The sequence below is a fragment of the Pseudomonas sp. B21128 genome, from assembly GCF_044218865.1.
In the GTDB taxonomy this organism is placed as follows: Bacteria; Pseudomonadota; Gammaproteobacteria; order Pseudomonadales; family Pseudomonadaceae; genus Aquipseudomonas; species Aquipseudomonas iridis.
In genome coordinates this window covers 2,240,693-2,297,722 of sequence record NZ_CP162590.1, presented here as the reverse complement: position 1 = coordinate 2,297,722, position 57,030 = coordinate 2,240,693, and the positions used below count along the sequence as shown (strand labels likewise).

Annotated in this window: 53 protein-coding genes and 4 tRNA genes (2 of these 57 only partly in view); 36 read left to right on the top strand and 21 right to left on the bottom strand. The window is 59.1% G+C overall.

Annotated elements, in window-relative coordinates:
• A protein-coding gene (locus tag AB4P91_RS10245) for an acetolactate synthase 3 large subunit (RefSeq protein ID WP_150688195.1) crosses the window boundary here: on the bottom strand, positions 1-1,065 show its 5' portion. The gene continues 660 nt to the left of window position 1, outside the view; 1,065 of the gene's 1,725 nt are visible here — the first part of the coding sequence; it begins with the start codon at positions 1,063-1,065; its stop codon lies beyond the left edge, outside the window.
• A 399-nt stretch (positions 1,066-1,464) separates the two neighbouring features.
• Here AB4P91_RS10245 and AB4P91_RS10240 point away from each other — a divergent pair, with 399 nt between their 5' ends.
• Positions 1,465-1,881 (top strand): DUF4124 domain-containing protein, encoded by a 417-nt coding sequence (locus tag AB4P91_RS10240; protein ID WP_150595354.1) that lies wholly within the window; start codon positions 1,465-1,467, stop codon positions 1,879-1,881.
• 18 nt (positions 1,882-1,899) lie between these two features.
• On the opposite strand, the gene AB4P91_RS10235 is transcribed toward AB4P91_RS10240, so the two are convergent.
• From AB4P91_RS10235 to mrcB, 3 genes are read right to left on the bottom strand one after another with little or no spacing between them, the layout of a single operon-like run.
• Complete coding sequence (locus AB4P91_RS10235) at positions 1,900-2,235, bottom strand: YqcC family protein (RefSeq protein WP_150595353.1); 336 nt, start codon at positions 2,233-2,235, stop codon at positions 1,900-1,902.
• Complete coding sequence (locus AB4P91_RS10230; RefSeq protein WP_150595352.1) at positions 2,235-2,984, bottom strand: tetratricopeptide repeat protein; 750 nt, start codon at positions 2,982-2,984, stop codon at positions 2,235-2,237. The genes AB4P91_RS10235 and AB4P91_RS10230 overlap by 1 nt, the downstream gene beginning before the upstream one ends.
• 16 nt (positions 2,985-3,000) lie before the next feature.
• Complete coding sequence (gene mrcB / locus AB4P91_RS10225; RefSeq protein ID WP_395604735.1) at positions 3,001-5,325, bottom strand: penicillin-binding protein 1B; 2,325 nt, start codon at positions 5,323-5,325, stop codon at positions 3,001-3,003.
• Positions 5,326-5,443: 118 nt separating this feature from the next.
• Here mrcB and AB4P91_RS10220 point away from each other — a divergent pair, with 118 nt between their 5' ends.
• The 4 genes from AB4P91_RS10220 to AB4P91_RS10205 all read left to right on the top strand — a co-directional run bounded on the left by AB4P91_RS10220 (position 5,444) and on the right by AB4P91_RS10205 (position 8,801).
• Positions 5,444-7,000: a bifunctional aminoglycoside phosphotransferase/ATP-binding protein gene (locus tag AB4P91_RS10220; protein WP_150595350.1), complete on the top strand. Its 1,557-nt coding sequence runs from the start codon at positions 5,444-5,446 to the stop codon at positions 6,998-7,000.
• A gap of 91 nt (positions 7,001-7,091) precedes the next feature.
• Positions 7,092-7,436 carry a pentapeptide repeat-containing protein gene (locus AB4P91_RS10215; protein ID WP_007909940.1) on the top strand — a complete coding sequence of 115 codons (345 nt, stop codon included), beginning with the start codon at positions 7,092-7,094 and terminating at the stop codon, positions 7,434-7,436.
• A 281-nt stretch (positions 7,437-7,717) separates the two neighbouring features.
• The gene (locus AB4P91_RS10210) at positions 7,718-7,990 is read left to right on the top strand and encodes a TfoX/Sxy family protein (RefSeq protein ID WP_042561087.1); all 273 of its coding nucleotides are present in this window, start codon (positions 7,718-7,720) and stop codon (positions 7,988-7,990) included.
• A 16-nt stretch (positions 7,991-8,006) separates the two neighbouring features.
• Positions 8,007-8,801, top strand: coding sequence for a Crp/Fnr family transcriptional regulator (locus AB4P91_RS10205; RefSeq protein ID WP_395604734.1), 795 nt, complete (start codon positions 8,007-8,009; stop codon positions 8,799-8,801).
• A gap of 232 nt (positions 8,802-9,033) precedes the next feature.
• On the opposite strand, the gene AB4P91_RS10200 is transcribed toward AB4P91_RS10205, so the two are convergent.
• From AB4P91_RS10200 to AB4P91_RS10185, 4 genes are read right to left on the bottom strand one after another with little or no spacing between them, the layout of a single operon-like run.
• A complete protein-coding gene (locus tag AB4P91_RS10200; RefSeq protein ID WP_150597127.1) occupies positions 9,034-9,885 on the bottom strand; it encodes a ChaN family lipoprotein in 852 nt (283 codons plus the stop codon).
• 21 nt (positions 9,886-9,906) lie between these two features.
• On the bottom strand, positions 9,907-10,674 hold the full coding sequence (locus AB4P91_RS10195) for a heme ABC transporter ATP-binding protein (RefSeq protein ID WP_150595347.1): 768 nt from the start codon (positions 10,672-10,674) through the stop codon (positions 9,907-9,909).
• Positions 10,674-11,657 (bottom strand): iron ABC transporter permease, encoded by a 984-nt coding sequence (locus AB4P91_RS10190; RefSeq protein ID WP_191624082.1) that lies wholly within the window; start codon positions 11,655-11,657, stop codon positions 10,674-10,676. Before AB4P91_RS10190 ends, AB4P91_RS10195 begins: the two co-directional genes overlap by 1 nt.
• Positions 11,658-11,707: 50 nt before the next feature.
• Entirely contained in the window at positions 11,708-12,580 is an 873-nt protein-coding gene (locus AB4P91_RS10185; RefSeq protein ID WP_395604733.1) for a hemin ABC transporter substrate-binding protein, read from the bottom strand.
• Positions 12,581-12,739: 159 nt separating this feature from the next.
• Here AB4P91_RS10185 and AB4P91_RS10180 point away from each other — a divergent pair, with 159 nt between their 5' ends.
• Positions 12,740-13,057 (top strand): Rieske (2Fe-2S) protein, encoded by a 318-nt coding sequence (locus tag AB4P91_RS10180; protein WP_150595344.1) that lies wholly within the window; start codon positions 12,740-12,742, stop codon positions 13,055-13,057.
• Here AB4P91_RS10180 and sfsA read toward each other — a convergent pair.
• A complete protein-coding gene (gene sfsA, locus AB4P91_RS10175; RefSeq protein WP_047303250.1) occupies positions 13,054-13,767 on the bottom strand; it encodes a DNA/RNA nuclease SfsA in 714 nt (237 codons plus the stop codon). The genes AB4P91_RS10180 and sfsA overlap by 4 nt on opposite strands.
• Positions 13,767-14,939 carry a pyridoxal phosphate-dependent aminotransferase gene (locus AB4P91_RS10170; RefSeq protein ID WP_395604732.1) on the bottom strand — a complete coding sequence of 391 codons (1,173 nt, stop codon included), beginning with the start codon at positions 14,937-14,939 and terminating at the stop codon, positions 13,767-13,769. The genes sfsA and AB4P91_RS10170 overlap by 1 nt, the downstream gene beginning before the upstream one ends.
• A 333-nt stretch (positions 14,940-15,272) precedes the next feature.
• Between AB4P91_RS10170 and dksA the strand changes: the two genes are divergently transcribed.
• The 15 genes from dksA to AB4P91_RS10095 all read left to right on the top strand — a co-directional run bounded on the left by dksA (position 15,273) and on the right by AB4P91_RS10095 (position 35,904).
• Positions 15,273-15,716 carry an RNA polymerase-binding protein DksA gene (dksA, locus tag AB4P91_RS10165; protein WP_042561095.1) on the top strand — a complete coding sequence of 148 codons (444 nt, stop codon included), beginning with the start codon at positions 15,273-15,275 and terminating at the stop codon, positions 15,714-15,716.
• 200 nt (positions 15,717-15,916) lie between these two features.
• On the top strand, positions 15,917-16,813 hold the full coding sequence (gene gluQRS, locus AB4P91_RS10160; protein WP_395604731.1) for a tRNA glutamyl-Q(34) synthetase GluQRS: 897 nt from the start codon (positions 15,917-15,919) through the stop codon (positions 16,811-16,813).
• Between the two features lie 77 nt (positions 16,814-16,890).
• Positions 16,891-17,067, top strand: coding sequence for a hypothetical protein (locus AB4P91_RS10155; RefSeq protein WP_003176118.1), 177 nt, complete (start codon positions 16,891-16,893; stop codon positions 17,065-17,067).
• Positions 17,051-20,005 (top strand): sensor histidine kinase, encoded by a 2,955-nt coding sequence (locus AB4P91_RS10150; protein ID WP_162184591.1) that lies wholly within the window; start codon positions 17,051-17,053, stop codon positions 20,003-20,005. Before AB4P91_RS10155 ends, AB4P91_RS10150 begins: the two co-directional genes overlap by 17 nt.
• 22 nt (positions 20,006-20,027) lie before the next feature.
• Positions 20,028-21,464 (top strand): sigma-54 dependent transcriptional regulator, encoded by a 1,437-nt coding sequence (locus tag AB4P91_RS10145; protein ID WP_150595341.1) that lies wholly within the window; start codon positions 20,028-20,030, stop codon positions 21,462-21,464.
• A gap of 733 nt (positions 21,465-22,197) precedes the next feature.
• Positions 22,198-23,598 carry a polynucleotide adenylyltransferase PcnB gene (locus AB4P91_RS10140; protein WP_042561099.1) on the top strand — a complete coding sequence of 467 codons (1,401 nt, stop codon included), beginning with the start codon at positions 22,198-22,200 and terminating at the stop codon, positions 23,596-23,598.
• 3 nt (positions 23,599-23,601) lie between these two features.
• Positions 23,602-24,087 (top strand): 2-amino-4-hydroxy-6-hydroxymethyldihydropteridine diphosphokinase, encoded by a 486-nt coding sequence (gene folK, locus AB4P91_RS10135; protein ID WP_395604730.1) that lies wholly within the window; start codon positions 23,602-23,604, stop codon positions 24,085-24,087.
• Positions 24,088-24,426: 339 nt separating this feature from the next.
• Complete coding sequence (gene panB, locus AB4P91_RS10130; RefSeq protein ID WP_395604729.1) at positions 24,427-25,227, top strand: 3-methyl-2-oxobutanoate hydroxymethyltransferase; 801 nt, start codon at positions 24,427-24,429, stop codon at positions 25,225-25,227.
• Positions 25,224-26,084, top strand: coding sequence for a pantoate--beta-alanine ligase (gene panC, locus AB4P91_RS10125; RefSeq protein ID WP_150597119.1), 861 nt, complete (start codon positions 25,224-25,226; stop codon positions 26,082-26,084). The genes panB and panC overlap by 4 nt, the downstream gene beginning before the upstream one ends.
• 340 nt (positions 26,085-26,424) lie before the next feature.
• Entirely contained in the window at positions 26,425-28,089 is a 1,665-nt protein-coding gene (pgi, locus tag AB4P91_RS10120) for a glucose-6-phosphate isomerase (RefSeq protein ID WP_150595337.1), read from the top strand.
• A 344-nt stretch (positions 28,090-28,433) separates the two neighbouring features.
• A complete protein-coding gene (gene acs / locus AB4P91_RS10115) occupies positions 28,434-30,371 on the top strand; it encodes an acetate--CoA ligase (protein WP_395604728.1) in 1,938 nt (645 codons plus the stop codon).
• Between the two features lie 52 nt (positions 30,372-30,423).
• Complete coding sequence (locus AB4P91_RS10110; protein WP_150597117.1) at positions 30,424-31,296, top strand: oxygenase MpaB family protein; 873 nt, start codon at positions 30,424-30,426, stop codon at positions 31,294-31,296.
• 125 nt (positions 31,297-31,421) lie between these two features.
• Complete coding sequence (locus AB4P91_RS10105; RefSeq protein WP_395604727.1) at positions 31,422-32,438, top strand: class I SAM-dependent rRNA methyltransferase; 1,017 nt, start codon at positions 31,422-31,424, stop codon at positions 32,436-32,438.
• 218 nt (positions 32,439-32,656) lie between these two features.
• Positions 32,657-35,608 (top strand): DUF748 domain-containing protein, encoded by a 2,952-nt coding sequence (locus tag AB4P91_RS10100; RefSeq protein ID WP_395604726.1) that lies wholly within the window; start codon positions 32,657-32,659, stop codon positions 35,606-35,608.
• Positions 35,605-35,904, top strand: coding sequence for a DUF2845 domain-containing protein (locus AB4P91_RS10095; protein WP_150597114.1), 300 nt, complete (start codon positions 35,605-35,607; stop codon positions 35,902-35,904). The genes AB4P91_RS10100 and AB4P91_RS10095 overlap by 4 nt, the downstream gene beginning before the upstream one ends.
• Before the next feature lie 275 nt (positions 35,905-36,179).
• Here AB4P91_RS10095 and AB4P91_RS10090 read toward each other — a convergent pair whose 3' ends face one another.
• Together AB4P91_RS10090 and AB4P91_RS10085 are read right to left on the bottom strand one after the other, a co-directional pair.
• Positions 36,180-36,536 (bottom strand): BON domain-containing protein, encoded by a 357-nt coding sequence (locus AB4P91_RS10090; RefSeq protein ID WP_150597113.1) that lies wholly within the window; start codon positions 36,534-36,536, stop codon positions 36,180-36,182.
• 300 nt (positions 36,537-36,836) lie between these two features.
• The gene (locus AB4P91_RS10085; RefSeq protein WP_150688181.1) at positions 36,837-37,268 is read right to left on the bottom strand and encodes a pilin; all 432 of its coding nucleotides are present in this window, start codon (positions 37,266-37,268) and stop codon (positions 36,837-36,839) included.
• A gap of 225 nt (positions 37,269-37,493) precedes the next feature.
• Here AB4P91_RS10085 and pilB point away from each other — a divergent pair, with 225 nt between their 5' ends.
• The 5 genes from pilB to yacG are packed head-to-tail and all read left to right on the top strand — an operon-like array spanning position 37,494 to position 42,105.
• Entirely contained in the window at positions 37,494-39,194 is a 1,701-nt protein-coding gene (pilB, locus tag AB4P91_RS10080; protein ID WP_395604725.1) for a type IV-A pilus assembly ATPase PilB, read from the top strand.
• A gap of 2 nt (positions 39,195-39,196) precedes the next feature.
• Positions 39,197-40,414 (top strand): type II secretion system F family protein, encoded by a 1,218-nt coding sequence (locus tag AB4P91_RS10075; protein ID WP_150595330.1) that lies wholly within the window; start codon positions 39,197-39,199, stop codon positions 40,412-40,414.
• A gap of 1 nt (position 40,415) precedes the next feature.
• Positions 40,416-41,288, top strand: coding sequence for an A24 family peptidase (locus tag AB4P91_RS10070; protein ID WP_150595329.1), 873 nt, complete (start codon positions 40,416-40,418; stop codon positions 41,286-41,288).
• The gene (coaE, locus tag AB4P91_RS10065; RefSeq protein WP_150597110.1) at positions 41,285-41,908 is read left to right on the top strand and encodes a dephospho-CoA kinase; all 624 of its coding nucleotides are present in this window, start codon (positions 41,285-41,287) and stop codon (positions 41,906-41,908) included. The genes AB4P91_RS10070 and coaE overlap by 4 nt, the downstream gene beginning before the upstream one ends.
• Positions 41,905-42,105 (top strand): DNA gyrase inhibitor YacG, encoded by a 201-nt coding sequence (gene yacG / locus AB4P91_RS10060; RefSeq protein WP_016773149.1) that lies wholly within the window; start codon positions 41,905-41,907, stop codon positions 42,103-42,105. The genes coaE and yacG overlap by 4 nt, the downstream gene beginning before the upstream one ends.
• 5 nt (positions 42,106-42,110) lie before the next feature.
• On the opposite strand, the gene AB4P91_RS10055 is transcribed toward yacG, so the two are convergent.
• Both AB4P91_RS10055 and AB4P91_RS10050 read right to left on the bottom strand, forming a co-directional pair.
• Positions 42,111-42,326: a hypothetical protein gene (locus AB4P91_RS10055; RefSeq protein ID WP_395604724.1), complete on the bottom strand. Its 216-nt coding sequence runs from the start codon at positions 42,324-42,326 to the stop codon at positions 42,111-42,113.
• Between the two features lie 65 nt (positions 42,327-42,391).
• Positions 42,392-43,081: an energy-coupling factor ABC transporter permease gene (locus tag AB4P91_RS10050; RefSeq protein ID WP_395604723.1), complete on the bottom strand. Its 690-nt coding sequence runs from the start codon at positions 43,079-43,081 to the stop codon at positions 42,392-42,394.
• Between the two features lie 245 nt (positions 43,082-43,326).
• Here AB4P91_RS10050 and AB4P91_RS10045 point away from each other — a divergent pair, with 245 nt between their 5' ends.
• The 9 genes from AB4P91_RS10045 (at position 43,327) to AB4P91_RS10005 (ending at position 51,363) form a co-directional block, all read left to right on the top strand.
• Entirely contained in the window at positions 43,327-44,781 is a 1,455-nt protein-coding gene (locus AB4P91_RS10045) for a TrkH family potassium uptake protein (RefSeq protein WP_047303280.1), read from the top strand.
• 104 nt (positions 44,782-44,885) lie between these two features.
• Complete coding sequence (locus tag AB4P91_RS10040) at positions 44,886-45,881, top strand: TRAP transporter substrate-binding protein (protein WP_150597108.1); 996 nt, start codon at positions 44,886-44,888, stop codon at positions 45,879-45,881.
• 73 nt (positions 45,882-45,954) lie between these two features.
• On the top strand, positions 45,955-46,587 hold the full coding sequence (locus AB4P91_RS10035) for a TRAP transporter small permease (RefSeq protein ID WP_042561120.1): 633 nt from the start codon (positions 45,955-45,957) through the stop codon (positions 46,585-46,587).
• Positions 46,584-47,867 carry a C4-dicarboxylate TRAP transporter large permease protein DctM gene (dctM, locus tag AB4P91_RS10030; RefSeq protein WP_042561121.1) on the top strand — a complete coding sequence of 428 codons (1,284 nt, stop codon included), beginning with the start codon at positions 46,584-46,586 and terminating at the stop codon, positions 47,865-47,867. The genes AB4P91_RS10035 and dctM overlap by 4 nt, the downstream gene beginning before the upstream one ends.
• A 57-nt stretch (positions 47,868-47,924) precedes the next feature.
• On the top strand, positions 47,925-48,551 hold the full coding sequence (locus AB4P91_RS10025; protein ID WP_007909887.1) for a DUF1780 domain-containing protein: 627 nt from the start codon (positions 47,925-47,927) through the stop codon (positions 48,549-48,551).
• Positions 48,548-49,075, top strand: coding sequence for an MOSC domain-containing protein (locus tag AB4P91_RS10020; RefSeq protein WP_395604722.1), 528 nt, complete (start codon positions 48,548-48,550; stop codon positions 49,073-49,075). Before AB4P91_RS10025 ends, AB4P91_RS10020 begins: the two co-directional genes overlap by 4 nt.
• Positions 49,076-49,126: 51 nt before the next feature.
• On the top strand, positions 49,127-49,300 hold the full coding sequence (locus AB4P91_RS10015) for a DUF3094 family protein (RefSeq protein ID WP_042561123.1): 174 nt from the start codon (positions 49,127-49,129) through the stop codon (positions 49,298-49,300).
• A gap of 63 nt (positions 49,301-49,363) precedes the next feature.
• Positions 49,364-50,662, top strand: a complete 1,299-nt coding sequence (locus tag AB4P91_RS10010) for an NAD(P)/FAD-dependent oxidoreductase (protein ID WP_042561124.1) — start codon at positions 49,364-49,366, stop codon at positions 50,660-50,662.
• A gap of 293 nt (positions 50,663-50,955) precedes the next feature.
• Positions 50,956-51,363, top strand: coding sequence for an EF-hand domain-containing protein (locus AB4P91_RS10005; RefSeq protein ID WP_150595326.1), 408 nt, complete (start codon positions 50,956-50,958; stop codon positions 51,361-51,363).
• A gap of 136 nt (positions 51,364-51,499) precedes the next feature.
• Here AB4P91_RS10005 and AB4P91_RS10000 read toward each other — a convergent pair.
• The 7 genes from AB4P91_RS10000 to rluD all read right to left on the bottom strand — a co-directional run bounded on the left by AB4P91_RS10000 (position 51,500) and on the right by rluD (position 56,586).
• Positions 51,500-51,576 (bottom strand) — tRNA-Pro (locus AB4P91_RS10000).
• Between the two features lie 94 nt (positions 51,577-51,670).
• Positions 51,671-51,746, bottom strand: a tRNA-Lys gene (locus tag AB4P91_RS09995).
• A 5-nt stretch (positions 51,747-51,751) separates the two neighbouring features.
• Positions 51,752-51,828, bottom strand: a tRNA-Pro gene (locus tag AB4P91_RS09990).
• Positions 51,829-51,837: 9 nt separating this feature from the next.
• Positions 51,838-51,913 (bottom strand) — tRNA-Asn (locus AB4P91_RS09985).
• Positions 51,914-52,209: 296 nt separating this feature from the next.
• The gene (gene clpB / locus AB4P91_RS09980; protein WP_150595325.1) at positions 52,210-54,774 is read right to left on the bottom strand and encodes an ATP-dependent chaperone ClpB; all 2,565 of its coding nucleotides are present in this window, start codon (positions 54,772-54,774) and stop codon (positions 52,210-52,212) included.
• 130 nt (positions 54,775-54,904) lie between these two features.
• Positions 54,905-55,627: a peptidoglycan editing factor PgeF gene (gene pgeF, locus AB4P91_RS09975; RefSeq protein WP_395604721.1), complete on the bottom strand. Its 723-nt coding sequence runs from the start codon at positions 55,625-55,627 to the stop codon at positions 54,905-54,907.
• A complete protein-coding gene (gene rluD, locus AB4P91_RS09970) occupies positions 55,624-56,586 on the bottom strand; it encodes a 23S rRNA pseudouridine(1911/1915/1917) synthase RluD (RefSeq protein ID WP_042561128.1) in 963 nt (320 codons plus the stop codon). Before rluD ends, pgeF begins: the two co-directional genes overlap by 4 nt.
• Before the next feature lie 151 nt (positions 56,587-56,737).
• On the opposite strand from rluD, the gene AB4P91_RS09965 reads away from it, so the two are divergent.
• On the top strand, positions 56,738-57,030 hold the 5' portion of the coding sequence (locus AB4P91_RS09965) for an outer membrane protein assembly factor BamD (protein WP_150595323.1). 724 nt of this gene lie beyond the right edge of the window; only the first 293 of its 1,017 coding nucleotides appear in the window; the start codon lies at positions 56,738-56,740; its stop codon lies beyond the right edge, outside the window.

Genomic DNA, 57,030 nt, shown 5'->3' with positions numbered 1-57,030 from the left:
ATCAACCTGCTTCCACCAACTGGCCACGGACTCCTTGTTCGGGGTCTCGCCGATTTCCTTGAGGATCGCGACCATTTCGGTCAGGACGCTTTCCACCGGACCAACGATAGGCACGTCAGCCTTGATGGTCTTGGAAATCGAAGCCGGGTCGATGTCGATGTGAATGATCTTGGCGTTCGGGCAGAACTTCGCCGGGCCGTTGATCACTCGGTCATCGAAACGTGCGCCAACTGCCAGGATCACGTCGGCATGGTGCATCGCCAGGTTGGCGGTGTAGCTGCCGTGCATACCGAGCATGCCGATGAACTGACGATCAGTGCCAGGGAAAGCGCCCAGACCCATCAACGTGTTAGTCACCGGCAGGTTGAGCATTTTCGCCAGTTCGGTCAGCGGAGCGGAACCGTTGCCCAGAATGACGCCGCCGCCGGAGTACAACACTGGGCGCTTGGCCGCCAGGAGCATTTCTGCTGCCTTGCGGATTTGCCCGGAGTGCCCTCGAACGGCCGGGCTGTAGGAACGCAGCTTGGCTTTCTTGGGGAAGATGTATTCGAACTTTTCGGCCGGGTTGGTCATGTCTTTCGGGATATCGACCACGACCGGGCCAGGACGACCGGATTGCGCCAGGTAGAACGCTTTCTTCATGACTTCCGGGATTTCCGAGGCGTGCTTGATCATGAAGCTGTGCTTCACGATCGGCCGGGAGATACCGATCATGTCGGTTTCCTGGAACGCGTCGGTGCCGACCATGGTGCTTGGCACCTGACCGGAAATGATCACCATTGGAATCGAGTCCATATAGGCAGTGGCAATACCGGTGATGGCGTTTGTGGCGCCTGGACCGGAAGTCACCAATACCACGCCGGCTTTACCGGTGGCACGGGCGTAGCCGTCAGCCATATGGGTTGCCGCTTGTTCGTGACGAACCAGGATGTGAGTCACTTCCGGTTCTTTGAACAGGGCATCGTAAACATGCAGGAGAGCACCACCCGGGTACCCGTAGATATATTTGACGCCTTCGTCACGCAAGAAGCGGACGAGCATCTCACCGCCAGATAAAAGCTCCACGTTGTTCACCTCTAAAACGCCAGAATACCGCCCACGAAAATGGGACGGGTCTTAATAGGTTTACTTCTCGGCAGAGCATGAGCGACGGTGGTCGCCGACTACGTCAGCACTGACTGAGCAAGTATTGGGATCGTCCCAAGTGTTGCGGGCCTTTCCCACCCAGCGCGAGGTAACGCGTTGCGGGTGTAACAGGTCGGCGCGGGTATGCGCCTCATGATCTACCGAGTGGGTCTGCTTCTGGCAGTCCCTCTACAGCGGACTTTGGATTCTTCTGTTTCGCCCTCTCCAAGTCAAGTCGTCTCTGTGGTTAATTGTGGGTAAGCACATGAGAACGCAAGAAAAAACCTGAAAACAGCTACTCTGTTAGCGTCAATTGCGCAATTTTGCCAAGGAATCAGCATGCGAATGCTTCTGTTAACCCTGCTGATCGGCCTCAGCCCATGGTGCACAGCCGCTCAGATTTACAAATGGGTCGATGCCCAAGGTGTGACGCACTTCGATGCGCAACCTCCGCCGGGCCAACCATCCACCACGGTACACACGCCCTCCCCGGCCCCGGCAAAACCTGCAACAACGCCGGGCAGCGGTGTGCTGGGCGATCAGAAAGCCATCGACGACAAGGTCAAGAAACAGGTCGCCGACCAACAAGCGCAGCTCAAGGCATTTTGTGAGCAGGCACGGACGAATCTTGCGCAATTACAGAACAATCCGCGGTTGCGAGAGGACGTGGGGGGAGAATTGCGGCGGCTGGATGATGCACAACGGCAGGAGCGCATTGTCGAAGCGCAGAAACAGATCAAAGAGAACTGCCAGTAAAACCTGGCAGTTTTCGGTTCAGCGGGAAGCGGTGATCAGCAGGTCAAACTCTTTGAGCAGCACCTGCAGTTGACGATCCCGCCCCTGAACGTTGCGCTGGGCGAAGACCATTTCCGCCATTTCCTGAATACCCGAGGCGTTCGGCAGCGGCAGATCCTGCTCAAGGATCATCTTCATGCGGGGCAGGAAGATCCATTGCAGCCACTGCTCGAAATCGAGCGTATCGACCGAAAACGGCTCGACACTGCTCAAGGCCTCGGCCGAGGGCGAGACCTCATCCCACCAACCCTGCGTACGCAGCTCACGCTCGATCAGCAATAGCTGATCGGCGATTTTCGGGAAGCGCGCATCCATCACAGCGTTACCTTGGCCTTTTGACGGGCCAGGGCAGCGCCGGCGGAATCACCTTGTTTCTCACGGGACTGAGCGATGATTTCCCACAGATTGGCCTGCAAATCCGGACGACCATTGGCCATGGTCAACGCACGACGGGCGAACTGCTCGGCCTGCGGCGCATCGCCTTGAGCCATGCGCACCTGAGCCAGACGATAGAGCACTTGCGGCTCACGCGGCGCAACACGCTGCGCGCGCTCCAGGCTCGACGACGCACCGTTGAGGTCGCCACCGGCCTGTTGCTGTTGAGCAGTCGTCAACAAGGCGAGCACCGGACCATCCAGTTGCTCGTCCGCCGACAAACCACCGCCACTGCTGGCCGAAGGAATGCCGCTCGGCGTCGAGGGCATGCTGTAGCTGCCGGAGTTGATCGGTGCCGACTCGACTGGCGACGGGTTATAGGGTCCCGCCGAAATACCCCCGGATGCCGGGCCCGGCACAATTGGCGCAGCGCTGATCGGTGCCGACGTTGTCGCGCCACCGCCCGGCACCATCACTACGACGCCGGTATCGCCTTGCGGGATGGCTTGAGGCTGGCCCTGCACAGGACGCTTGACCGTCGTCTGACGGAAACCGCCATTGGCGGAAATGCGTTCACTGTTGGACACGGCTGTGCCCGAATCCACTACAGGGATCGAACCACGCTGAACGGTAGAGCAGCCGCTGAGCAAAGCCACGGCGGTCACCGCTGGAATCAACCACTTGTTCACTTGAAACCCTCTTTGCTTAATTCATCCAGCCCTTGACCCAATCCATCACCGACTCGCCAGATGCAGGCGTCTCGCTTGCACACGCAGCGCCGGGTGGTGGTTCGCTGCCGCGAATATACGGCATCTGCACCGCCCCCGGGCAGTTGGCGTCAGAACCTTGCCCGGTACGCGAATCCACCCAGGCCTGCACGACGTTGTCCGGCTGCGGCATGTCCAGCGGCAGCGGATCGGCCTTGCGCATGAAACTGCTCCAGACCTGCAACGCACCGGTCGCGCCGGTGAACGGCGTCTTGCCGTTGTCATCACGGCCCAGCCAGACCACTGCCAGCAAGTCCTGACTGAAACCAGCGAACCAGCTGTCGCGCGAATCGTTACTGGTACCGGTCTTGCCGGCCAGCGTCAGAGTCTTTGGCAACACGTTATAAACCGAGCTGCCGGTACCTTCGCGCATCACACGCTGCATGGCGTTCTGGATCAGATAAATCGAGGCCGGATCAAACCGCTGCTCGATCTGGAACGGATAGCGCTTGAGCGGCTCCCCTTCGGCGGTCAGTACACTGCGAATGCCGCGCATCGGCGTATTGAAGCCACCGTTGGCCAGCGTCTGGTACATGGTCGCCACTTCCATCGGCGTCATCGCGCCCGCACCCAGCAACATCGAAGGGAACGCCGGGAACTCGCGGGTCACACCCAGACGGGCAAGCGTCTTGAGGACATTCGGCACGCCCACTTCCAGACCCAGGCGCGAGGTCGACAGGTTGTAGGAATGCGCCAGCCCCTGATACAGGAACACGGTGCCGTGGGAACGACGATCGTAGTTCTGCGGCTTCCAGACTTGACCGTTCGCGCCTTTGACCGACAACGGATCATCCGACAGCCAACTGGTCAGCGTGTACTGGCTCGGTTTCTCCAGCGCAGTCAGATAAACCGCCGGTTTGATCAATGAGCCGATTGGCCGCACGGCATCCAGTGCCCGGTTGAAACCGGCATAACTGGCCTGGCGGCTGCCGATCATGGCCTGGACTTCGCCGGTCTCCGGATTGGTCACGACCATCGCCGCTTCGACGTCATCGGAGCCCTTGCGACCGGCCAGACGCTTGAAAGTGTCGTTGACCGACGCCTCGGCTTTCATCTGCAGAATCGGGTCGAAACTGGTGAAGATCCGCAGGCCTTCTTCCGTCAAGTCTTCGTCGCGATAGTCTTCACGCAGCTGACGTTTGACCAGGTCGATAAAGCCCGGGAAGGAGCTATCGGCCAGTTTGCCGCGAGTGGTGACACCCAGCGGCATACTCTTCGCGGCGGCCACTTGCTCGGCAGTCGCTACGCCTTGCTGCTCGAGCACGTCGAGCACCAGATTACGACGTTCCAGTGCACGTTCTGGATTGCGGCGCGGGTTGTAATAGGACGGGCCTTTGACCATGCCGACCAGCATCGCGACCTGATGCAGTTTGAGCTCGGACAATGGCTGACCGAAGAAGAACTGACTGGCCAGACCAAAACCGTGCACGGCGCGCTGACCGTCCTGACCGACAAAGACTTCGTTGAGGTACGCCTCAAGGATTTCCTTCTTGTCGTAATGCAGTTCCAGCAACATCGCCATCATTGCTTCAGTGAGCTTGCGGCTCAGGCTGCGTTCGTTGGTCAGGTAGAAGTTTTTCACCAACTGCTGGGTCAGCGTACTGCCGCCCTGAGTCATCTTGCCGCCAGAGGTGTTCACCCAAATCGCCCGGGCAATCGACTTCGGCGACACGCCCCAGTGGCTGTAGAAATCCCGGTCTTCGACGGCGACCAGGGTTTCCAGCAGATACGGCGGCACCTGATCCAGCTTGATCAGGATGCGGTCTTCGAGGTTCTTCGGATAAATCCCGCCGATCAGAACCGGCTCCAGACGTACCACGGACAGTTTCGAACCGTTGGTCGCCGACAACTCGGCCACGTAATCGCCCGAGAAGCGCACGCGCACGGGTTGCGCCTTCTCAAGGCCTTCATAGAACTGAAAGCCACGGGTATTCAGGTCGACGGTGTTTCCGGAAACTGCGGCAGCGCCGGGGCCATTGCTCACGGCTTCGCGGCGATAGCCGAGAGCGTCGAGTTCGGTGAGGAAATCTTCCTTGCTGAGTTTCTGTCCGACGAACAGCTCAAGCGGGCGCGCGTATACCTTGGCCGGGATGGTCCAGCGCTTGCCGGAGAACTTCTCCTGCACCACGGCATCGAGGTAAACGGCGAAGCCAGCCAGCACTACAAGGCCGACCAGACTGAGTTTAATGGCCCAGCTCATCCATGGGCGCAGGCCCTTGGAGGGTGGTTTTTTCTTGGTACGGGGAGATCGAGTTCGAGTCATGGCGGCGGATTATACGCACTTTATTCAGACTCAACAGGCGCGCTCGGAGGTTTGCGTCAGGCGGGCGAGCGGCCATAATGGCGACCTCGAATTTCCCCCAGTCTCTGAAGGATCGCCCGTGAGCCAGTCTCTGATCGCTGCCCTGCAAAACCCGGCCCTGTATCCGCACCCCGTCGAAGGGTTCCAGGTCATCGAAACCCATATTTCGTGGGTGATCCTCACCGGCCCCTTTGCTTATAAAGTGAAGAAGCCGGTGAATTTCGGCTTCCTCGACTTCACCGGCCTCGATCAACGCGAACACTTTTGCGCTGAAGAGCTGCGTCTGAACCAGCGTTTGACCGCCGATTTGTATCTGGAAGTGTTGCCGGTGACGGGCAGCGTCGACGCCCCGCAACTGGGCGGCGACGGCCCAGCGATCGATTACGTGCTGAAAATGCGCCAGTTCCCACAGTCCGGTTTGCTCAGCACCCTGCAAGCCAACGGCGAGCTGACCACCCAACACATTGATGAAATGGCCGAGCAGATCGCCCACTTCCACCTCAACGCGCCGAAAGTCCCGGCCGAACACGACGCTGGCACCCCGGACAGCGTGATGGCGCCGGTCCGCCAGAACTTCGAACAGATTCTGCCGTTCCTCAGTGACAAGAACGACCTGCTTCAACTCGACGCTCTGCAAGCCTGGGCCGAAAGCAGCTTCGAGCGCCTCAAGCCTCTGCTGGCTCAGCGCAAGGCCGAGGGTTTCACCCGCGAATGCCACGGTGACATCCACTTGGGCAACGCCACCGTCATCGACGGCAAAGTGGTGATCTTCGACTGCATCGAATTCAACGAGCCGTTCCGCTTCACTGACGTCTACGCCGACACCGGTTTCCTCGCAATGGACCTGGAAGACCGCGGCCTGAAGTCGCTGGCTCGCCGCTTCATCAGCCAATACCTGGAACTGACCGGCGACTACCAAGGCCTGGAAGTGCTGAACTTCTATAAAGCCTACCGCGCACTGGTTCGCGCCAAAGTGGCCCTGTTCAGCATGCCCGCGGACGCGACTCCGGTGCAGCGCGCCACTACCCTGCGCCAGTACCGCAACTACGCCAACCTGGCGGAAAGCTACAGCACCATTCCTTCGCGTTTCATGGCGATTACCCACGGCGTGTCCGCTGTCGGCAAGAGCCACGTGGCCATGCGCCTGGTCGAAGCACTGGGTGCAATTCGCCTGCGCTCCGACGTTGAACGCAAGCGTTTGTTCGGCGAGCAAACCGTGGCCAACGATGTGCAGGCCGGCATTTACAGCGCCGACGCCAGCGCCAAAACCTACGCGCGCCTGCATGAAATTGCCGAGGTCATCCTGCACGCCGGTTTCCCGGTGGTGATCGATGCGACTTACCTCAAGCGTGAGCAGCGCGATAACGCCGCAAAAATCGCTGAAGCGACTGGCACACCGTTCCTGATCCTCGACTGCAACGCACCGCAAGCCGTGATCGAGAGCTGGCTGGCGATTCGTCAGGCCGATAAACAGGATCCGTCCGACGCCACGTTGGCTGTGATCGAAGCGCAACAGGCCAACCGCGAAGCGCTGACGCCGGAAGAGATTCTGCGCAGCAAACGCGTTCAGACCAATGAATCCGGGACGCTGGACACCGTTGTCGCGCAGATCCGTCAGCGCCTGCCAGGCTTGTAAGAAACTATTTCGGCCGTGAAGCCCTCGCTCGCTTCACGGCCGCTAAATAGTGGCACTATACTGGCGTCATAAAACCAACAGGTGATGTGACATGAGCCAGCCGAAACTTCTCGACACCCCGCTGTATGCCTTGCTGCATAAAGATGACATCACAGGTTTCAACAAGGAACGCCCACAAGACGGCCCGATTGACATGGTCGGTGGCGACTTCCGTGGCCTCGATTTGCGCGAATTGAACGCCGATGGCGTAGATTTCCGGGACGCGTATTTCCGTTCTGCCGACTTGCGTGGCATTGATTTTCGCAACGCTTCGCTTGAAGGCGCCAGCCTGGCCCACGCGCAGATTTCCGGAGCGTACTTCCCGCCGGAACTGAGTGCTGACGAGATTCTGATGTCGATGAATTTCGGCACGCGCCTGCGTTATCGCACTCGCTGATATTCGTAGTCCGCCACTGTGGGAGCGAGCGTGCTCGCGAAGCCGTTGTCCCAGTCAACATGAATGTGGAAGTTGAACCGCTTTCGCGAGCAAGCTCGCTCCCACATTCGTTGCGCGCTTCCTCCCCTCCTCCTGCATTCGCAGACCTTTCGCCCCCTTCAACACGTCCTTTCTTAGAAGCGTTTGCGTTGAATCCGACCAAACAACCACGCTTTTCCTACTGATGGCTACACTCCTGAGAAGCTCGCCCACGCACCATTCGGCCGTCGCAAGGAGGCTTGATGAATGATGAACTGCAACACCTGAAGAATCTTGGGAAGACGTCGGCGCAATGGCTGCATGCCGTGGGCATCCACAGCGCCTCGGACTTGCGTCGCCTGGGCGCAGTGGACGCCTACCGGGCCGTGCGTACCCGCGGGTTTCGCGCGTCGAAGGTGTTGCTGTATGCGATCGAAGGCGCGTTGATGGATGTGCACTGGAACGACATCCCCGCCGAACGCAAGGACGCCCTGAACAAGCAGCTCGAAGCCATTTCCACACGCCACAAAAACTGAACGGGCGCTAACTGCCATGTACCTGCTTGGGGAACAATCGGCATTGGCCGACGCAATGATCAACCGTTTGCAGCATCTGCCTGCACAGTGGCTGGAAGGCCTTTTGTCGTGCGGGCCGGCGATTGAACTGGAAGCGACTGATGACCTGGCGGCGCAGTTGCCCGACGATCAAGTGTTTCTACTGGCAGAAGGGGTGATCAACGGTTTCATCGGCTCGCGCGCACTGTTCTATTGGCAGGAAGGCGACTTGATCGGCCTCCAGCAGCGTGACGCCTGGGCGGATTGCCGGTTGCGCAGTGACGGGCCGTTACGGTTGCTGCCTTATCGGCGCAGTGATGTTTTCCAGCATCTATTTGCAGACGCCCGCCGTGCGGAGCAATTTCTCGAGTATCTGCTGGGGCAAATGGCCCTCCTCGCCCACGCCGTGGCCGAACTGAAACCGCGGGAGTTCCGCAGTACCAACGGCTTCAAACGGGTCGAGGCCGGGGAAACCCTGATTCACCAGGGCGACCCCGCCGATCACGTGTTCGTGATCATCGACGGGCATGCCGAGGCGTTTGTCGATGGGCACAAGGTCGGTGAGGTGCCCAAGGACGAGATCTTCGGCGCCATGGCGCTATTCACCGGGGAGCCGCGCAACGCTACGGTGGTGACGAGAGAACCTTGCACAGTCATGCTGATTCCCGGGGATCAATTCTTGAGCATGACCAGCAGTAATCCGAAGATCGCCCACAGCCTGATCGCGAGCATGGCGCGGCGCATCGGCCAAATGAACCAACAGATCGCCCGTTTGACGGCTGACAAAGGGTAGCGCGAACTCCTTTATTTACGGGGCGTTCGAGCCATTGCAGAGATCAGATCAAATAAATACAGAATCAGCGATTGACATGGTAATGAGAATCGCTATGATTATCACAACTGGTCGCGAGATCAGTCGATATTCTGAAAAGCCCTTGGTTCGGACTCTCAGATTATCTCCTCATCAGGCTAATCACGGTTATTTGACCCGGTTTTTACCGGGTCTTTTTTTGCCTGTGGAAAAGTCATTTGCCGGACTGTTTACGCATCTCTTCACAGTAATCGCGCTTCGCCGTGGCCGGGGTGTACCAGACGTAATCGGCCATTGCCTCAGTCACCTCATCGCCCTGCTCTGCCAGCATCAGCACCGTCGGTGCTCGGGACTCGCCCACATCCACGACGTGCAGCGGCACCCCGACATCCTTGCGCGCATGCCACGCCCCGGCCAGCAGCAAGGACGGAGTCGGCGCCGAGAGCAAACGCTCTGCCATGCGTCGATCCCGTTGCTGCTGAACCGCCAGCATCGCCGGCATCTGTGAATCCGGCAGCAGACCACAGTGAGAATCGCCGATCTGCCCCAGCAAAATTGTTTTCACTGCTTCAGCATTGCTGCGTTCGCCGCTCAAAACGGGCGGATTGCGATAGAAGGCACGGATTTCGCCGTTATCCAGGTTGGCGGCCAGCAGCGGATACGGTTGCGTGAGGGCGAATCGGACAATTGGTCCGTAGAGTTTCCAGTCCCAACCCTCCTGCCAAGCCAATGCGCCGGAAAGGTCAGAGGGAGGCGAGACGGACTGACGAACCGCAGTAACTTTGGCCTGTTGATCCGGCGTGAGCATTTCCAGCAGCAGGCTGCCCTGCGGCCGTAGTTCGCCAAGCGACTGTAAAAGCCATAACTGCGCAGCGTGATGGTCGGCGTTGTCATGCTGCTCACCGACGATCACCCGATCAGGTTCGGCGAGGCGTGCGAGCAATTGCTGCGCGGTCAGCACCTGACCGCTGTGCAGATCACGAATCTGACCACCGATAGGCGGCGGCGCAGCAACATGCTGACACCCGGCGAGCAACAACACAGCCAACAGCCACATCCCACGCATGCGATCACCTTGATAAGAAAGTCAGCGGGCGATGATCAGCGGATGCCCACGCTCCGGGTGCGGCTGCACCAATACCTCAAGGCCGAACACGGCTTTGAGTGTATCCGGCTGCAATACCTGTTGCGGCGTATCCAATGCTACCGGACGCCCGCCTTCAAGCAGCAACACGCGATCACAATAACGTGCTGCCAGATTCAGATCATGCAGGATCACCAGCACGGCGGCGCCGCGATCGGCAAACTCGCGCACGGCCTGCAAAGTGGTGTGTTGATGCAGCGGATCAAGCATTGAGGTCGGCTCATCCAGCAACAGCGTTTGCCCCGCCTGCCCCGGCCAGAGTTGCGCGAGCACCCGCGCCAGATGCACGCGCTGCCGTTCGCCACCGGACAACGCCAGATAACTGCGACCGCTCAGATGCCCGGCGTCTGCGGCCGCCAGTGCCGCGGCGACAATCTCGTCATCGCGCACCCGGCCACTTTGATAAGGCAAACGCCCCATGCCGACCACTTCTTCGACGCGAAAGGCAAAATCCAGCGTCGACACCTGCGGTAACACGGCCAGGCGTTGCGCGCGCTGGATGCCAGTCCAGTGGCTCAACACGTGCGCGTCGAGCGAGACCTCTCCCTCACTGGCCGTCAACTCACCGCACAACGCGCCGAGCAAGGTACTTTTTCCGGCGCCATTCGGACCGAGCACACCGAGTACTTCACCCGGTTCAAGCTCAAGGGTGATACCGCTGAGCACGGTTTTACGACCACGGCGGATGTGCAGATTGTGCGCACGCAACATCAGGCACGCCCTCGCAGCAGGAGATAAAGGAAGAACGGTGCACCGATAAACGCCGTGACGATACCGATCGGCAACTCCGCCGGCGCCAGGGCCAGTCGCGCCACCAGATCAGCCAGCAACAACAGACTCGCCCCGGCTAACACCGAGGCCGGCAGCAAGACCCGGTGATCAGGGCCGGCCAGCAATCGCACCAGATGTGGCACCACCAGCCCGACAAACCCGATCATCCCCGCCGCCGCCACTGCCGCGCCGACACCCAGCGCCGTACAAAAAACCAGTTCACGCTTGAGCCGTTCGACATCGATGCCCAAATGCCCGGCTTCGGATTCACCCAGCAACAAGGCGTTCAGTGCTTTCGCCCGACGCGGCAACCACAACGCCACACCGGCACTGATGATCAGCAATGGCCACAGCCGCGCATAACTGGCGCCATTGAGGCTGCCGAGGTTCCAGAACGTCAGCGTGCGCAGGGTCGCGTCGTCTGCCAGATAAGTGAACAGGCCAACCGCCGAACCGGCGAGTGCCGTCAGCGCGATCCCCGCCAGCAACATTGTCGCGACATTGGTTTGCCCATTGCGCCGACCGAGACGATAAACCAGTGCCGTAACACCGAGCCCACCAATAAACGCGCACGCTGACAACAGATAAGGCCCGAACCCTTCCGGCAAGCCACCAATAAAAGAACCGCCGACAATCGCAATCGCCGCGCCCAGCGCCGCGCCACTGGAAACGCCGACCAGACCCGGGTCTGCCAACGGGTTGCGAAACAGTCCCTGCATCGCGACCCCCGACAACGCCAGCACGCCGCCGACCGCCAGTCCGAGCAAGGTTCGCGGCAGACGAATCTGCCCGAGAATCAGCTCAGCCTGCTCCAGCCCTTCCGGTGCCAGCGGTACGCCGATCATACGCAACGCCGCGCGCAACGTATCGAACAGTGGCAGGCTGACCGGCCCCAACGCCAACGACAACCAGATCGCCAGCAGACACAGAAGTGTCAGGCCGATAAACAGGCTGCGGGGTTTTACCAGTGTGGTCATTGGCCGCTCTTGGCCGGGTAAAAATCGTCAGACAGGGTTTTCAGCGCTGCCGGCAAACGTGGTCCGAGCCCGCCGACCAACAGGGTTGGATCGAGCTCCAGCACCCGGCCGGCCTTGGCCGCGCGGCTGGCGTTGAGAATCGGGTTTTCCTTGAACAACGCGGTTTTGGCCGCCTCACCAGTTAACGCTCGGTCGGAGAACACCAGCACTTCTGGATCAAGGCTGGCGAGGGATTCCACAGAAAACGGCTTGTACCCGGTGTGGGTGGCGAGATTACGCCCGCCTGCCTGTTGCAGCAGCCAGTCAGCGGCGGTGTCCTTGCCAGCAATCAGCGGCTTGCCACCGGCATGCCCGAGCAACAGCAGCACGCCGGGCGCCTTTTGTCTGGATTGCGCGTCAGTCACCCGCGTTTTTTGCGCGTCGAGTTGCTGTTGATAACTCTGCAGCAGTTGCGTGGCCTGTTCTTCCGCGCCAAGTAGCCGGCCCAGATGGGTGACGTTTTTCTCCAGTGTCGGCAAATCCGGTTCAGCCGAGAACAATTCCACCTGAACCCTTGCCGCTTTCACCTGCGCCAGCACTGGTGGCGGGCCCATTTCCTCGGTACCGATCAGAATGTCCGGACGCAAACTGAGGATGCCTTCCGCAGACAGACTGCGCTGATAGCCGATGCTCGGCAGGGCCTTCAAGGCTTGCGGATGCTGACTGGTGGTATCGACGCCGACCAGTTTCGACTCGCCACCCAGCGCACTGACCCACTCCGACAGAGAACCGCCGGCACTGACCCAACGTTGCGGCAAATCAGCCGCTGCAGCCTGGTGACTGACGAAAAGTCCGACACACAGCACAGCAACGTGGGTACTCAGGCGCATACACAGCTTCCTTGAACAAGGTTTTCCCAGGCGTCAGGATGTCAGGCCAAGTATCCTCGGCATCTGTCCGGCGCCTTCGGGTGAAGGCCGCCATTTGATAATTGTTTGCATTTAAACGTCAAGCTCGGACATATCCCGACACGACACTAGAGGATAGCCATGAAGTTTCTCTGCGCGGGCGCCGATCTGGCCGAGGCCGGCAGTCGCGGTTTTGATGTCGACGGGAAAAAACTGTTTGCCGTGCGTCGCGACGGTCAGGCGTATGTCTATCTCAATCGCTGCCCGCACCGCGGTGTAGGGCTGGAATGGCAACCCGACCAGTTTCTCGACCCGAGCAATAGCCTGATCCAGTGCGCCACTCACGGCGCACTGTTTCTGATCGAGGACGGTGAATGCGTTTCCGGGCCCTGCGCCGGACAATCCCTGACCGCCATACCTTGCCGCGAAGATGCGCAAGGCCTGTGGATAGATGTTTAACCGTTGAGCAGCACGTCGAGGCGACGGTCGATCACCATTTCTTCATGGCTCAGGCGAACGCCGTAAGCCAAAACCTCAACACCGCAGGCGACCGCTTCACGCAAAGCCTCGGCGTAGGCCGAATCGATTTCTTCGGCCGGACGCACCGCTTCAATCCCGCTGAGATTCACGCAATACAGCTGCACTGCACGAATCCCGTCCCGCGCCAGGTGCGCCAACTCACGCAAATGCTTGGCGCCACGCTGGGTCACCGCATCGGGAAACGCCGCCACGTTCGTGCCATCGAAACCCAGCGTGACGCTTTTCACTTCGACATAAGCCGGGCCGCTCGGGTATTCGAGGCGGAAATCAATGCGGCTTTTTTCCTGTCCGTAAGCCACTTCTCGCTTCAACGCGGTAAAGCCGTTCAACTCGGTAATGACGCCGGCCTGCAACGCCTCTTCAACCAACCCATTGGCCCGTGCGGTATTCACGCAGAACAACCGTCCTTGCGGGGTTTCACCAATTTCCCAAGTGCCGGGTAATTTGCGCTTCGGGTCGTTGGAGCGGCTAAACCAGACCTGCCCGCCCTCGACCTGACAATTGAGCATCGAACCGGTGTTCGGGCAGTGAATAGTCAGCAACTCGCCGTTAACGGTCTCGATATCGGTGAGAAAACGCTTATATCGGCGGATCAGTCGCGCCTCTTCCAGAGGAGGATAAAACCGCATCAGGCTTGCCAGCTCTTCAAGCCACGGGCAATCCGTTCCACCGCTTCCTGTAAGCGAGGGAGGTTTTGCGTGTAGGCAAATCGCACATGGTGACTGGCCTGATAACGGCCAAAGTCGAGACCCGGTGTGAACGCAACGTGCTCGGTTTCGAGGAAATGACGGCAGAACGCGAAGGCATCGCCGCCGAACTTGCTGATATCCGCATAGAGATAAAACGCGCCTTCCGGCTCTACCGCAATGTTGAACCCCAACTCGCGCAATGCCGGCAGCAGGAAATCTCGACGTCGGCCGAATTCGGCGCGGCGCTCCTCGAGAATCGCGATGGTATCCGGCTCGAAACACGCCAGCGCCGCGTACTGGGCCATGCTCGGTGCGCTGATGTAGAGGTTCTGCGCGAGTTTTTCCAGCTCACTCACCGCCGCATCTGGTGCGACCAACCAGCCGAGACGCCATCCGGTCATGCCGAAATATTTGGAGAAACTGTTGAGCACAAACGCGCTGTCATCAACTTCCAGAACGCTGGCCGCATCGGTGCCGTAAGTCAGGCCGTGATAGATCTCATCCACCACCAGATGCCCGTGTCGCGCCTTGATGGCTGTGGATAACCCGGCGAGTTCATCGCGGGTCAGGATCGTCCCGGTCGGGTTGGCCGGCGATGCCACCAGTGCGCCGACACTGTCGTGATCCCAATACCGCTCGACCAGGTCCGGAGTCAGTTGGTAACGCACCTCCGGCCCTACCGGAACAAGCTGCGCCGCGCCTTCGACCAAGCGCAGAAAGTGCCGGTTGCACGGATAACCCGGGTCCGCCAGCAACCAGTGTTTACCGGGATCGACGAGCAGAGCACTGGCCAGCAGGAGGGCCCCGGAGCCACCCGGCGTGATCAGGATGCGCCGCGGATCAATGTTCAAGCCGTATCGCGACTGATAAAAACCGGAAATCGCTTCGCGCAGCTCGGGGATACCGCGCGCGGCGGTGTAGCGCGTCTTGCCCGCCGTGAGTGCCGCATGTCCCGCCTGGATGATCGGCTCGGCCGTGGTGAAGTCCGGCTCGCCGATTTCCAGGTGGATCACATCGTGCCCTTCAGCCTGCAATTCATTGGCCCGCGCCAGCAGCGCCATCACATGGAACGGTTCGATCGCACGACTGCGCGCACTGTAGGGCTGAGCCATTGGCCTTCCTTCGACGGGGAAAAGAAACGATTCTACCCATCTGCCGGAACGAGCGAGAACCCGTAGCGGTCACAGCCACAAGAACGCTGGACTGTAACGATAAGAACGTACGCTCCAGGATTGACTAAAATCAGTGATTGAACAGGTCTTCAACACCGCCAGACATGGCTAGGCAAACATTTCCAGGCACCATCGGCCGCAGCCTCGACATCCGGGAGTAGCGCGGGCCGAATTGATCTGGTAAGTTCGCCCGCTTGCAGCCGCAGGGCCGGCAGGTGTCGGTGATGGAGCAATCCTGCGCAATGGATTACAAGAGTAGAGGCGGTCCATTTCATGCCCACCCAAGCAAAGCAACAGGCTAATCCGACCGTCAGCGGTTTCGAACCTTATGTTCAGGCCAAAGACGAAGAGTACATGGGCGCCCCAATGCGTGCCCACTTCACCAAGATCCTGAACAAGTGGAAACAGGACTTGATGCAGGAAGTCGACCGTACTGTCGACCACATGAAAGACGAAGCGGCCAACTTCCCTGACCCGGCCGACCGGGCCAGCCAGGAAGAAGAATTCGCTCTGGAACTGCGTGCCCGCGATCGTGAGCGCAAGCTGATCAAGAAGATCGACAAGACGCTTGATCTGATCCAGAACGAAGATTACGGCTGGTGCGAATCCTGCGGCATCGAGATCGGCGTCAAGCGCCTCGAGGCCCGTCCTACCGCCGACATGTGCGTCGACTGTAAGAATCTGGCTGAAATCAAGGAAAAGCAGGTCGGCAAGTAATATCGACCTGAACGAAAAACGGAGCGTGCGAACGCTCCGTTTTTGTTTCTGCCGTTTGCCCTGTGGGAGCCCATGTGGGAGCGAGCTTGCTCGCGAAGGCGCTGGATCAGACACCTCAATGCTGAATGACACACCGCTTTCGCGAGCAAGCTCGCTCCCACAGGGTGTTGTGTACAACCCCGGAAAGTAACATCGCCGCCATGACTGCCAAGACTCCTCCCGCCTACATCGGCCGTTTCGCCCCGACACCCAGTGGCCACTTGCACTTCGGCTCGCTGGTCGCTGCCCTCGCCTCTTACCTGGACGCGCGTGCGGTCGGCGGCCGCTGGCTGGTGCGTATGGAGGACCTCGACCCGCCGCGCGAAGAGCCCGGCGCGCAGGTAGCGATCCTCAAGGCCCTGGAAAGCTATGGCTTTGAATGGGATGGCGACATGGTGCGTCAGAGCGATCGACATGACGCTTATGCCCAAGTGCTCAACAGCCTGTTCAATCACGGCCTGGCGTACGCCTGCACTTGCTCGCGCAAACAACTGGAGCCTTATCACGGGATTTATCCGGGGTTGTGCCGCAACGCCGGCCACGACCAGCAAGACGCGGCGATCCGCCTGCGCGTGCCGGAGCTGGAATATCACTTCATTGATCGGGTGCAGGGCGAATATCGCCAGCATCTGGGCCGCGATGTCGGCGACTTTGTGATTCGCCGTCGCGACGGCCTCTATGCCTACCAACTGGCCGTGGTGCTCGACGATGCCTGGCAAGGCATTACCGATATCGTGCGCGGTGCCGATCTGCTCGACTCCACGCCGCGCCAGCTCTATCTGCAAGAACTGCTGGGCTTGCGTCAGCCGCGCTACCTGCACCTGCCGTTGATCACCCAACCGGACGGCAACAAACTCGGCAAGTCCTACCGCTCGCCGCCGCTTGAGGCGGATCAAGCCACGCCGTTGCTGCTACGGGCCTTGCGTGCATTGGGGCAAAACCCCGGCGCCGAACTCGAACACGCCACGCCGCAGGAACTGCTGAAGTGGGGCAGCGCGCACTGGGATGCCACCCGGATCCCGCGCACACTGACCCTGCCCGAAGCGCAACTGCTATGACGACACTTGCAGTCGTGCTGCCATCCGTTACCATCGGCGCACGTTTTCGGGCACGCGCATAAAAAAGAGAGGCCGGGATGTACATCTATCGCTTGGTCCTGCTTTTGGTCGTGGGGATCTATCTGTTTTCGCCCGCCATCATGGATTGGTGGATCGACGCTACGGGCGCCTGGTATCGCCCCTATCTGCTTTGGCTGATCCTGATTGTCGTGACCTTCATCCTGCAGAGCCAAAAAGATGCCGATGAGCTTTAGCCTGACCCAGATGCTGCTGATCAGCGCCGCCTACTTGGCCGCACTGTTTGGCGTGGCCTGGATCAGTGAGCGTGGAATGATTCCACGGGCGATCATTCGCCATCCGCTGACTTACACTTTGTCGCTGGGGGTTTACGCCAGTGCCTGGGCGTTCTACGGCACGGTGGGCCTGGCCTATCAGTACGGCTATGGCTTTCTGTCCAGCTACCTCGGGGTGTCCGGCGCATTTTTGCTGGCGCCGGTGCTGCTCTATCCGATTCTGAAAATCACCCGCACCTATCAACTGTCGTCGCTGGCGGATCTGTTTGCCTTCCGCTTTCGCAGCACCTGGGCCGGGGCGCTGACCACGATTTTCATGCTGATCGGCGTGCTGCCGCTGCTGGCGTTGCAGATTCAAGCGGTGGCCGATTCCATTGGTATCCTCACCGGCGAGCCGATTCAGAGCCGCGTGGCGCTGGCGTTCTGTGCGCTGATCATTCTGTTCACGATTTTCTTCGGCTCCCGGCATATCGCCACTCGCGAGAAGCACGAAGGGCTGGTGTTCGCGATTGCTTTCGAATCGGTGATCAAACTGATCGCCCTCGGCGGCGTTGGCCTGTATGCGCTGTACGGCGTATTCGACGGCCCGCAACAGCTCGAGCTGTGGCTGCTGCAAAACCAGACCGCACTCGCCGCGTTGCACACGCCGTTGCAGGAAGGCCCGTGGCGCACGCTGCTGCTGGTGTTCTTCGCTTCGGCGATCGTGATGCCGCACATGTATCACATGACCTTCACCGAAAACCTCAACCCGCGCTCATTGGTCAGCGCAAGCTGGGGTTTGCCGCTGTTCCTGTTGCTGATGAGCCTGGCAGTGCCGCTGATTTTGTGGGCCGGCCTCAAGCTCGGCGCCACCACCGACCCGGAATATTTCACCCTTGGCATCGGCATTGCCGCCAACAGCAAGCCGCTGGCATTGCTCGCCTACGTGGGTGGTTTGTCGGCGGCCAGTGGCCTGATCATCGTCACCACCCTGGCACTGTCGGGCATGGCGCTGAACCACCTCGTGCTGCCGCTGTACCAGCCGCCCGCCGAAGGCAATATCTATCGCTGGCTGAAGTGGACCCGCCGGGCGCTGATCGTCGCGATCATCATGGCCGGGTTCGGCTTCTATCTGATGCTCGGCGCCGGTCAGGATCTGGCCAACCTGGGCATCGTTGCTTTTGTGGCCACGTTGCAATTCCTGCCGGGCGTGTTGTCGGTGCTGTACTGGCCGACTGCCAATCGTCGCGGTTTTATCGCCGGTCTGTTGGCGGGAATTCTGGTGTGGGTGGTGACCATGCTCCTGCCGCTGGTCGGCAATCTGCAAGGTTTCTACATCCCGCTGCTGAACATGATTTACGTGCTGGACGACACCAGTTGGCACATGGCGGCGATCGCCTCGCTGGCCGCCAACGTGCTGATGTTCACCCTGATCTCGCTGTTCACCAACGCCAGCCCCGAGGAAGCGTCCGCAGCCGAAGCCTGCGCGGTGGACAACGTGCGTCGCCCGCAACGCCGCGAACTGCATGCCGCCTCCCCACAGGAGTTCGCCACGCAACTGGCCAAGCCGCTGGGCGCCAAGGCTGCGCAGAAAGAAGTCGAACAGGCGCTGCGTGATCTTTATCTGCCATTCGATGAACGCCGCCCGTACGCCTTGCGCCGTTTGCGCGACCGTATCGAAGCCAACCTTTCCGGTCTGATGGGCCCAAGCGTCGCTCAGGACATGGTCGAAACCTTCCTGCCGTACAAGGCCGGGGGCGAAAATTACGTCACCGAAGACATTCACTTCATCGAAAGCCGTCTCGAGGACTACCACTCGCGCCTCACCGGTTTAGCCGCTGAACTCGATGCCCTGCGCCGCTACCACCGCCAGACCTTGCAGGAACTGCCGATGGGCGTCTGCTCGCTGGCCAAGGATCAGGAGATCCTGATGTGGAACAAGGCCATGGAAGAACTTACCGGGATCGCGGCGCAACGCGTGGTCGGCTCGCGCCTGAGTACCATTGGCGATCCGTGGAAAGAATTGCTCCAGGGCTTCATCAACCTGCCCGATGAGCACTTGCACAAACAACACCTGGCCCTCGACGGCCAGACGCGCTGGCTCAATCTGCACAAAGCAGCGATTGACGAACCGCTGGCCCCCGGCAACAGCGGTCTGGTGCTGCTGGTCGAAGATCTCACCGAAACCCAGATGCTCGAAGACAAACTGGTGCACTCCGAGCGCCTGGCCAGCATCGGTCGCCTGGCTGCGGGCGTGGCCCATGAAATCGGCAATCCGATCACCGGCATTGCCTGTCTGGCGCAGAACCTGCGCGAAGAACGCGAAGACGATAGCGAGCTGACCGAAATCAGCGGGCAGATTCTTGAACAGACCAAACGCGTGTCACGCATCGTCCAGTCGCTGATGAGCTTCGCCCATGCCGGCAGCCATCAGCACAGCGACGAGCCCGTCTGTCTGGCCGAAGTCGCGCAGGATGCGATCGGGCTACTGGCGTTAAACCGACGCAACTTTGAAGTGCAGTTCTACAACCTTTGCGATCCCGATCACTGGGTCGAAGGCGATCCGCAGCGGCTCGCCCAGGTGCTGATCAATCTGCTCTCCAACGCTCGTGACGCCTCGCCGCCGCACAGCGCGGTGCGGGTCAAGAGCGAAGCCGGCGAACACACGGTCGATCTGATCGTGGAGGACGAAGGCAGCGGTATTCCGAAGAACATCATGGACCGATTGTTCGAACCCTTCTTCACCACCAAGGACCCTGGCGAAGGCACCGGTCTGGGCCTTGCACTGGTCTATTCCATCGTTGAAGAGCATTATGGACAAATCACCATCGACAGCCCGGCTGATGTACAAAGCCAACGCGGCACCCGTATCCGGGTGACCTTACCGCGTCATGTCGAAGCGACGTCCGCTGTGAACTGAGACCGTCGAGAGTATCGAATCAATGCCGCACATTTTGATCGTCGAAGACGAAACAATTATCCGCTCCGCCTTGCGCCGCCTGCTGGAACGTAACCAGTACCAGGTGAGCGAAGCCGGTTCAGTGCAGGAAGCACAAGAACGCTTCACCATTCCTACGTTCGATCTGATCGTCAGCGATCTGCGCTTGCCGGGCGCTCCTGGCACCGAGCTGATCAAGCTTGGCCAAGGCACCCCGGTGCTGATCATGACCAGTTACGCCAGCCTGCGCTCGGCGGTGGATTCGATGAAGATGGGCGCGGTGGACTACATCGCCAAGCCTTTCGATCACGATGAAATGCTCCAGGCTGTCGCGCGAATTTTGCGTGATCGTCAATCGGCGCCTGCTGCCGGTGAGGCGGTTACCGCCAAAACCGCCAATGGCAGCGGCAAATCCGCCGTCGACAACAGCAATGGCGAAATCGGCATCATCGGTTCGTGTCCGCCGATGCAGGATCTTTACAGCAAGATCCGCAAAGTCGCCCCGACTGATTCCAATGTGTTGATCCAGGGCGAATCCGGCACCGGTAAAGAGCTGGTGGCGCGTGCCCTGCACAACCTGTCGAAACGCGCCAAGGCGCCGATGATCTCGGTGAACTGTGCGGCCATCCCGGAAAGCCTGATCGAGTCCGAACTGTTCGGCCACGAAAAAGGCGCGTTCACTGGCGCCAGCGCCGGGCGCGCTGGCCTGGTCGAAGCCGCGGACGGTGGCACGCTGTTCCTCGACGAGATCGGCGAACTGCCACTCGAAGCCCAGGCCCGCTTGCTGCGTGTGTTGCAGGAAGGCGAAATTCGCCGGGTGGGCTCGGTGCAGTCGCAGAAGGTCGATGTGCGCCTGATCGCGGCGACTCACCGGGACCTCAAGAGCCTGGCGAAAATCGGCCAGTTCCGCGAAGACCTTTATTACCGCCTCCACGTGATCGCGTTGAAACTGCCGGCCTTGCGCGAGCGCGGTGCTGACGTCAACGAGATCGCCAGCGCCTTCCTCGCCCGCCAGAGTGCGCGCATCAACCGTACCGACCTGACATTTGCAGCGGATGCCGAACAGGCCATCCGTCACTATTCCTGGCCGGGTAACGTGCGTGAGTTGGAAAATGCGGTCGAGCGCGCGGTGATTCTCAGCGAGAGTCCGGAAATTTCCGCGGAGCTGCTGGGCATCGACATCGAGCTGAGCGATCTGGAAGACGACGAGTTCATCGGCCTGCCACCGCAAACGGGCGGTAACGCCAGCAACAGCAGCCACGAGCCGACTGAAGACCTGTCGCTGGAGGACTACTTCCAGCACTTTGTCCTCGAGCATCAAGACCACATGACCGAGACCGAACTGGCGCGCAAACTGGGCGTCAGCCGTAAATGCTTGTGGGAACGCCGTCAGCGTCTGGGCATTCCACGGCGCAAGACCGGGGTTGCCAGCGAGAGCTGAGCGTTACCCGTCGAATGTGCGGGTAACGTTTAAAGATGTGAAAAAACTGTTACCTCAGTCCATTCACGTAACAGAAGCCGGGGTTATCGGTAACGAAACCCCGGTTTTTTTCGTCCCAACAAAACGGTTATATCGACCTAACCCCTTGTTTTATTGGGCCTCGCAAAAGTTGGCACGCCCCCTGCTATATGTTTGGTACAAGAACAATAACAAGCAATGCACAAGACAATAAAAATAAGACGAATCGACTCACGCACAACAAAAACAAGACGGCGAGAGGCGCAGCTAACTGATTCTTTTGGAGAGGCGTTGTATTTGGGGCTTGCCCCACGACCAGGCCGAGAACAACAAAAACTGTCCTAAGACAGAGCCTGTACTGGTTGGATCGAGAGATCACTGCAATTCAGCGACCAAAGCAATCCGTTTGCTCTTGGCTCCCGATTGGGAGGGTCATGAAGGAAAAGCTTCATGGCGAGGGCACTCAACAAAAACAAGAAGCCCGAATCAATAATAAAAAGAGCACGCAACTACTTTCTTGGGGAGCTTCGGCTCCCCTTGTAGTTTCTCCCGTCTGTAAAAATCGCCCTTTTACTCCCGCTTCACCCTTGTAGCTTGCGACTTTCAGCTCGAATCTGCTGTCTCCTACACCATCCCCTGACTAAATGCTAGAATCTGCGCCCATCATGCGGTCATTCTTTGGTATGGCCGAACATTCCTTCAAACAGTGCATCCCATGCTGAAGAAGTTGTTCCAGTCATTCCGAACTCCCGTGCGTCGTACGCAACACATCCGTAGCACCCCTGAAGTGCTCAACAGCGGTCAACATTCGCTGCAGAAAACGCAATTCAGCCGCTACGCGGTCAATATTGTCGAACGCTTGCAGGGCGCCGGTTACCAGGCCTATCTGGTCGGCGGTTGCGTGCGTGACATGCTTTTGGGTATCACCCCCAAGGATTTCGACGTCGCCACCAGCGCCACGCCTGAGCAAGTCCGCGCCGAATTCCGCAATGCGCGGATCATCGGCCGCCGCTTCAAACTGGTGCATATCCATTTCGGTCGCGAAATCATTGAAGTCGCGACCTTCCGCGCCAATCACCCCGTAAACGAAGACGATGAAGACAGTAATCAGTCTTCGCGTAACGAAAGCGGGCGGATTCTGCGCGACAACGTCTACGGCACCCTGGAAGAAGACGCGCAGCGCCGCGACTTCACCATCAACGCCCTGTATTACGATCCGGTCAGCGAGCGCATTCTCGATTACGCCAACGGCGTACACGACATTCGCAATCACCTGATCCGCCTGATTGGCGATCCAAAGCAGCGTTACCAGGAAGACCCGGTACGCATGCTGCGGGCCGTGCGTTTCGCCGCCAAGCTCAATTTCGGCATCGAAAAGCACACCGTTCAGCCGATCCGCGAACTGGCACCGATGCTGCGCGAGATTCCCTCGGCACGCCTGTTCGAAGAAGTGCTCAAGCTGTTCCTCTCTGGACACGGTGCGATCACCTTCGAGATGCTGGTCGATCTGCAACTGTTCGCCCCGCTGTTCCCGGCCAGCGCCGACGCACTGGATCACAACCCGGATTACACCCACACGCTGATCAGCGAAGCGCTGACCAACACCGACTTGCGCATCAAGCAGAACAAACCGGTGACCCCGGCGTTCCTGTTTGCCGCAATGCTGTGGCCCGCCCTGCCGGCCCGCGTGTTGCGTCTGCAAGAACGTGGCATGCCGCCGATTCCGGCAATGCAGGAAGCCGCGCACGAGCTGATCGCCGAACAGTGCCAGCGCATCGCGATTCCAAAACGCTTCACCATGCCGATCCGCGAAATCTGGGACATGCAGGAGCGCCTGCCGCGGCGCAGTGGCAAGCGTGCCGACTTGTTGCTCGACAACCCGCGCTTCCGCGCCGGTTACGACTTCCTGCTGTTGCGTGAAAGCGCTGGTGAGCAGACCGACGGCCTGGGTGAATGGTGGACTGACTATCAGGATGCCAACGACAGCGAACGTCGCGACATGATCCGCGACCTCAGCGGCAAGGGTGACGATGCCAGCGGTGCTCCGCGCAAACGTCGTCGCAGCGGCGGTTCCAAGCGCAAGCGCGCCGGTGCCCCGAGCGCCACGGGCGAGTAAGGCATGGAACGCATCTACATCGGCATGGGCAGCAACCTCGCTGACCCTGCCGAACAATTGCGCAGCGCGGTCGACGCGCTGGGGCGATTGCCGCAGACCGCACTCGTCGGCGTTTCCGCCTTCTATCAAAGCGACTCGCTGCTGCCGGGCCAACCGCGTTACACCAACGCGGTCGCCGCGCTCGACAGCGCATTGGCCCCGCTGGATCTGCTCGACGAGCTGCAAGCCATCGAAAACGATCAGGGCCGCGAACGCCTGGAGCGCTGGGGTCCGCGCACGCTGGATCTGGATATTCTGCTGTTCGGTGATCGACTGATTGACGAAGCACGTCTGAGAGTTCCGCACTACCAGATTCAGGAACGCGCGTTCGTCCTGTATCCGATGGCCGAACTGGCTCCAGCCGATTTGCTTCTTGCCGATGGCCGCCGCCTCGCCGATCTGCTGGCAGCCTGCCCGTTCGTCGGCCTCGAACGTCTTCCCCAAGCCTGAAACAAATCCCCCTGTAGGAGCTGCCGCAGGCTGCACCCACCTGGATAGCGTGCGACATCGCTATTTTTGTCCGACAAAAAAACCGCGAATCAAGCCTGCCGCGCCGCTGAATCGCATCAGTAACGCCGGTAACACTCCCCTCGTAACAACGCGGTAACACACGCAATTGACTTCCGCTTGGCTCCTCACGACTATAGGCGTCCCGCTGCCGCCAACCCGGCACATACGGGCGCAATCCAGGCCTTATAAGCACGACAAAAGACCGTGCGCCTGAGTAAATAAAGAATCACGCGCGTTACTCGCAGTAGTTTCCAGAGCGCCTGAACGAGGATTTTTTACATGCCAGCCATCACCCTGACCACGCTCCAGAGCCTCAAGCAGAAAGGTGAAAAGATCACCATGCTGACCTGCTATGACGCGACTTTCGCCCACGCCTGCAACGAGGCCGGTGTCGAAGTGTTGCTGGTGGGCGACTCACTCGGCATGGTCCTGCAAGGTCACGACAGCACCCTGCCGGTGACCACCGCAGAAATGGCCTATCACACTGCCTGCGTCAAACGCGGCAACCGCGACGCCCTGATCATGGCCGACCTGCCGTTCATGGCCTACGCCACGCTTGATCAAACCATGACCAACGCCGCCATGCTGATGCAGGCCGGCGCGCACATGATCAAGGTCGAAGGTGCATTGTGGCTGGCCGAGTCGATCCGTCTGCTTGCCGAACGCGGTATCCCGGTCTGCGCGCACATGGGCCTGACGCCGCAAGCGGTGAACATTCTTGGTGGCTATAAAGTGCAGGGCCGCAACGAGAACCAGGCACGGCAGATGCGTGCCGACGCCATTTCACTGGAACAGGCGGGCGCGGCCATGCTGCTGCTCGAATGCGTACCGAGCGAACTGGCTGCAGAAATCAGCCAGGCGGTGAAGATTCCGGTCATCGGCATCGGCGCCGGTGGTGCTACCGATGGTCAGGTCCTGGTGCTGCACGACATGCTCGGTCTGTCGATCTCCGGCCGCGTACCCAAGTTCGTGAAAAACTTCATGCACGGTCAGGACAGTATCGATTCGGCCCTCAAGGCCTACGTCAGCGAAGTCAAAGCCGTCACGTTCCCTGGCATCGAACACGGATTCTCTGCATGAACACCGTCAAAACCGTACGCGAACTGCGCGCTGCTGTAGCCCGCGCCCGTAGCGAAGGCAAGCGCATCGGCTTCGTGCCGACCATGGGCAACCTGCACAGCGGCCACGTCGCGCTGGTGACCAAAGCCACCCAACGCGTGGATTTCGTGGTCGCGAGCATTTTCGTCAACCCGCTGCAATTCGGCGCCGGCGAAGACCTCGACAAATACCCGCGCACCCTCGCCGCGGATCAGGAAAAACTGCTGGAAGCCGGTTGCTCGCTGCTGTTCGCGCCGACCGTCGAAGAGATGTATCCCGATGGCATGGCCGGGCAAACCCGGGTCAGCGTGCCGCAACTTTCCGAAGGTCTGTGCGGCGCCAGCCGTCCGGGTCATTTCGAAGGTGTGGCGACAGTGGTCAGCAAACTGTTCAACATGGTTCAGCCGGATCTGGCGATTTTCGGTCAGAAGGATTTCCAGCAACTGGCGGTGATCCGCGCACTGGTGCATGACCTGAACATGCCGATCCAGATCATCGGCGAACCGACAGTCCGCGCTGACGATGGCCTTGCCCTGTCGTCGCGCAACGGTTTCCTCAGCGAAGAACAACGCGCCGTAGCTCCAATCGTCTATCGCACCCTGAGCACGATTGCCGAGTCGATCAAGCACGGTGAACGGGATTTCCCGGCACTGATCAGCGCGCAACTGCAACAGCTCGAAGCCGCTGGCCTGCGCCCGGATTATCTGGAAATCCGCCACGCCGTGACCTTGCGTCCGGCGACGGCTGAAGACCGTGACCTGGTGATTCTGGTGGCGGCGTTCCTCGGTACTACGCGGTTGATCGATAACCTGCACCTGAATCTCGATACGCCAACGTAAGCATCACCGCACCACCCAGTGGGAGCGAGCCTGCTCGCGAAGGCGGTGTGTCAGCCTGGTTGTTGACTGACTCACCGCCTTCGCGAGCAAGCTCGCTCCCGCTGTTGCTTTCGCTTCGCTGCTGGTGTGTATTGGCCGTTTGTCGCCTCGTTCCCGGTATCAATGTTAAAAAAGTACAGGGATCGGGTCAGACAAAGTCAAGACAGATTGCAGCGCGAGGTTTACTGTATTCGCCCTGTGTCCAAAAACCGTGACAACGCAGTTGGCCCACGCCCAAACATGGCGTGCAGGCCTGTTCAGTGTTCAAAAGGCCGTTCAAGTAAAAAGGAAAACCGCAGCGATGGCGTATTACCTCAATCCTCAAGACGTTACCGCTCTGCCCGCCTGGCAAGCGTTGAAAGATCACCGCCAAGCCATGCAGGATTTCAGCATGCGCGAAGCCTTTAACGCCGATCCGCAGCGCTTCAATCAGTTCACCCTCAGCAGCTGCGGGCTGTTTCTCGATTATTCGAAGAATTTGATCAACGCCCAGACCCGCGATCTGCTGGTGAGCCTGGCCAATGAAGTCGATCTGAAGGGCGCTATCCAGGCGTTGTTCAACGGCGAAATCGTCAATACGTCTGAACAGCGCCCTGCGCTGCACACCGCTCTGCGCCGTCCGGTCGGCGACAAGCTGTCGGTCAACGGCGTCAACGTGATGCCGGAAGTGCACAAGGTGCTGAATCAGATCACCGATCTGGTCGGCCGCATCCACGACGGTCTGTGGCGTGGTTACACCGAGAAGCCGATCACTGACGTGGTCAACATCGGCATCGGTGGCTCGTTCCTCGGCCCTGAGCTGGTGTCCGAAGCCTTGCTGTCCTACGCGCAAAAAGGCGTGCGCTGCCACTACCTGGCAAACATCGACGGCAGCGAGTTCCATGAACTGACGCAAAAGCTGCGCGCCGAAACCACGCTGTTCATCGTTTCGTCGAAGTCGTTCAACACCCTCGAAACCCTGAAGAACGCGCAGGCCGCACGCGCCTGGTACCTGGCTCAGGGTGGTTCGGAAGCCGAGCTGTACCGTCACTTCATCGCGGTGTCGAGCAACAACGCCGCGGCCGTGGCGTTCGGCATTCGTGAAGAAAACATCTTCCCGATGTGGGACTGGGTTGGCGGCCGTTATTCGCTGTGGTCGGCCATCGGTTTGCCGATTGCCCTGGCCATCGGCATGTCCAACTTCAAGGAACTGCTGTCCGGTGCCTACACCATGGACCAGCATTTCCAGACCGCGCCGTTTGAACAGAACATGCCAGTGCTGCTGGCCCTGCTCGGCGTGTGGTACGGCAACTTCTGGGGCGCGCAGAGCCACGCGATCCTGCCGTACGACCATTACCTGCGCAACATCACCAAGCACTTGCAGCAACTGGACATGGAGTCCAACGGCAAAAGCGTGCGTCAGGACGGTACCCCGGTCTCGACAGATACCGGCCCGGTGATCTGGGGCGGCGTCGGCTGCAACGGTCAGCACGCCTACCACCAGCTGCTGCATCAAGGCAGCCAACTGATCCCGGCCGACTTCATCGTGCCAATCGTCAGCTTCAACCCGGTGTCCGACCACCATCAGTGGCTGTACGCCAACTGCCTGTCGCAGAGCCAGGCGCTGATGCTCGGCAAAACCTTGCCGGAAGCCGAAGCCGAGTTGCGCGAAAAGGGCATGAGCGAAGACCAGGTGTGCAAACTTGCTCCGCACAAGGTGATCCCGGGCAACCGTCCGAGCAACACCCTTGTGGTCGAACGCATCAGCCCGCGTCGTCTTGGCGCACTGGTGGCCATGTATGAGCACAAAGTGTTCGTGCAGAGCGTGGTTTGGGGCATCAATGCCTTTGACCAGTGGGGCGTGGAACTGGGCAAGGAATTGGGCAAGGGCGTTTACAATCGCCTGGTCGGCAGCGACGAAACCAACGCTGACGATCCGTCTACCCAGGGCTTGATCAACTACTTCCGCGGTCGTCACCGCGGTTAATCCGTCACTGCGCGCCAGGCCTGAGCGACTGCTTGCGGTCTGAGCGCGACGCTGATTGATAGAGAGCCCCTGAAATTCAGGGGCTTTTTTTCGTCTGGCGTTTGGCGTCGATTCAGCCTTGGCTCAAAGACCGTTTCCCCCTCACCCCAGCCCTCTCCCGGAGGGAGAGGGGGCTAACGGAGGTGTCTGACGCTATCCATCGAATATCCCTCGATCAGTCCCCTCTCCCTCCGGGAGAGGGCCAGGGTGAGGGGCTCTTGGCGATGCGAGCTGTTCGCAGGTCTTGAACCCTTCCACCCATCGGCGCATCTTTATCCTTGTGCACACAAGAATAAGGAACCGTCATGTTCGATATCAGCACGTTCCCCCAAGCCGATGCCGTACGTCGGGCTGCTCAGTTGAGTCAGGACGACTATCAGCGCCTGTATCGCGAATCCATTGAACATCCCAGCAGTTTCTGGGCCGAACAGGCCACCCGCTTCCTCGACTGGAGCACGCCGTGGCAGACCGTTCAGCGCTACGACCTGAAAACCGGTGAAGCCGCCTGGTTTGCCGGCGGCAAACTGAACGTCAGTTACAACTGCATCGACCGGCACCTCGAACAGCGCGGCGATCAGACGGCGTTGCTCTGGGAAGGCGACGACCCTGCCGAATCGGCACAAATCACCTACAAAAAACTCCATCATCACGTCTGCCGACTGGCCAACGTGCTAAAAAGCCGTGGCGTGAAGAAAGGCGATCGGGTGTGCATCTACATGCCGATGATTCCCGAGGCCGCCTACGCCATGCTCGCCTGCACCCGAATCGGCGCCGGTCACTCGGTGGTATTTGGCGGCTTTTCCCCTGACTCCATGCGCGACCGTATCCTTGATGCCGATTGCCGCACCGTGATCACCGCCGACGAAGGCGTGCGCGGTGGCAAATTCGTGCCGCTGAAAAGCAACGTCGACAAAGCCCTGCAAAGTTGCCCTGATGTCAGCACTGTCATTGTGGTCGAGCGCACGCAAGGCAAAGTCGATTGGGTCGAGGGCCGAGACCTTTGGTATCACCAGGCCGTGCGCGACGTCAGCGACGATTGCCCACCGGAACCGATGGACGCCGAAGACCCGCTGTTCATCCTCTACACCTCCGGCAGCACCGGCAAACCCAAAGGCGTTCTGCACACCACCGGCGGCTATCTGCTGCAAGCGGCGATGACCTTCAAATACGTGCTCGATTACCGCGACGGCGAGGTGTTCTGGTGCACGGCCGACGTCGGCTGGGTCACTGGGCACAGCTACATCGTCTACGGCCCTTTGGCCAATGGCGCGACCACGCTGATGTTCGAAGGCGTGCCGAGCTATCCGAGCAGCTCGCGCTTCTGGCAGGTCATCGACAAGCACAAGGTCAACATCTTCTACACCGCACCGACGGCACTGCGCGCGTTGATGCGCGAAGGTGCCGAACCGTTGAAGGAAACTTCCCGACAGAGCCTCAGATTACTCGGCAGCGTCGGTGAGCCGATCAACCCGGAAGCGTGGGAATGGTATTTCAACGTGGTCGGCGAACAACGCTGCCCCATCGTCGATACCTGGTGGCAGACCGAGACCGGCGGCATCATGCTCAGCCCCTTGGTCAGTGCGCAGCGGATCAAGCCGGGCTGCGCCACGCAACCGATGTTCGGCGTGCAACCGGTGCTGCTCGATGAACACGGCAAGGAGATCAAAGGCGCCGGCAGCGGCGTGCTCGCCATAAAATCAAGCTGGCCGGGGCAGATCCGCAGTGTCTACGGCGACCCGCAACGGATGGTCGATACCTACTTCAAGCCCTACCCCGGCTACTACTTCACCGGCGACGGCGCCCGTCGCGACGAAGACGGCGATTACTGGATCACCGGACGTATCGACGATGTGATCAACGTTTCCGGCCATCGTATCGGCACCGCCGAAGTGGAAAGCGCGCTGGTGCTGCACAACAGCATCGCCGAGGCCGCAGTGGTCGGTTATCCACATGACGTCAAAGGCCAGGGCATTTACGCTTTCGTCACGCCGATGAACGGCACCGAGCCCAGCGATGAATTGAAGAAAGAGTTGCTGGCCCACGTCAGCAAGGAGATCGGCAGCTTCGCCAAACCGGATCTGATCCAGTGGGCGCCGGCCTTGCCGAAAACCCGCTCAGGCAAGATCATGCGGCGCATATTGCGCAAGATCGCCTGCAACGAACTCGACAGCCTCGGTGACACTTCGACCCTGGCCGATCCGAGCGTGGTGCAAGGCCTGATCGACACGCGCCTCAATCAGTAACCCTGGCGGGCGCGGCCAACCGAGCGCGCCCCTTCTCTCTCACTGAGTGCTCATGGAATTCATCCGCAGCCGTATCGAAAACCAACTCATGAGCCTGACCGGCCTGTCCCTCGGCCAGCTCGATCTGGAAAACCCCAAGGGCGACCCGGGGCTGTTTGGTCCCGACTCGGTCAGTTGGCAGGTGCACGGCGACTTCAGCAGCATGTTGATCGGCGGCATCAGTGCGCTATTGCTGCAGGCGCTGCATCCGCTGGCGCTGGCCGGGGTCTGGGATCACTCGAACTTTCGTGAAGACATGCTCGGGCGTTTGCGCCGCACCAGTCAGTTTGTCTCCGGCACCACTTTCGGTTCACGCCGCGACGCCGACTGGTTGATCGAGAAAGTCCGCACCATTCACCTGCAAGTGGTTGGCACGGCGCCAGATGGCCGGCCTTATGCCGCCAGCGATCCGGATTTGCTGACGTGGGTGCATGTGGCGGAAGTCAGCAACTTTCTCGCGGCGCATCTGCGTTATCGCAATCCCCAGTTGTCATTGGCCGATCAGGACCGTTATTACGCAGAAATCGCCGTGGTCGCCGAGCGTCTCGGCGCCCGGGATGTGCCGAAATCGCGGCAGGCCGTGGCGGATTATCTGCAACGCATGCGCCCGCAGTTGCTCTGTGATGAGCGCAGCCGCGAAGTGCTGCGTCTGCTGCTTGAAGCCCCGGCCCCCAGCCTGATGGCGCGGCCATTTGGCGATCTGATGATGAAGGCCGGCATCGATCTGTTGCCCGACTGGGCCAGCGACATGCTCGACGCCCGACAGCATCCGCTGCAACGCCAACTGATCCGCGCCAGCGTCAAGCGCAGCGCGCCGATGCTGCGCTGGGCGATGCGCAATGGCTCGGTGCAACGGGCAAAGCGGCGGATGGGGCTGCTTCGCTGACGCTCAGAGCTGCAAGCTGCAAGCTGCAAGCTGCAAGTTTTGAGCTTGAGGGGTTGAAGCTTGGAGCTTGCAGCTCAGTAACTGTTAAACTCCCGCGCCCCAATTCTCTCCAGCAAGGCGCCCGCATGTCTTCCTTGAATCAGGCGCTGCGCGCCGCCCTCGATCAACGTCAGGACTTGCTCTCTGTACTGCACAGCCAGGGCACCGATTGCTATCGCCTGTTCCATGGCAGCCAGGAAGGCGCTGGCGGCCTGACCATCGACCGTTACGGCCCGCAGCTGCTGGTGCAAAGTTTTCACCAGACACTGGAGCGTGACGATCTGTTGCAACTGCACGCCATCGTCAACCAGACCCTGGGCCTGGAGACTTTGCTGGTCTACAACGACCGCTCCCGCGGCAACTCGCGTATCGACCGCGAAGACCACGTCTACCGTGCCGACGACGCCGCGCTGGTGGATCTGGTCGGTCACGAATGGGGCCTGAAGTACCGGGTACGCGGGCGCCATGCCGGGCAGGATCCGCTGCTGTTCCTCGACCTGCGCAACACCCGCGGCTGGGTCAAGGATCACGCCAAAGGCAAAAGCGTGCTCAACCTGTTCGCCTACACCTGCGGCGTTGGCTTGAGTGCCGCGGCCGGTGGCGCCCGTGAAGTGTGCAACCTGGATTTTGCCGAGGGTAACCTCGCGGTCGGTCGCGAAAACGGTTTGCTCAATCCGCAGTTGCCGGAAATGGCGTTCGTCCAGTCCGACTACTTTCCGGCCATCCGCCAACTGGCCGGTCTGCCCATCAGTCAACGACGCGGGCAGAAACTGCCGAGCTATCAGCGCCTGGAACAGCGTCAGTACGATCTGGTACTGCTCGATCCGCCGGCCTGGGCCAAGAGCGCGTTCGGCACCGTCGACCTGCTGCGCGATTATCAAAGCCTGCTCAAACCGGCCCTGCTGACCACCGCCGACAACGGCGTGCTGATCTGCTGCAACAACCTGGCAAAAGTCAGCATGGAAGACTGGCGCGAACAGGTTCTGCGTTGCGCCGAGAAGGCCGGGCGCCCGGTGCGCGAATGGAGCGTGATGACCCCGGGCGCAGATTTCCCGTCGCGGGACCAACAGCCGCCGTTGAAAACGCTGATCCTGCAGCTCTGACGCTCACCCACGAATACCACACTCCACTGTGGGAGCGAGCTTGCTCGCGAAGTCGTCATGTCAGTCGGCCTATTTATCAACTGACCCACCGCTTTCGCGAGCAAGCTCGCTCCCACAATATTGGGTGATTGCAGACTAATCTGAACAATCCTGTCCCTCGCCAGGTACTTCGGAACCAGAATCGCGTGCCATACTCCAAGGCACTCCGATTACGACAGATGAAGCCGCACATGCCCAAAGGATTGATTCGCGCGATTGGCGCACTGTTGACCGCTCTGGCCCTTTACAGCTTGCTGGGGTTTCTGATTTTACCGGGCATCGCCTTGCGTGTTGCCAACCAGCAATTGGCCAACTACGCGGCGGTGCCTGCGCATATCCAGCGCATCGAACTCAATCCGTTCAGCCTTGAAGTCACCTTGTGGGGCCTGGTCATCGGCGAGCCCGGCAAAGAACAGGTCGGGTTTGAACGCCTGTACGCCGACCTGCAGCTCGACAGCCTGTGGACGAAAGCAGTCCATCTGTCCAACATCGAACTGGACAAACCGAAGACCGAGATCCTCTTCGCCAAAGACGGCAAGCTCAACCTGCTCGGTCTGTTCAACATACCCGCCAGTGAACCGACACCCGCCGATCCCGATGCCAAACCGTTTCCTCTGCGCATCGACCAGATCAAACTCGCCAACGGTGTCGTGCACTTTGAGGATGTGCGCCCGAGTGAACCCATCGAATTCCTCTACGACGATCTCAACTTCGAGCTGAAAAATCTCAGCACCCTGCCCGAAGACAGCGCCGACATGACGCTGGTCGCGATTGGTCCCAACGGTGGCCGAATCGACTGGAGCGGCAATTTCAGCCTGATCCCGATCACCTCCGAAGGCACGCTGAAAATCACCGACGGCAATATGAAAGCGTTTTGGCCTTATGTGCGAGATGCGGTGCCCCTGGTTCTTGAAAACGGCGTGATCAACCTCAGCACCAACTACACACTCAATCTGTCGAAACAAACCGAGCTGCAACTGAACAACGTTGCAGTGAGCATCGCGCCGTTCGCGATCAAGGCACCCGACGGGCGCCCACTGGCGAAACTCGAACGTCTTGACGTCAGCGAGACCTCGGTAGACCTGGCGAAACAGCACGTGGTGGTTGGCAAGATTCGTAGCCAGAAACTGGAAACCTGGGCCGCCCTTGAGGCTGACGGGCAACTGGACTGGCAGAAACTGTTCGCCAGCCAACCTTCGAAACCCGCCGCCAAAGCCGCCGCCGAACCGGCCAGCACACCCGCAACCGCCGACTCGCCGAAACCTGAACCAAGCGCGCCGGACAAGCCATGGCAAGTACTGCTCAAAGATGTGCAGCTGCGCAACTACACCGTCCATGTGGCTGACCGGTCGGCCAATCCACCGGTGACACTGGATGTCACCCCGCTGAACGTCGACCTGCAGGATTTTGACAGCCTCAATGGCTCACCCTTCAAGCTCAAACTCGATACCGGGTTAGGCAAACAGGGCAAGATCCTCGCCGATGGCACGGTCAATCTGGCGCCGGTCAACGCCCAGCTCAACGTTAAAACCCAGGACATCGACCTGCGTGTCGCGCAGTCCTACATCAATCCGTTCATTCGTCTCGAATTGCGCAGCGGCATGCTCGGCAGTGACCTACAGGTCAACCTCAAGAGCACCGAACCGCTGGCGCTCAGCGTGACCGGCCGCGCGCAGATCGATCAACTGCACACCCTCGACACACTGAAAACCCGCGACTTCCTCAAGTGGCAGCAAGTGGTCGTGGAAGGCCTGAACTACCAGCACGGCGACAGCCTGTCGATCGACAAGGTCAACCTGTTTCAGCCGTACGTGCGCTTCATGATCAACGATGACCGCACCACCAACATCGATGATCTGCTGATTCCGCAGCCTGCCGACAGCGGCACGGCAACCGCCGCCGCCAAACCGGCCAGCAAAGACAAACCCTTGGGCATTCGCATCGGCGGTATCGCTATCAACGACGGCTCGGCCAACTTCGCCGACTTCAGCCTGACGCCGAATTTCGCCACCGCTGTCCAGCAACTCAACGGCCAGATCGGCACCATCGACAGTCGACAGTCGAAACCGGCCACTGTCGATATCAAAGGCAAGGTTGATCGTTATGCGCCGGTGACCATCAAGGGCGCGGTCAATCCGTTCGACCCGATGGCCAGCCTCGACATCACCACCAGTTTCAAACGGGTCGAGCTGACCACCCTGACGCCCTACTCCGGCAAGTTCGCCGGATACCGCATCCGCAAGGGCCGGCTCAACCTCGACCTGCATTACCTGATCACCAAGGGCCAACTGAAGGCCGAGAACAAAGTGGTGGTCGAGCAATTGCAGCTGGGTGAGAGAGTCGACAGCCCGGATGCGACAAGCTTGCCGTTGAAACTGGCGATCGCGTTGCTCAAGGACGTCGACGGCAAAATCTCCATCGAGTTACCCGTGACGGGCGACTTGAACAATCCGCAGTTCAGCGTGATGCCGATTGTCTGGCAGACCCTGCGCAATCTGATCGTCAAAGCCGCTGCGGCGCCATTCAAAATGATTGGCGGTTTGGTCAGCGGTGGCGGCTCCCAGGATCTCGGCACGGTGTCCTTCGCGCCGGGCTCCAGCGAGCTGAACAAGGATGCCGAGGGTGCGCTGATCAAGCTGTCCCAGGCACTCAAGGAGCGTCCGGCCCTGCGCCTGGAAATCGAGGGCGTCGCCGCCAAAAGCAGCGACGGCCCATTGCTTGCCGAACAGCGCCTGGAACGTGAATACCAATACAACTACTACAAGATGCTCCAGCGCCGCGGCGATAAAGTCCCGGCTCAGGCGTCCTTGATTGAAGTGCCGGACAGCGAGAAAGGCCCGCTGCTCGAAGGCATTTATCGCACGCGTCTGAAGACTCAGCCGCCGGCCGAATGGAAGGATCTGGGCAAGGAAGAACGCACAGCGAAAATGCGCGAAGGCGTGATTCAGTTCTGGAGTTCCAGCGATGTGCTGCTGCGTCAGTTGGGCCAGGACCGTGCCAGCAGCATCAAGGATTTTCTGGTGGACAAGGGCCAACTGGCTGACGACCGCGTGTACTTCATCGACACCAATCTGGGCGAGGCTGAAAGCGACGGTAGGGTGGTGACGCAAATGCACCTGGATGCCGAATGAGCAAACACAAATGGCTGGCAGCGATGGCACTGACATTCGTTGTTGGCCAGGCGTCAGCCTCCGATACGTTGCGTTGCGGCAGCCAACTGATCAGCCTTGGCGACCGCGCAAGCGAGGTGCTGAACAAGTGTGGCGAGCCTGTCAGCCGCGATGTACTGGGTTACAAGCGCAGCGCCAATCGGCGGGAAGAGTTTCAGGTCGAGGAATGGACCTACGGCCCGAACAACGGCATGTATCAATACCTGCGCTTTGAAGGCAGCCGCCTGAAGCGGATCGACAGCAAACGCGGTAACTGATCCTCATCCGACACCGTACCTGAGGGATCGAGCTTGCTCGCGAATGCGTCAGGTCAGTCAGCCTATTAATCAACTGACAGATTGCATTCGCGAGCAAGCTCGCTCCCACCTTTATTTCTTTTTTCGCCCTGAAATAAAACAGGCCCCGATACAAAGTGCCGGGGCCTGTAATGATCACATCCGTGTGATCGTTCGCATGAACTCTAAAGTTGCGGCAGACGTATTGCTCGGCCCGTCTGTCGCCTCTTCTCCCGGTCCAGGCGAGAAGTCATGCCTTACTCGGCTTTCAGGCCGTCAGCGGAGACCGCTTTAACGCCTTTGATTTTCTTGGCGATGGCTACCGCTACGTCTTTCTGCGAATCGGTTACAGCAGTAGTCGACGACAGCGATACAACACCTTTGTTGGTTTCAACTTTGATGTCGGTGCCTGGAATGCCTTTTTCGGTAACCAGGTCAGCTTTGACTTTGGTGGTGATCCAGGTATCGGAAGTATCTTGTTTCATCTCGGTGACTTCACCGGCTGCCAGAGTCATTGGAGCCTGGGTAGCCTGAGCCGATTGTGCGAATGCACCGGAAGCCATGGTCAGGGTCAGCGCGGTTGCAGCAGCGGCAGTGATAGCGAACTTCTTCATACGAGTAACTCCTGTTTTTCTGGAAAGTCTGCTGGATGTCTTGTCAGCAGGGTTACCGTAGATATTGCGAACGCTGTGCCAACTTTTCAGATAACATAAAACCTATATAAATCAATAACTTATAAATAAGGCAAATTTCCGGATTCATGCAAAATGCATGAGTGGCTGAATATTCACATGCAAGTTGCGGCTTTTTGAAAAGTTCCTAAGGCGCTGAAATTATTGAAGCTTTTATGAAGCGCTGCGCAATGAAAAATGCCCCGCATTGCGGGGCACTTAGCCAACAAGACAAGGACAACCTTATGTACCGCTAGCCGTGCAGCCTTTTGGCGAATAGTCAGGTGCAACGGTAGTGCCGCAAGTCCAGAGACCCGCGCCCGTGCCAGAGGACCGAGTGAGGGTGATGGTTTTGTCCAATACTGGGCCTGGCGCATTTTTGATTGTGCAAACAATCGTCCCGGCACCCGATGATGCGGTGCCCGATGCGGTCACAGAACAGTTTGAGGTGGTAACCGTCGCACTGCCCGCCACGTTAGTCAGTGTGGGATCAGTCCCTTGGTTAATGACGTCCTCGAATGGCACTTTCATCGCACTGATCTCTGCCAACCCCGCCGTCACCTTGGACCGCGCCTGATATTTCGAATACTGCGGCAGGGCGATCGTCGCCAGAATCCCGATGATCGCCACAACGATCAGCAGCTCGATCAGCGTAAAACCTTGTTGTCTTTTCATAGAAACGCTCCATGCATGAGTCGAAATCTCATGATCTGAGAAGAACCGAGCACAGCCCATGCCAAGCGCCTAAAGCCCTGCAGGTAAAGCGCGAGCAACGCTCTACGCTGTTTCCTACAGCCAGCAACCGCACTATCTGACACTTTTTGTCACCTGCATCGACCGTGTTAGGCGCTGTCACTTGACTAGGCTATAAGTCATGAACTGCAAGCGTGCGGAATCCCCATGAATGACATCGCTCTGAGCGGTCTGGCCAAGCAATTGGTGCAGGCCGAACTGCTCACAGAAAAAAGCGCCCAGCAGGCCTGGCAACAGGCCCAGCGCAATCGGCTGTCGCTGGTCAGTTATCTGGTGCAGAACAAACTGGTTAAGAGCGCGCAGGTCGCCGAGATCGCCTCCGAGCACTTCGGCATGGCGTTCCTCGACCTTAATTGCCTGGACAAGGAAACCCAGCCCAAAGGCCTGGTCAGTGAAAAACTGGTGCGCCAGCATCACGCCCTGCCCTTGTGGCGACGCGGCAACAAGCTGTTCGTGGGGATTTCCGACCCAAGCAATCATCAGGCAATCAGCGACATCCAGTTCAGCACCGGGTTGAGCACCGAAGCCATCCTGGTGGAGGACGACAAGCTCAGCGACGCCATCGAAAAATTCTTCGACACCCACGGCACCGGTCTCGAAGACATGGCCGACGTCGATCTCGACGGCCTCGATGTCGAATCGATCGACGACAACAAGCAGGACGCCATTGGCGGACAAGACGCCGACGATGCGCCGGTGGTGCGTTTCGTCCACAAGATGCTGCTCGATGCGATCAAAAGCGGCTCCTCTGACCTGCATTTCGAGCCTTACGAAAAAAACTACCGGGTACGGGTGCGCACCGACGGCATTCTGCGCGAGGTGGCCAAGCCACCGATCCAACTGGCCGGGCGCATCGCCGCACGGTTGAAAGTCATGGCCAGCCTCGACATCTCGGAACGGCGCAAACCGCAGGACGGGCGGATCAAGATGCGCCTGTCCAAAAGCAAGTCGATCGACTTCCGGGTCAATACCCTGCCGACCCTGTGGGGCGAGAAAGTGGTTATCCGGATTCTCGACCCCTCCAGCGCGCAAATCGGCATCGACGCCCTCGGCTATGAGCCTGAGCAGAAAGACCTGTATTTGGCAGCCCTCAAGCAGCCACAAGGGATGATTCTGGTCACCGGCCCCACTGGCTCGGGCAAAACGGTGTCGCTGTACACCGGGCTGAATATTCTCAACACGGTCGACATCAACATATCCACCGCCGAAGACCCGGTGGAGATCAATATGGAGGGCATCAACCAGGTCAACGTCAACCCCAGACAGGGGCTCGACTTTGCCCAGGCCTTGCGCTCGTTTCTGCGTCAGGATCCGGACGTGATCATGGTCGGCGAGATCCGCGATCTGGAAACCGCCGAGATCGCGATCAAGGCTGCGCAGACCGGCCACCTCGTGCTTTCGACACTGCACACCAACAGCGCGGCGGAAACCCTGACGCGACTGCATAACATGGGCATCCCCGGCTTCAACATCGCCACTTCGGTCAGCCTGATCATCGCCCAGCGGCTGGCGCGCAAGTTGTGCAGCCACTGCAAGAGAGCCATCGAGATTCCGCGCGAAACCCTGATCAAGGAAGGCTTCCCCGAGGAACGCATCGGCAGTTTCACGATCTACGAGCCAGTCGGTTGCGATCACTGCAATGGCGGTTACAAGGGACGCGTGGGAATTTATGAAGTGGTGAAGAACACAGCAGACCTCCAACGACTGATCATGGCCGAGGGCAACTCGCTGGAAATCGACATCCAGATGCGCCGCGACGGCTTCGACGACCTGCGTACCTCAGGCCTGCGCAAGGCCATGCAAGGCATTACCAGCCTGGAAGAAATCAACCGGGTCACCAAGGACTGAACATGGCGGTCAAGGCAGCGAAAATCAGCGTCTACGCCTGGGAAGGTACGGACAGGAAAGGCAGCAAACTCAGCGGCGAATTAAGCGGGCAGAACCCGGCACTGATCAAGGCTCAACTGCGCAAGCAAGGAATCAGTCCGGGCAAGGTGCGTAAAAAAACCGCCTCGCTGTTTAGCTTCGGCAAACGCATCAAACCCCGGGACATCGCCCTGTTCACGCGGCAGATGGCGACCATGATGAAGGCTGGCGTGCCGCTGCTGCAGTCGTTCGACATCATCGGTGAGGGCTTCGAAAACCCGGCCATGCGCAAACTGGTCGACGAGGTGAAGCAGGAGATCGCCGCCGGCAACAGTTTCGCCAACGCCCTGCGCAAGAAGCCGCAGTATTTCGATGAGTTGTATTGCAACCTCGTGGATGCCGGCGAACAGTCCGGTGCCCTCGACACGTTGCTGGAACGGGTCGCGACCTATAAGGAAAAAAGCGAAGCCCTCAAGGCCAAGATCAAGAAAGCCATGACCTACCCCACCGCCGTGGTGCTGGTTGCAGCCGTGGTGACCGGGATTCTGCTGGTGAAAGTGGTGCCGCAGTTCGAGTCGGTTTTTTCCGGTTTTGGCGCCGAATTGCCGGCCTTTACCCTGCTGGTCATCAGCCTGTCGGAGTTCATGCAGCAATGGTGGTGGGCGATACTCGTTGCGCTGGTGGCCGCTTTTTTCGGCACCCGCCATGCGCTGAAAACATCCCAGGCCATGCGCGATCGCAAAGATACCTGGCTATTGAAACTGCCGTTGGTGGGCACGCTGATGTACAAATCTGCCGTTGCACGCTTCGCCCGGACCCTGTCGACCACATTTGCTGCCGGCGTGCCGTTGGTGGAAGCGCTCGACTCGGTGGCCGGCGCCACGGGCAACGTGGTGTTCAAGCGCGCGGTATTGCGCATCCGCCAGGATGTTTCCACGGGCATGCAGCTGAATTTTTCCATGCGCACCACCGGGGTTTTTCCCAACATGGCGGTGCAGATGACCGCCATCGGCGAAGAATCCGGTGCGCTGGACGAGATGCTCGACAAGGTCGCCGGGTTTTACGAGGACGAAGTGGATAACATGGTCGACAACCTCACCAGCCTCATGGAGCCGTTCATCATGGTCGTCCTGGGGGTGATTGTCGGGGGTCTGGTGGTGGCGATGTACCTGCCGATCTTCCAACTCGGCTCAGCGATCTGACATGCCTATCGACGAACTGTTTGCCGTTTACCCACTGGCCTTTGTCTGCACGGCGCTGCTGCTCGGTCTTATCGTCGGCAGCTTTCTCAATGTGCTGGTCTGGCGCTTGCCGAAAATGCTCGAACGCGATTGGCGCCAGCAGGCGCAGGACGTGCTCGGTCTGCCCGGCGAAACGCCGCTGCCGACCTACAACCTGATGCTGCCGCACTCCGAGTGCCCGCACTGCGCACATCGAATTCGTGCGTGGGAAAACATCCCGCTGCTCAGTTATCTGTGCCTGCGCGGACGCTGCTCCGCGTGTGCAGCGCCGATCAGCAAACGCTATCCGCTGACCGAGCTGAGTTGTGGACTGCTTTCGGCGTTTATCGCCTGGCAGGTGGGTTTTGGCTGGCCGGCCTGTCTGTTGATCTTCCTCACCTGGGGCTTGCTGGCGATGAGTCTGATCGACACCGAGCATCAATTGCTGCCCGATGTGCTGGTGCTGCCGTTGTTGTGGCTGGGGCTGATCGTCAACAGTTTCGGGCTGTTCGTGCCGCTGCACGATGCAATGTGGGGCGCGGTGGCCGGTTACATGGCGCTGTGGTCGGTGTTCTGGCTGTTCAAACTGCTGACCGGCAAGGACGGCATCGGTCACGGTGATTTCAAGCTGCTGGCGCTGCTCGGCGCCTGGGGTGGCTGGCAGATTCTGCCGCTGACGATCCTGCTGTCTTCGCTGGTGGGAGCGATTCTCGGGGTGATTTTGCTGCGTGTGCGCGAGCAGAAAACCTCGACGCCGATCCCCTTCGGCCCCTATCTGGCAATTGCCGGCTGGATTGCCTTGCTCTGGGGTGGTCAAATAACCGACTTCTATTGGCAGTTTGTCGGTTTGAAATGAATACCCCTGTGGAAAAACCCTGGATTCTCGGCCTGACCGGCGGCATCGGCAGCGGCAAAAGCGCCGCGGCCCAGCACTTCATCGACCTTGGCGTCCATGTGGTCGACGCTGATCACGCAGCACGCTGGGTGGTCGAACCGGGTCGCCCGGCGCTGGCCAGGATTGCCGAGCACTTTGGCGCCGGCGTGTTACAGGCTGACGGCACGCTGGATCGTGCCGCCCTGCGCAAGTTGATCTTCGAAGTCCCGGAGCAGCGCCGCTGGCTCGAAGCCCTGCTGCATCCGTTGATCGCCGAGGAAATCGCCCATCATCTGGCGCTGGCAAAATCGCCCTATGCGATTCTGGTTTCGCCACTGTTAATCGAATCCGGGCAATACGCGATGACCCAGCGAATCCTGGTGATCGACGCTCCGCAACAACTGCAGATCGAACGCACCTTGCAGCGTGACCAGACCAGCGAACAGCAGGTTCAGGCGATCCTCAAGGCCCAGTCGAGCCGTGAAGACCGCGTGAGCCGTGCCGACGACGTGGTAGTCAACGACCGCGACCTCGCCTGGCTGCACAGCGAGGTCGAGCGCCTGCATGACTTTTACCTGACTTTAAGTGGAGGCCAATCATGAGCCAGATCCCAACCGTAGAATGCCCAACGTGTGGCGCCCCCGTGGAATTCACTCCGGCTAACAAATTCCGGCCGTTCTGCTCCGATCGCTGCAAATTGATCGACCTCGGCGCCTGGGCCTCGGAAGAGCACAAGATCCCTGTTGCACCGGACGCCGAGGATGAACTGTTTTCCGGCGATTTCGATCCGCGCCACTGATCCCGTCAGGGCCGCATGAAGCCGTAGTCCTGATGGTCGTCGAGGTTTTCCGCCAGAAAGCGCAACTCGTCGGCCAGGTCTTCGGCGTTGCGCACGGTCTTGCTTTGTTGCACCACCGCACTGAGCAAGGCGCGCAGGCTCAACCCCGGATCGAACCCCACCTCTTGCGCCATCTCCAGACTCTTGCGGGTTTCCTGCCGCGCCCACTCGTAAACACTCATATTGCCGCTCCTGAAGGGATTTGACCGAGCATGAAATGCCGCGCGCGTGGCGGGTTTGATGTGGATCAAGACTTGGGATCGTCGTCCTTCCAGGGTGCCGAAAGGTAGCGCGTGCGATTGAACGTCTCCAGCCATTCCGGGCTGAACACCACCAGTGCGCTGACCACCATGCCGTTGATGAACGCCTCGGGGAATATGATCAGCCACAGGTAGCCGATGAAGTCTTCCAGCCATTCGGGCATGGCAAACAGGCCGTCGTACCAGAGCAATGTCAGGCTCAGCAGTAGACACAGCAACGCCGACAGCGCGGCGGCGAGAAACCCGGAGCAGAAGATGTACACAAAGGGATTGCGTGGCTGGGCGCGCTCGACGAGGATCGCCACGCACTCGGTAATCAGCACCGGCAGCAGAATGAACAACGCACCGTTAACCCCCAGCGCCGCTAGATCCTGACGCCCGAGCAGCAACAGCCCGACCTGCGCCACCAAGCCGCCGACAATCGCCAGCGGCCAGTCGAGCAGCAACGTCACCGCCGTCATGCCAATGAAGTGATAAGACACTCCGGTGTCGAAATCTCGGCGCACCAGCCACAACAGAAACAACGCGAACACCGTGCCGAACAACAGATGCTGGCGACGGCTGTCACTGAACAACTCGACCCAAGGAGCACGAACAATCGCCCAGAACAGCATCGGCAGATAGATCAGCCATCCGAGCGTCAGACTTGTGGATGACAGCAGTTCGGCGCCGATCATAGGTGATCCTTCGCTGACGCCTGGGGCCGCGCCAGCCAAAGATCGAGCAGCAACACTGTTATATTTTTCACGCGGTTCTCCCGTCGAGGCAGATCTCAGTCTATACCGCCGTTTGCGACTCGCCGTATCACGCTTCTGCGCGTGGCGCGCAGAGAATCCGGAGGAGAGAAAAAGTTACGAAAACTTTACGGGACGAGACAACAGGCCCGCCGATACTGCGCGGCGCTAACAAAAAGGCGTTACATATGTCCATTGCGGTATTACGACTCATCAGCTTCATTCTGGGAATTATTCTGATCACGCTGGCGGTGAGCATGCTGATACCCATGCTGACGCTGGTGATCCATGATCGCAAAGATGATATGTCGGCCTTCCTGTGGTCGAGCTTGATCACAGCGCTGTGCGGGCTGGTGATGATTAACAAGGGTCGTCCCGAGAACGTTCAGTTACGTCCTCGCGATATGTACATGCTGACGACCGCCAGTTGGGTGGTTGTGTGCATATTCGCCGCATTGCCTATGGTGCTTATCCAGCACATCAGCTACACCGACGCGTTTTTTGAAACGATGTCAGGCATCACCACAACTGGATCGACCATCCTTACCGGGCTGGACACGGCATCTCCAGGATTGCTGATCTGGCGATCGATGTTGCATTGGCTGGGCGGGATCGGCTTCATCGGCATGGCGGTGGCTATCCTGCCATTACTGCGGGTCGGGGGCATGCGGCTATTCAAGACCGAATCGTCCGACTGGTCGGAAAAGGTCACGCCGCGCTCCCATGTCGCCGCCAAATATATTCTGGGGCTTTATGTCGGGCTTACCGGTCTTGCTACGCTGGCCCTGTGGATAGCAGGGATGACGCCGTTCGAAGCCATCAACCATTCAATGTCATTGATTTCCACGGGAGGATTTTCGACCTCCGATGCCTCGCTGGCACATTGGACACAACCGTCCATTCATTGGGTGGCGGTCGCTACCATGATTCTGGGCAGCCTCCCTTTCACGCTGTACGTGAGCACGCTTCGCGGCAATAAACGGGCCTTGTTCAAAGATCATCAGGTACGCGGGTTCATTGGCTTTTTGCTCATTACCTGGGTGCTGGTCGGTACCTGGTTGTGCTTGCACAGCGAGTACGGCTGGTGGGAAGCGTTTCGGATCGTGGCGGTCAACGTGACATCGGTGGTCACGACAACCGGCGTAGCACTGGGGGATTACACGTTATGGGGCAGTTTTGCCGTATTGCTGTTCTTCTATCTGACCTTTGTCGGGGGCTGCTCCGGTTCCACCGCTGGCGGTCTTAAAATATTCCGCTTTCAGGTGGCTGGCACGCTGCTAATGGGCAGCCTGAATCAATTGATCCATCCTCGCGCCGTGATCCGAAAAAAATACAACAAACACCCCATCGACGAGGACATCGCCCGTTCGCTGCTGACGTTTTCATTCTTTTTCACCATCACTATCGGGGTGATCGCCATGGGTTTGGCGCTCATCGGCCTGGACTGGACAACTGCATTGAGTGGCGCGGCTACCGCCGTCTGCAACGTCGGGCCTGGCGTTGGCTCGATCATTGGCCCGGCGGGAAACTTTTCCACATTGCCCGATGCTGCCAAATGGCTGCTGACTGTCGGCATGCTGTTGGGAAGACTGGAGATCCTCACCGTCCTGGTGCTGCTCACACCGGTTTTCTGGAAATACTAGTCTCGACAACCAATTGAGATTTATTGCCTAGACTCCTCTTGTCCACCGTGCAAACGCTTTTGAGTCATGAGCCGCACGAGAACTAAAACAAGAGGAACATCTCAATGCTTAAATCATTGCGCAACGCAGTCGTCTGCGCACTTGCGCTGGGCGTATCGGGCCTGGCGCTGGCGGCCGATCCAATCGTTATCAAGTTTTCCCATGTAGTCGCCGAGCAAACGCCCAAGGGTCAAGGCGCCCTGCTATTCAAGAAACTCGTCGAAGAACGCCTGAAGGACAAGGTCAAGGTTGAGGTCTACCCGAACTCTTCATTGTTTGGCGACGGCAAGGAAATGGAGGCACTGCTGTTGGGCGATGTGCAACTCATTGCTCCGTCGCTGGCAAAGTTCGAACAATACACACCGAAATTGCAGCTATTCGACTTGCCGTTCCTGTTCAACGACATCTCCGCCGTTGACCGTTTCCAGCGCAGCCCTCAAGGCCAGGAACTGCTCAAGTCGATGGAAAGCAAGAACATCACAGGCCTGGCTTATTGGCACAACGGCATGAAGCAGTTGTCCGCCAACAAGAAGCTGGTTGTACCGGGCGATGCCCGGGGTCTGAAATTCCGTGTACAGGCGTCGGCCGTACTGGATGAACAATTCAAAGCAGTGAAAGCCAACCCGCGCAAGTTGAGCTTCGCCGAGGTGTATCAGAGCTTGCAGACCGGTGTCGTGAATGGTGCGGAAAACCCTTACTCGAACATCTTCAGTCAGAAAATGCACGAGGTGCAGAAGTTCATCACCGAATCCGACCATGGCTTGCTCGACTACATGCTGATCACCAATACCAAGTTCTGGAATGGCCTGCCGCCGGATGTGAGAACCGAACTGGACAAAATAATCGTCGAGGTTACCGCCCAGGTGAACAAAGACGCCGAGAAGCTCAACCAGGACGCCAAACAGCATATCGTCGACGCCAAAACCACTGAAATCATCCTGCTGACTCCGGAACAACGTGGCGAGTGGCGTGAAAAAATGAAGCCGGTCTGGGCGAAGTTCGAAGGTGCTATCGGCGCCGACCTGATCAAGGCCGCCGACGCCTCAAACCAGGCTCAGTAAATCTGCCCGCATGTGCCGCCTCAAAAGGGCGGCACCTGTTTCATTGTCGTCACTCGATCGGGAGCAGTTACTCATGAATGCCTTGCGGCGCATCTGGGACCACTTCGAGGAAGGCTTCATTGTTTTCCTGTTGGCGGCAATGACGCTGGTGACGTTCGTTTACGTCATCCTGAACAACCTCTATAGCGTTTTCTACAGCTTCGCTGAGCAATGGCAAGGCGCAAGTGAACCGTTATTCGCGATTGGCGACAGCATCATGGGGATGGCCCAGGCCATGACGTGGAGCATCGCGTTGACCAAAGCCCTGTTTGCCTGGCTGATCTTTTTTGGCTTGTCCTATGGCGTGCGCACTGCAGGGCATATCGGCGTCGATGCCTTGGTGAAGCTGGCCAGCAAACCGGCTCAGCGCATCATCGCCATCATTGCCTGCCTGTGCTGTCTCGCCTATGCGGGGCTGCTCAGTGTCAGCAGTTTCGAATGGATTCAGACGTTGTTCATCGCCGGTATCGGCGCCGAGGATCTCGGTCACTACGGCATCATGCAGTGGCACATCGGGCTGATAGTGCCTGTCGGTTTCGCTCTGGTGTTCATTCGCTTTGCCGAAATCCTCGTGCGCATTGTGCAACACCGTCAAACCGGTCTGGGCCTGGCCGATGAAGCCGCAGATGCGATGAAACTGACCGAACATGAGGATGACAAGAAATGACCATTCTGTTCCTCTTCGTCGCCCTGTTCGTGCTGATGTTCATCGGCGTGCCGATCGCCATTTCCCTGGGTTTGGCCGGTTCGATGACGATCATTCTGTTCAGCCCCGACTCCGTGCGCTCACTGGCCATCAAGTTATTCGAGACATCCGAGCACTACACGTTACTGGCGATCCCGTTCTTTTTGCTGGCCGGCGCGTTCATGACCACGGGCGGCGTCGCGCGACGCCTGATCGACTTTGCCAATGCGTGTGTCGGTCATATTCGCGGCGGTCTGGCCATCGCAGCCGTCCTCGCGTGCATGTTGTTCGCCGCGCTGTCCGGCTCGAGCCCTGCAACGGTCGCGGCCGTGGGTTCCATCGCAATTGCGGGCATGGTCCGCTCCGGTTATCCACAGGCGTTCGGTGCCGGCATCGTGTGCAATGCCGGTACGCTGGGCATTCTCATTCCACCCTCCATCGTCATGGTGGTATATGCCGCTGCGACGGAGACCTCGGTCGGCAAGCTGTTCATGGCCGGAGTCATACCGGGTTTGCTGCTGGGTACCGCGCTGATGGTGGCTATCTATGTCGTCGCCGTCAGGAAAAACCTGCCCGCCATGCCACGTGCCACCGTTCGTGAATGGTTTACGGCAGCACGCAAAGCCATCTGGGGCCTGTTGCTGATGGTCATCATCCTGGGCGGCATCTACTCAGGAATGTTCACCCCGACCGAGGCGGCGGCAGTCGCGGCGGTCTACTCGGCATTCATTGCACTGTTCGTCTACAAGGACATGACGTTCCGTGAGACACCGAAAGTGCTGCTGGAATCCGCCAAGCTGAGCATCATGCTGATGTTCATCATCGCCAATGCCATGCTGTTCGCTCATGTGCTGACCACCGAGCAAATTCCGCAACAGATCACCGCCTGGGTCATCGGCGCGGGGCTGACGCCGGTGACGTTCCTGCTGGTGGTGAACATCGTATTACTGGTGGCGGGGGCGTTCATGGAGCCTTCGGCAATCATCCTGATCCTGGCGCCGATCCTGTTTCCGATTGCCGTGCAGTTGGGGATCGACCCGATCCACCTGGGCATCATCATGGTGGTGAACCTGGAGATCGGGCTGATTACTCCGCCCGTGGGGCTGAACCTGTTCGTCACGTCGGCGGTGACAGGCATGTCGCTGGGTGCCACCATCCGTGCGGCGATGCCTTGGCTGATTATCCTGTTACTGTTCCTGATATTGATAACCTATGTACCGTGGATTTCGCTGGCCCTGCCAAACTGGCTGGGGATGACGTAACCGGGAAGAGTTTTCCTGGCCACTACTTCGATCACATTTGAACGCTAAGCTTGGCCTATGGATGACTCAGATTACTTACGCCTGCTGACCATTGCGGCCGAGCAAGCCAACGCGTTCCTGTCCAATGCCCGCAAATGGGAGCGAGAGCGTTGGGTCTGCCAGCGCCTGCTGCAAGGCCTGAACATTCCTTATCGCGCCGACGAGTTCGCGCCTGCCGGCGAGCCGCCGGACGTGCTGTTTCGCGACGCCAACTTCGAAGTATTCTTCGTCCTCGACGAGGGGCGCAGGCTTAACGACGAATGGCGCGATGAACTGCAACGTCGGCGCAGCGCGTTTTCCCTCAGTCAACTGGTGCGCCGCGAAGCCAAGCCGAAGCGGATTCCGGCCAACGAATTTCTGTTACGCCTCGCGCCGACCCTGCGCAAAAAAGCGCACAACTACAAGGAACGCGGCATGGATCTGGGTGAGCTGGACATCATTGCCTTCGCCAGCCTCAAACGTGAAGTGCTGGACCTCAACAGCCACTTTCCACCGCCAACCGAATATTTGCGTCAGGGCTGGCGTTCGCTATCCCTCGTCGGCCCGACGTTCGCCCGCGTGCTGTTTGCGCACCCCGATGCACCGGACTTTCTGCGCAGTAACCTGGGGCGCAGCATCGTCTTCGATGTCGGGATCAGCCTGTGACACCCCTTCAGCAATTGATCGCCGATGTCCCGCAAACCGGCACGGTGCGCTGGATCGGCGTGCGCCCTGAATCCCGTGGACCGATGATCGAACTCGATGCCGTTGAAGCACGCCTTGAAGCCGGACTGACCGGCGACCACGCCCGCCCTGGGGTGCGCAACGCGCGGCAAGTGACGCTGATTCAGTGGGAACATCTGGCCGTGATCAGCGCATTGATGGGGCGCCCGCACGATCAACCGGTAAAACCTGAAGATCTGCGGCGCAATCTCGTTATAAGCGGGATCAACCTGTTCAGCCTCAAGGGCAGGCGCTTTCGTATCGGTCAGGCGATTTTCGAAACCACCGGCTGGTGCCAGCCCTGCGCACGCCTGCAGAACAACCTCGGCCCCGGCACCTTTCAAGCGGTACGCGGGCATGGCGGAATCACCGCGCGGGTGTTACAAAGCGGCATCATTCGCCTCGACGATAGCCTCTGTGTCAAACCGGTTCCGGACAGCGGCTATGCTGCGTTCAACCCCGGTTGAAAACCGCTGTAGCTTCTGCACATTCAGCAACGTCTACCTGACGAGGCCTTTATGACCAGCCGCCTGAAACCCGAAGACCAAAAGCATGTCGAAGAGTACCTGCAACTGTCCCAACACCGTGTCGAGCGCCGGCCTTTCCGGCCGTGGATGCTCCTGGTGCTGGTGTTGGCGGTGACCATTGGTCTGGGCCTGTTGAGCCGATTTATCAGTTACCTGACGCTATGAGCAGCATCGCGCTCGCTCGGGTAACCGCACCGATTTCCTTTAAAAACCTTGCGAGTTATCCCTATGTCCCATCGTATTGTTATTGTCGGCGGCGGCGCCGGCGGTCTGGAGTTGGCTACCCGCCTGGGTAAGACTCTGGGCAAGCGCGGCACGGCCAGTGTGATGCTGGTCGACGCGAACCTGACACACATCTGGAAACCGCTGTTGCACGAAGTGGCGGCTGGATCGCTGAACTCTTCCGAAGACGAACTCAACTATGTAGCCCAGGCCAAATGGAACCACTTCGAGTTCCAGCTCGGGCGCATGAGCGGGCTTGATCGTGCGGCGAAGAAAATCCAGCTGGCCGCCACCTACGACGAAAACGGCGTCGAACTGGTACCCGCCCGCGAAGTGGCGTATGACTCGCTGGTGATCGCAGTCGGCAGTACCACCAACGATTTCGGCACTCAGGGCGCGGCGCAGCACTGCCTGTTCCTCGACACCCGTAAACAGGCCGAGCGTTTCCACCAGCAACTGCTCAATCACTATTTGCGTGCACACGCCGGACAAACCGATGTGGTCCAGCAGATCAGCGTGGCTATCGTCGGTGCCGGTGCTACCGGCGTCGAGCTGGCGGCAGAATTGCACAACGCGGCGCATGAACTGGCGGCGTACGGCCTCGACCGCATCAAACCGGAAAACATGCACATCACCCTCATCGAAGCCGGGCCGCGGGTTCTGCCTGCCCTGCCGGAGCGCATCAGCGGGCCGGTGCACAAGACGCTGGAGAAACTCGGGGTCAACGTGATGACCAACGCGTCGGTCAGCGAAGTGACGGCCGACAGCCTGATTACCGCCGATGGCAACGAGATCAAGGCCAGCCTGAAAGTCTGGGCGGCGGGCATTCGTGCACCGGGTTTCCTCAAGGATCTCGATGGCCTGGAAAGCAACCGCATCAATCAACTGCAAGTGCTACCCACCCTGCAAACCACCCGCGACGAAAACATCTTCGCGTTCGGCGATTGCGCCGCATGCCCGCAACCTGGCTCCGACCGCAACGTGCCGCCGCGTGCGCAAGCCGCGCACCAACAGGCTTCGCTGCTGGCCAAGTCGCTGAAACTGCGCATCGAAGGCAAGACCCTGCCGGAATACAAATACACCGACTACGGCTCGCTGATTTCGCTGTCGCGCTTCTCGGCTGTGGGTAACCTGATGGGCAACCTGACCGGCAGCGTGATGCTCGAAGGCTGGCTGGCGCGGATGTTTTACGTGTCGCTGTATCGCATGCACCAGATGGCGCTGTACGGGCCGTTCCGCACGGCAATGCTCATGCTGGGCAGCAAGATTGGTCGCGGGACTGAGCCGCGTCTGAAGCTGCATTGATGCAATAAAAACTGTGGGAGCGAGCTTGCTCGGGAAGGCGGCGTGTCAGTCGACATTAATGTGGCTGATCCGATGCTTTCGCGAGCAAGTACGCTCCCACAGGGTTTTCTATTGCTCTTAAGAGATGTGTCTGACTGTATCCTCCCCCACTCCCCCCACCTTCGCTTACAAACTCCCCGCTCCACGACACAGACGCGATACACCGCCACCGCCTAATGGCCCCACCCGAGCACACCTGCTCCGGCTGATCGTCCTTAACGTGTGGTTGCGCTGTGCAACCGTAGGAGAATGCAATGTCCCATCACTCGACTCTCGGCAAAAAATCCATTGGCCTGTTCGGCGCTGCGCTGGCGGGAGGTCTGATGCTGTCCGGCTCGGTATTCGCCGCGCAGCCGCTGGCTCAGGGCTATATGGTCGCGTCAGCAGAAACCTCGGTAAAAACCCCGGAAGGCAAATGCGGTGAGGGCAAATGCGGGGATGCCTCGATGGCCAAGACTGACAGCGATGGCGACGGTAAAGTCTCGCGCGCCGAGTTCATCAAAGTCGCGCCGAAATCCGACTTCGACAAGATCGACACCAACCATGACGGCTTCATCGATGAGCAAGAGGCCTACAACAACGTCAAAGCCAACTTCGAAGCCAACGGCAAGAAAATGCCCAAGGGCCTGTTCGAACACCTGAAAGATCAAGACGGCGCCTGAGTCGACCGAGGGTGAAGCCGCGTCTTTCTTTGGAAAACGCGGCTTTTTTACGCCCCAAACAACCACTGCTGCTGTTGGGCTTATAAATGCCGGACAAAAAAAATCCCCGTATCTTTCGATACGAGGATTTTTAATATGGTCGGGGTAAGGGGATTCGAACTCCTGACATCCTGCTCCCAAAGCAGGCGCGCTACCGGACTGCGCTATACCCCGGTAAAAAAAAGGCGACCTTTCGATCGCCTTCTTCGATCAGCGCTTTTGGCCTCTGATCTTAAGATTCGATCCCAGCGTTAACTGGTTTCAAAAATGGTGGGTCGTGTGGGATTCGAACCTACGACCAATTGGTTAAAAGCCAACTGCTCTACCAACTGAGCTAACGACCCAAAAATGGTCGGGGTAAGGGGATTCGAACTCCTGACATCCTGCTCCCAAAGCAGGCGCGCTACCGGACTGCGCTATACCCCGGTTTGAAATTGGCTCCGTGACCAGGACTCGAACCTGGGACCCAATGATTAACAGTCATTTGCTCTACCGACTGAGCTATCACGGAACTACATATTTCAATTTACAACGGTGAAACTTGAAGCTTTCAGACTCCGTTCGCATCGCTGCGTTCGTGTGTCTGAGGCGCGCTATTCTACAACCTAGAACACCTCTGTCAACCCCCTAAATCGCTTTCAAGTTAATGATTTGCAACTTATTTCAGATTTCCGCTCAGTGAGCTGAAACCCTTGTGGGTGACTGACTGCGGGGCGCACTTTACAAGCCTTTTCCTTTTAGTTCAACAGCCTGGCGAAAAAAAGGCCTCGCAATGCGAGGCCTTCCTTATTTCATTGACGCTGCGGATCAGTGGAAAACGATTTCGTCGTTCTCCACGGCACCTGTTGCTGTCGCGCCAGGCAAGAAATGCCCGGACAGGATCAGTTGCGCCAACGGGTTTTCGATCCAGCGCTGGATCGCCCGCTTCAGAGGACGTGCGCCATAGACCGGGTCGTAGCCGACGGCAATCAGCTTGTCCATCGCCTCCGGACTCAGTTCCAGCTTCAGCTCGCGCTCGGCCAGACGGCTGCGCAGGCGGCCCAACTGGATCTCGGTAATACCCGCGATCTGATCCCGCGCCAAAGGCTCGAAGATCACCACCTCGTCGACCCGGTTGATGAACTCCGGACGGAAGTGGGAAGTCAGCGCGTCCATGACGGCCGCACGTTGTGCCTCATGATCACCGACCAGTTCCTGGATCTGCGACGAGCCGAGGTTAGAGGTCATGACAATCACGGTATTGCGGAAATCGACCGTACGGCCATGACTGTCGGTCAGACGGCCATCCTCAAGCACTTGCAGCAGAATGTTGAACACATCCGGATGCGCCTTCTCGACTTCGTCCAAGAGGATCACCGAGTAAGGCTTGCGCCGTACCGCTTCGGTCAGGTAACCGCCCTCTTCGTAACCGACGTATCCCGGTGGCGCACCGATCAGCCGTGCCACGGAATGTTTCTCCATGAACTCGGACATGTCGATCCGCACCATCGCCTCTTCAGTATCAAAGAGGAACTCGGCGAGAGCCTTGCACAGCTCGGTTTTACCAACACCGGTCGGGCCGAGGAACATGAACGAGCCGCTCGGACGATTCGGGTCGGACAACCCGGCGCGCGAACGACGCACCGCATTGGAAACCGCCACGACTGCTTCTTCCTGACCGATCACGCGCTGGTGCAACAGGCTTTCCATCTTCATCAGCTTGTCGCGCTCGCCTTCGAGCATTTTCGACACCGGGATGCCGGTCCACTTCGACACGACTTCCGCGATTTCTTCCTCAGTCACCTTGCTGCGCAGCAACTGGTTTTCGCTCTTGCCGTGCTGGTCGACCATCTGCAGGCTGCGTTCCAGGTCCGGGATGACCCCGTACTGCAACTCCGCCATGCGGTTCAGATCGCCTTTGCGGCGCGCGGCTTCCAGTTCCTGACGGGACTGTTCGATCTTCTGCTGAATCTGTGCAGAACCCTGTACCTCGGCTTTTTCCGAGTTCCAGATTTCTTCCAGGTCCGAATATTCGCGCTCAAGACGGACGATTTCTTCCTGAAGTTTTTCCAGGCGTTTCATCGCCGCTTCATCGCTTTCTTTCTTCAGGGCCTGAGATTCAACTTTCAGCTGAATCAAACGGCGCTCCAGACGATCCAGCACTTCCGGCTTGGAATCGATCTCCATGCGGATGCGGCTGGCGGCCTCGTCAATCAGGTCGATGGCCTTGTCCGGCAACTGCCGATCAGTGATGTAACGGTGGCTGAGCTTGGCCGCTGCAATGATCGCGCCGTCGGTGATCGCGACTTTATGGTGAACCTCGTAACGCTCTTTGAGGCCACGCAGGATCGCGATGGTGTCTTCTTCGCTCGGCTCTTCCACCAAAACTTTCTGGAAGCGCCGTTCGAGGGCCGCATCCTTCTCTATATATTGGCGGTACTCGTTGAGCGTGGTCGCGCCAACGCAATGCAACTCGCCGCGAGCCAGCGCAGGCTTGAGCATGTTGCCCGCATCCATGGAGCCTTCGCCCTTACCCGCGCCGACCATGGTGTGCAGTTCGTCAATGAACAGAATGATCTGCCCTTCCTGCTTCGACAGCTCATTGAGCAGCGATTTCAGGCGTTCTTCGAACTCACCGCGATACTTGGCACCGGCAATCAGCGCGCCCATATCCAGCGAGAGCAGACGCTTGCCCTTGAGGCCATCCGGCACTTCGCCGTTGATGATGCGCTGGGCCAGACCTTCGGCAATCGCGGTTTTACCCACGCCAGGCTCACCGATCAATACCGGATTGTTCTTGGTGCGACGCTGCAGAACCTGGATGGTGCGACGGATTTCGTCGTCACGGCCGATCACCGGATCAAGCTTGCCATCTTCGGCCCGCTTGGTCAGGTCGACGGTGTATTTATCCAGCGCCTGACGCGACTCTTCGTGGTTGGCGTCGTTAACGGCTTCGCCACCGCGCAGGTTGTTGATCGCGTTTTCCAGAGCTTTCTTGCTCACGCCCTGGCCGAGCAACAGCTTGCCGAGCTTGCTGTTTTCGTCCATCGCAGCGAGCAACACCAGTTCGCTGGAAATGAACTGATCGCCCTTCTGCTGGGCCAGACGATCAGCCTGATTGAGCAGGCGCGCCAGATCCTGCGACATATTCACGTCGCCAGTCGGGTTCTGGATTTTTGGTAACTGATCGAGCTCTTTGGTCAGCTCTTTTCGCAGACTGTTGACGTCAAAGCCTACTTGCATCAGCAGAGGTTTGATCGAACCACCCTGCTGTTCAAGCATGGCCTGCATCAAGTGCGCCGGCTCGATGGCCGGATGATCGTGGCCGACAGCCAACGACTGGGCGTCGGACAAGGCCAACTGTAATTTGCTGGTTAAACGGTCTATACGCATGGGGTCACCTTCCTTTTGAGCAGGCCGGACCTGAAAACCATCCTGAATAAAGAAACCTGCCAGATACCACTGTAGATGCGGTCGATTCTGGGAGATTCAAGCGTCGGAGAGTTGATGCAGATCAGAGAGTTTAGCGGGTGAGCCAAACAAGGGAGGCGAAACGACCGGTGCGCGACGCACGGCGGTAAGAAAAGAAGCGCGGATCGGTCACGGTGCAGAAACCGCCACCATAAACAGCCGTAACACCCCGTTCAGCCAGACGCAGGCGCGCCAGCATGTAGATGTCAGCCATGAACTTGCCTGCATTGTCGCTCGGTACGAACGCTTCTGCTGCTTCAGGCAATTGATTGATGAAGACTTCCCGCACTTCCGGGCCGACTTCAAAGGCTTTCGGGCCAATGGCTGGACCGAGCCAGACCAGCACGTCTTCGGCCGGGACATCGAGCGTGTCGAGCGTGGCTTCGAGTACGCCCGCCGCCAGACCTCGCCAACCGGCATGGGCTGCTGCAACACGAGTGCCCGCACGATTGCAGAACAGAGCCGGCAAACAGTCCGCTGTCATCGCCGCGCAGGCGATACCGGGCGTTGCAGTCCAGCTGGCATCGGCCGTCGCCACAAGGCGTGGGTCAGCCTGTGCCACGGCAATTCCGTGGACTTGCTGCAACCATGCAGGCTTTATAGAAAAGTGATCGGTCAGACGCCGACGATTCTCGGCTACAGCCTCGGGACGGTCATCAACATGATCGCCCAGATTGAGGCTGTCGAACGGCGCCTCGCTGACACCTCCCTCGCGGGTGGTGACACAGGCCCTGACGCTGGCCGGCGCAGGCCAGTCCGGCGTCAGCCAGTTCATCCGATGAACGCCTCGCGATCCTGTTTGAGCAGGGTCAGCAGCCAGACGAAATCTTCCGGCAACGGCGATTCCCAGCTCATGCGCTGACCGGTCGTCGGATGATCCAGCTCAAGGAAACGCGCGTGCAGTGCCTGACGCGGGAACTGCTTGAGGGTTTCGACCATGTTCACGTTGGCGGCTGGCGGAATGCGGAAGCGACCGCCGTACGCCGGATCGCCGACCAACGGGAAGTTGATGTGCGCCATGTGCACGCGAATCTGGTGAGTACGACCGGTTTCCAGTTTGACCCGCACGTGAGTGTGGGAACGGAAACGCTCCAGCACGCGATAGTGGCTGACGGCAGGCTTGCCGCCCTCCATCACCGCCATGCGCTGGCGCTGCTGGCCGTGACGACCGATCGGGGCGTTGATCTTGCCCCCGGCGGTGACCACACCAATCACGATGCACTCGTAGATCCGGCTGACGCTGCGACTCTGCAATTGCGTAACAAGCTTTGTCTGCGCCTGAATGGTCTTGGCCACCACCATGAGACCGGTGGTGTCCTTGTCCAGACGATGCACGATACCGGCGCGCGGGACATTGATGATGTCCGGCACATGGTGCAGCAAGGCGTTGAGCAAGGTGCCATCAGCGTGACCGGCAGCCGGGTGCACCACCAGGCCCGCAGGCTTGTTGATCACCAGGATGTCGTCATCTTCGTAGACGATATCGAGCTCGATGTCCTGGGCGATCCACTCACCCTGAGCTTCCTGCTCGGCAGTCAGTTCAAGGATGGCACCGCCATGAACGATGTCGCGCGGGCGGATGACCGCCCCGTCCACAGTCAGGCGACCTTCTTTGATCCAGGCGGAAAGGCGCGAGCGTGAGTGCTCAGCGAAGAGTTGGGCAGCGACTTGATCGAGGCGTTGGCCGCCCAATTCGGACGGCACCTCTGCGCGAAGTTCAATTTTATCGGACATGCTCTGACTGTGCGTCGGCACAGCTTTTGGTTTCGGCTGCGCGCTTGTGGTTAAATACGGCGTCTTTTGCCCCGAGGCTTTTCAACGGGGCGCTCATCATAACAGGACGGCCCCGCCCAAGACAGCGGCCGTCATAGGGACGCAAGCCGCCATGCAAGTGAAACACCTGCTGCTGATCGCCATCCTCGCATTGACCGCTGCTTGCTCATCGAAGGAAGTCGTAGACGAAAACCTGAGTGAAGCCGAGCTGTATCAGCAGGCTCAGACTGACCTGGACAACAACAGCTACACCAGCGCCACAGCCAAGCTGAAGGCACTGGAGTCGCGTTATCCGTTCGGTCGCTACGCTGATCAGGCACAACTCGAACTGATCTACGCTAACTACAAGAACGCCGAGCCGGAAGCTGCAAAGTCTGCCGCCGAGCGTTTCATTCGTTTGCATCC

Bases quoted from the DNA above. Each gene is read 5' to 3' on its own strand.
- AB4P91_RS10240 (WP_150595354.1), top strand. From the start codon at position 1,465: ATGCGAATGCTTCTGTTAACCCTGCTGATCGGCCTCAGCCCATGGTGC.
- acs (WP_395604728.1), top strand. From the start codon at position 28,434: ATGTTCGATATCAGCACGTTCCCCCAAGCCGATGCCGTACGTCGGGCT.
- AB4P91_RS10210 (WP_042561087.1), top strand. From the start codon at position 7,718: ATGAATGATGAACTGCAACACCTGAAGAATCTTGGGAAGACGTCGGCG.
- AB4P91_RS10105 (WP_395604727.1), top strand. From the start codon at position 31,422: ATGTCTTCCTTGAATCAGGCGCTGCGCGCCGCCCTCGATCAACGTCAG.
- mrcB (WP_395604735.1), bottom strand. From the start codon at position 5,325: ATGACTCGAACTCGATCTCCCCGTACCAAGAAAAAACCACCCTCCAAG.
- AB4P91_RS10015 (WP_042561123.1), top strand. From the start codon at position 49,127: ATGACCAGCCGCCTGAAACCCGAAGACCAAAAGCATGTCGAAGAGTAC.
- AB4P91_RS10050 (WP_395604723.1), bottom strand. From the start codon at position 43,081: ATGATCGGCGCCGAACTGCTGTCATCCACAAGTCTGACGCTCGGATGG.
- AB4P91_RS10040 (WP_150597108.1), top strand. From the start codon at position 44,886: ATGCTTAAATCATTGCGCAACGCAGTCGTCTGCGCACTTGCGCTGGGC.
- pgeF (WP_395604721.1), bottom strand. From the start codon at position 55,627: ATGAACTGGCTGACGCCGGACTGGCCTGCGCCGGCCAGCGTCAGGGCC.
- AB4P91_RS10155 (WP_003176118.1), top strand. From the start codon at position 16,891: ATGTACATCTATCGCTTGGTCCTGCTTTTGGTCGTGGGGATCTATCTG.
- AB4P91_RS10055 (WP_395604724.1), bottom strand. From the start codon at position 42,326: ATGAGTGTTTACGAGTGGGCGCGGCAGGAAACCCGCAAGAGTCTGGAG.
- AB4P91_RS10100 (WP_395604726.1), top strand. From the start codon at position 32,657: ATGAAGCCGCACATGCCCAAAGGATTGATTCGCGCGATTGGCGCACTG.
- AB4P91_RS10110 (WP_150597117.1), top strand. From the start codon at position 30,424: ATGGAATTCATCCGCAGCCGTATCGAAAACCAACTCATGAGCCTGACC.
- AB4P91_RS10085 (WP_150688181.1), bottom strand. From the start codon at position 37,268: ATGAAAAGACAACAAGGTTTTACGCTGATCGAGCTGCTGATCGTTGTG.
- sfsA (WP_047303250.1), bottom strand. From the start codon at position 13,767: ATGCGGTTTTATCCTCCTCTGGAAGAGGCGCGACTGATCCGCCGATAT.
- panB (WP_395604729.1), top strand. From the start codon at position 24,427: ATGCCAGCCATCACCCTGACCACGCTCCAGAGCCTCAAGCAGAAAGGT.
- AB4P91_RS10070 (WP_150595329.1), top strand. From the start codon at position 40,416: ATGCCTATCGACGAACTGTTTGCCGTTTACCCACTGGCCTTTGTCTGC.
- yacG (WP_016773149.1), top strand. From the start codon at position 41,905: ATGAGCCAGATCCCAACCGTAGAATGCCCAACGTGTGGCGCCCCCGTG.
- AB4P91_RS10185 (WP_395604733.1), bottom strand. From the start codon at position 12,580: ATGCGCCTGAGTACCCACGTTGCTGTGCTGTGTGTCGGACTTTTCGTC.
- dksA (WP_042561095.1), top strand. From the start codon at position 15,273: ATGCCCACCCAAGCAAAGCAACAGGCTAATCCGACCGTCAGCGGTTTC.
- AB4P91_RS10010 (WP_042561124.1), top strand. From the start codon at position 49,364: ATGTCCCATCGTATTGTTATTGTCGGCGGCGGCGCCGGCGGTCTGGAG.
- rluD (WP_042561128.1), bottom strand. From the start codon at position 56,586: ATGTCCGATAAAATTGAACTTCGCGCAGAGGTGCCGTCCGAATTGGGC.
- AB4P91_RS10025 (WP_007909887.1), top strand. From the start codon at position 47,925: ATGGATGACTCAGATTACTTACGCCTGCTGACCATTGCGGCCGAGCAA.
- AB4P91_RS10170 (WP_395604732.1), bottom strand. From the start codon at position 14,939: ATGGCTCAGCCCTACAGTGCGCGCAGTCGTGCGATCGAACCGTTCCAT.
- AB4P91_RS10090 (WP_150597113.1), bottom strand. From the start codon at position 36,536: ATGAAGAAGTTCGCTATCACTGCCGCTGCTGCAACCGCGCTGACCCTG.
- AB4P91_RS10180 (WP_150595344.1), top strand. From the start codon at position 12,740: ATGAAGTTTCTCTGCGCGGGCGCCGATCTGGCCGAGGCCGGCAGTCGC.
- pilB (WP_395604725.1), top strand. From the start codon at position 37,494: ATGAATGACATCGCTCTGAGCGGTCTGGCCAAGCAATTGGTGCAGGCC.
- gluQRS (WP_395604731.1), top strand. From the start codon at position 15,917: ATGACTGCCAAGACTCCTCCCGCCTACATCGGCCGTTTCGCCCCGACA.
- AB4P91_RS10095 (WP_150597114.1), top strand. From the start codon at position 35,605: ATGAGCAAACACAAATGGCTGGCAGCGATGGCACTGACATTCGTTGTT.
- AB4P91_RS10005 (WP_150595326.1), top strand. From the start codon at position 50,956: ATGTCCCATCACTCGACTCTCGGCAAAAAATCCATTGGCCTGTTCGGC.
- AB4P91_RS10035 (WP_042561120.1), top strand. From the start codon at position 45,955: ATGAATGCCTTGCGGCGCATCTGGGACCACTTCGAGGAAGGCTTCATT.
- AB4P91_RS10075 (WP_150595330.1), top strand. From the start codon at position 39,197: ATGGCGGTCAAGGCAGCGAAAATCAGCGTCTACGCCTGGGAAGGTACG.
- AB4P91_RS10045 (WP_047303280.1), top strand. From the start codon at position 43,327: ATGTCCATTGCGGTATTACGACTCATCAGCTTCATTCTGGGAATTATT.
- AB4P91_RS10150 (WP_162184591.1), top strand. From the start codon at position 17,051: ATGCCGATGAGCTTTAGCCTGACCCAGATGCTGCTGATCAGCGCCGCC.
- AB4P91_RS10215 (WP_007909940.1), top strand. From the start codon at position 7,092: ATGAGCCAGCCGAAACTTCTCGACACCCCGCTGTATGCCTTGCTGCAT.
- AB4P91_RS10235 (WP_150595353.1), bottom strand. From the start codon at position 2,235: ATGGATGCGCGCTTCCCGAAAATCGCCGATCAGCTATTGCTGATCGAG.
- panC (WP_150597119.1), top strand. From the start codon at position 25,224: ATGAACACCGTCAAAACCGTACGCGAACTGCGCGCTGCTGTAGCCCGC.
- clpB (WP_150595325.1), bottom strand. From the start codon at position 54,774: ATGCGTATAGACCGTTTAACCAGCAAATTACAGTTGGCCTTGTCCGAC.
- AB4P91_RS10200 (WP_150597127.1), bottom strand. From the start codon at position 9,885: ATGCGTGGGATGTGGCTGTTGGCTGTGTTGTTGCTCGCCGGGTGTCAG.
- coaE (WP_150597110.1), top strand. From the start codon at position 41,285: ATGAATACCCCTGTGGAAAAACCCTGGATTCTCGGCCTGACCGGCGGC.
- folK (WP_395604730.1), top strand. From the start codon at position 23,602: ATGGAACGCATCTACATCGGCATGGGCAGCAACCTCGCTGACCCTGCC.
- pgi (WP_150595337.1), top strand. From the start codon at position 26,425: ATGGCGTATTACCTCAATCCTCAAGACGTTACCGCTCTGCCCGCCTGG.
- AB4P91_RS10140 (WP_042561099.1), top strand. From the start codon at position 22,198: ATGCTGAAGAAGTTGTTCCAGTCATTCCGAACTCCCGTGCGTCGTACG.
- AB4P91_RS10195 (WP_150595347.1), bottom strand. From the start codon at position 10,674: ATGTTGCGTGCGCACAATCTGCACATCCGCCGTGGTCGTAAAACCGTG.
- dctM (WP_042561121.1), top strand. From the start codon at position 46,584: ATGACCATTCTGTTCCTCTTCGTCGCCCTGTTCGTGCTGATGTTCATC.
- AB4P91_RS10145 (WP_150595341.1), top strand. From the start codon at position 20,028: ATGCCGCACATTTTGATCGTCGAAGACGAAACAATTATCCGCTCCGCC.
- AB4P91_RS10205 (WP_395604734.1), top strand. From the start codon at position 8,007: ATGTACCTGCTTGGGGAACAATCGGCATTGGCCGACGCAATGATCAAC.